47 protein-coding genes and 4 tRNA genes (1 of these 51 running past the window's edge) are annotated in these 57,671 nt (G+C 60.7%); 29 read left to right on the top strand and 22 right to left on the bottom strand.

The window, feature by feature from the left end:
* Positions 1 to 938: 938 nt before the first annotated feature.
* Together J1G37_RS16240 and J1G37_RS16245 are read left to right on the top strand one after the other, a co-directional pair.
* The gene (locus J1G37_RS16240; RefSeq protein WP_124528793.1) at positions 939 to 2,582 is read left to right on the top strand and encodes an MFS transporter; all 1,644 of its coding nucleotides are present in this window, start codon (positions 939 to 941) and stop codon (positions 2,580 to 2,582) included.
* Positions 2,579 to 3,724, top strand: coding sequence for an HlyD family secretion protein (locus J1G37_RS16245; RefSeq protein WP_207043290.1), 1,146 nt, complete (start codon positions 2,579 to 2,581; stop codon positions 3,722 to 3,724). The genes J1G37_RS16240 and J1G37_RS16245 overlap by 4 nt, the downstream gene beginning before the upstream one ends.
* Positions 3,725 to 3,797: 73 nt before the next feature.
* Here J1G37_RS16245 and J1G37_RS16250 read toward each other — a convergent pair whose 3' ends face one another.
* From J1G37_RS16250 to copC, 6 genes are all read right to left on the bottom strand, one after another.
* Positions 3,798 to 4,691: an aldose 1-epimerase gene (locus J1G37_RS16250; RefSeq protein WP_207043291.1), complete on the bottom strand. Its 894-nt coding sequence runs from the start codon at positions 4,689 to 4,691 to the stop codon at positions 3,798 to 3,800.
* A 13-nt stretch (positions 4,692 to 4,704) separates the two neighbouring features.
* Positions 4,705 to 5,580, bottom strand: a complete 876-nt coding sequence (locus tag J1G37_RS16255) for an SMP-30/gluconolactonase/LRE family protein (protein ID WP_207043306.1) — start codon at positions 5,578 to 5,580, stop codon at positions 4,705 to 4,707.
* 3 nt (positions 5,581 to 5,583) lie between these two features.
* The gene (locus J1G37_RS16260) at positions 5,584 to 6,402 is read right to left on the bottom strand and encodes an NAD(P)-dependent oxidoreductase (RefSeq protein ID WP_207043307.1); all 819 of its coding nucleotides are present in this window, start codon (positions 6,400 to 6,402) and stop codon (positions 5,584 to 5,586) included.
* A gap of 231 nt (positions 6,403 to 6,633) precedes the next feature.
* On the bottom strand, positions 6,634 to 7,896 hold the full coding sequence (locus tag J1G37_RS16265) for an OprD family porin (RefSeq protein WP_207043309.1): 1,263 nt from the start codon (positions 7,894 to 7,896) through the stop codon (positions 6,634 to 6,636).
* A 268-nt stretch (positions 7,897 to 8,164) separates the two neighbouring features.
* On the bottom strand, positions 8,165 to 9,022 hold the full coding sequence (gene copD, locus J1G37_RS16270; protein WP_207043311.1) for a copper homeostasis membrane protein CopD: 858 nt from the start codon (positions 9,020 to 9,022) through the stop codon (positions 8,165 to 8,167).
* Positions 9,023 to 9,025: 3 nt separating this feature from the next.
* Positions 9,026 to 9,391, bottom strand: a complete 366-nt coding sequence (gene copC, locus J1G37_RS16275; protein WP_207043318.1) for a copper homeostasis periplasmic binding protein CopC — start codon at positions 9,389 to 9,391, stop codon at positions 9,026 to 9,028.
* Between the two features lie 116 nt (positions 9,392 to 9,507).
* Here copC and J1G37_RS16280 point away from each other — a divergent pair, with 116 nt between their 5' ends.
* Positions 9,508 to 10,128, top strand: a complete 621-nt coding sequence (locus J1G37_RS16280; protein WP_017737434.1) for a TetR/AcrR family transcriptional regulator — start codon at positions 9,508 to 9,510, stop codon at positions 10,126 to 10,128.
* Between the two features lie 122 nt (positions 10,129 to 10,250).
* Here J1G37_RS16280 and preA read toward each other — a convergent pair whose 3' ends face one another.
* The 3 genes from preA to hydA form a co-directional block, all read right to left on the bottom strand.
* Positions 10,251 to 11,525, bottom strand: coding sequence for an NAD-dependent dihydropyrimidine dehydrogenase subunit PreA (preA, locus tag J1G37_RS16285; RefSeq protein ID WP_017737435.1), 1,275 nt, complete (start codon positions 11,523 to 11,525; stop codon positions 10,251 to 10,253).
* On the bottom strand, positions 11,525 to 12,892 hold the full coding sequence (locus J1G37_RS16290; protein ID WP_207043326.1) for an NAD(P)-dependent oxidoreductase: 1,368 nt from the start codon (positions 12,890 to 12,892) through the stop codon (positions 11,525 to 11,527). Before J1G37_RS16290 ends, preA begins: the two co-directional genes overlap by 1 nt.
* Before the next feature lie 172 nt (positions 12,893 to 13,064).
* Complete coding sequence (gene hydA / locus J1G37_RS16295; protein WP_207043328.1) at positions 13,065 to 14,504, bottom strand: dihydropyrimidinase; 1,440 nt, start codon at positions 14,502 to 14,504, stop codon at positions 13,065 to 13,067.
* A 592-nt stretch (positions 14,505 to 15,096) separates the two neighbouring features.
* On the opposite strand from hydA, the gene J1G37_RS16300 reads away from it, so the two are divergent.
* From J1G37_RS16300 to J1G37_RS16335, 8 genes are all read left to right on the top strand, one after another.
* On the top strand, positions 15,097 to 16,578 hold the full coding sequence (locus J1G37_RS16300; protein ID WP_207043329.1) for an NCS1 family nucleobase:cation symporter-1: 1,482 nt from the start codon (positions 15,097 to 15,099) through the stop codon (positions 16,576 to 16,578).
* A 158-nt stretch (positions 16,579 to 16,736) separates the two neighbouring features.
* The gene (locus J1G37_RS16305) at positions 16,737 to 18,020 is read left to right on the top strand and encodes a Zn-dependent hydrolase (RefSeq protein WP_207043330.1); all 1,284 of its coding nucleotides are present in this window, start codon (positions 16,737 to 16,739) and stop codon (positions 18,018 to 18,020) included.
* A 180-nt stretch (positions 18,021 to 18,200) separates the two neighbouring features.
* On the top strand, positions 18,201 to 19,412 hold the full coding sequence (locus J1G37_RS16310) for a hypothetical protein (RefSeq protein ID WP_207043331.1): 1,212 nt from the start codon (positions 18,201 to 18,203) through the stop codon (positions 19,410 to 19,412).
* 356 nt (positions 19,413 to 19,768) lie between these two features.
* Positions 19,769 to 20,404 (top strand): LysE family translocator, encoded by a 636-nt coding sequence (locus J1G37_RS16315; protein WP_207043332.1) that lies wholly within the window; start codon positions 19,769 to 19,771, stop codon positions 20,402 to 20,404.
* Positions 20,405 to 20,417: 13 nt separating this feature from the next.
* Positions 20,418 to 21,191 carry a 2OG-Fe dioxygenase family protein gene (locus J1G37_RS16320; protein ID WP_207043333.1) on the top strand — a complete coding sequence of 258 codons (774 nt, stop codon included), beginning with the start codon at positions 20,418 to 20,420 and terminating at the stop codon, positions 21,189 to 21,191.
* A complete protein-coding gene (locus tag J1G37_RS16325; protein ID WP_207043341.1) occupies positions 21,178 to 22,125 on the top strand; it encodes a diiron oxygenase in 948 nt (315 codons plus the stop codon). Before J1G37_RS16320 ends, J1G37_RS16325 begins: the two co-directional genes overlap by 14 nt.
* Positions 22,112 to 22,390: a 2Fe-2S iron-sulfur cluster binding domain-containing protein gene (locus tag J1G37_RS16330; protein ID WP_207043343.1), complete on the top strand. Its 279-nt coding sequence runs from the start codon at positions 22,112 to 22,114 to the stop codon at positions 22,388 to 22,390. Before J1G37_RS16325 ends, J1G37_RS16330 begins: the two co-directional genes overlap by 14 nt.
* Positions 22,387 to 22,875 carry a GNAT family N-acetyltransferase gene (locus J1G37_RS16335; protein ID WP_207043352.1) on the top strand — a complete coding sequence of 163 codons (489 nt, stop codon included), beginning with the start codon at positions 22,387 to 22,389 and terminating at the stop codon, positions 22,873 to 22,875. Before J1G37_RS16330 ends, J1G37_RS16335 begins: the two co-directional genes overlap by 4 nt.
* Before the next feature lie 53 nt (positions 22,876 to 22,928).
* Here the strand turns inward: J1G37_RS16335 and J1G37_RS16340 are convergent, their stop codons facing one another.
* The 4 genes from J1G37_RS16340 to J1G37_RS16355 all read right to left on the bottom strand — a co-directional run bounded on the left by J1G37_RS16340 (position 22,929) and on the right by J1G37_RS16355 (position 30,228).
* Positions 22,929 to 24,356 carry a PLP-dependent aminotransferase family protein gene (locus J1G37_RS16340; protein WP_347402350.1) on the bottom strand — a complete coding sequence of 476 codons (1,428 nt, stop codon included), beginning with the start codon at positions 24,354 to 24,356 and terminating at the stop codon, positions 22,929 to 22,931.
* Between the two features lie 92 nt (positions 24,357 to 24,448).
* Positions 24,449 to 25,864, bottom strand: coding sequence for an efflux transporter outer membrane subunit (locus J1G37_RS16345; RefSeq protein ID WP_207043354.1), 1,416 nt, complete (start codon positions 25,862 to 25,864; stop codon positions 24,449 to 24,451).
* A complete protein-coding gene (locus J1G37_RS16350) occupies positions 25,848 to 27,017 on the bottom strand; it encodes an efflux RND transporter periplasmic adaptor subunit (protein ID WP_207043358.1) in 1,170 nt (389 codons plus the stop codon). The genes J1G37_RS16345 and J1G37_RS16350 overlap by 17 nt, the downstream gene beginning before the upstream one ends.
* Complete coding sequence (locus J1G37_RS16355) at positions 27,007 to 30,228, bottom strand: efflux RND transporter permease subunit (protein ID WP_207043360.1); 3,222 nt, start codon at positions 30,226 to 30,228, stop codon at positions 27,007 to 27,009. Before J1G37_RS16355 ends, J1G37_RS16350 begins: the two co-directional genes overlap by 11 nt.
* Before the next feature lie 197 nt (positions 30,229 to 30,425).
* Between J1G37_RS16355 and J1G37_RS16360 the strand changes: the two genes are divergently transcribed.
* Complete coding sequence (locus J1G37_RS16360; protein WP_207043362.1) at positions 30,426 to 30,836, top strand: hypothetical protein; 411 nt, start codon at positions 30,426 to 30,428, stop codon at positions 30,834 to 30,836.
* Here the strand turns inward: J1G37_RS16360 and J1G37_RS16365 are convergent.
* Positions 30,833 to 30,988 carry a hypothetical protein gene (locus J1G37_RS16365; RefSeq protein ID WP_177414128.1) on the bottom strand — a complete coding sequence of 52 codons (156 nt, stop codon included), beginning with the start codon at positions 30,986 to 30,988 and terminating at the stop codon, positions 30,833 to 30,835. The genes J1G37_RS16360 and J1G37_RS16365 overlap by 4 nt on opposite strands.
* Before the next feature lie 210 nt (positions 30,989 to 31,198).
* Here J1G37_RS16365 and J1G37_RS16370 point away from each other — a divergent pair, with 210 nt between their 5' ends.
* Positions 31,199 to 31,861, top strand: a complete 663-nt coding sequence (locus J1G37_RS16370; RefSeq protein WP_207043363.1) for a peptidase C39 family protein — start codon at positions 31,199 to 31,201, stop codon at positions 31,859 to 31,861.
* A gap of 164 nt (positions 31,862 to 32,025) precedes the next feature.
* Here the strand turns inward: J1G37_RS16370 and pbpG are convergent, their stop codons facing one another.
* Positions 32,026 to 32,949, bottom strand: a complete 924-nt coding sequence (gene pbpG / locus J1G37_RS16375) for a D-alanyl-D-alanine endopeptidase (protein ID WP_124528849.1) — start codon at positions 32,947 to 32,949, stop codon at positions 32,026 to 32,028.
* 328 nt (positions 32,950 to 33,277) lie between these two features.
* On the opposite strand from pbpG, the gene J1G37_RS16380 reads away from it, so the two are divergent.
* On the top strand, positions 33,278 to 33,976 hold the full coding sequence (locus J1G37_RS16380; RefSeq protein WP_207043373.1) for an alpha/beta hydrolase: 699 nt from the start codon (positions 33,278 to 33,280) through the stop codon (positions 33,974 to 33,976).
* Between the two features lie 81 nt (positions 33,977 to 34,057).
* Here the strand turns inward: J1G37_RS16380 and folD are convergent, their stop codons facing one another.
* Positions 34,058 to 34,912: a bifunctional methylenetetrahydrofolate dehydrogenase/methenyltetrahydrofolate cyclohydrolase FolD gene (gene folD, locus J1G37_RS16385; RefSeq protein ID WP_207043375.1), complete on the bottom strand. Its 855-nt coding sequence runs from the start codon at positions 34,910 to 34,912 to the stop codon at positions 34,058 to 34,060.
* A 280-nt stretch (positions 34,913 to 35,192) separates the two neighbouring features.
* On the opposite strand from folD, the gene J1G37_RS16390 reads away from it, so the two are divergent.
* From J1G37_RS16390 to J1G37_RS16435, 10 genes are all read left to right on the top strand, one after another.
* A tRNA-Arg gene (locus J1G37_RS16390) sits at positions 35,193 to 35,269 on the top strand.
* 32 nt (positions 35,270 to 35,301) lie between these two features.
* Positions 35,302 to 35,377 (top strand) — tRNA-His (locus J1G37_RS16395).
* Between the two features lie 57 nt (positions 35,378 to 35,434).
* Positions 35,435 to 35,519 (top strand) — tRNA-Leu (locus tag J1G37_RS16400).
* A 79-nt stretch (positions 35,520 to 35,598) separates the two neighbouring features.
* Positions 35,599 to 35,674: transfer RNA gene (locus J1G37_RS16405), tRNA-His, on the top strand.
* 400 nt (positions 35,675 to 36,074) lie between these two features.
* On the top strand, positions 36,075 to 37,385 hold the full coding sequence (gene tig / locus J1G37_RS16410; RefSeq protein WP_207043376.1) for a trigger factor: 1,311 nt from the start codon (positions 36,075 to 36,077) through the stop codon (positions 37,383 to 37,385).
* 91 nt (positions 37,386 to 37,476) lie between these two features.
* Positions 37,477 to 38,112: an ATP-dependent Clp endopeptidase proteolytic subunit ClpP gene (gene clpP / locus J1G37_RS16415; protein ID WP_017736926.1), complete on the top strand. Its 636-nt coding sequence runs from the start codon at positions 37,477 to 37,479 to the stop codon at positions 38,110 to 38,112.
* A 112-nt stretch (positions 38,113 to 38,224) separates the two neighbouring features.
* Positions 38,225 to 39,508 (top strand): ATP-dependent Clp protease ATP-binding subunit ClpX, encoded by a 1,284-nt coding sequence (gene clpX, locus J1G37_RS16420; protein WP_017136464.1) that lies wholly within the window; start codon positions 38,225 to 38,227, stop codon positions 39,506 to 39,508.
* A gap of 175 nt (positions 39,509 to 39,683) precedes the next feature.
* A complete protein-coding gene (gene lon / locus J1G37_RS16425) occupies positions 39,684 to 42,080 on the top strand; it encodes an endopeptidase La (protein WP_207043378.1) in 2,397 nt (798 codons plus the stop codon).
* A gap of 150 nt (positions 42,081 to 42,230) precedes the next feature.
* A complete protein-coding gene (locus J1G37_RS16430; protein ID WP_003174819.1) occupies positions 42,231 to 42,503 on the top strand; it encodes an HU family DNA-binding protein in 273 nt (90 codons plus the stop codon).
* Positions 42,504 to 42,732: 229 nt separating this feature from the next.
* Entirely contained in the window at positions 42,733 to 44,607 is a 1,875-nt protein-coding gene (locus tag J1G37_RS16435) for a SurA N-terminal domain-containing protein (protein ID WP_207043381.1), read from the top strand.
* A gap of 48 nt (positions 44,608 to 44,655) precedes the next feature.
* On the opposite strand, the gene J1G37_RS16440 is transcribed toward J1G37_RS16435, so the two are convergent.
* Positions 44,656 to 45,813 carry an MFS transporter gene (locus tag J1G37_RS16440; RefSeq protein ID WP_207043383.1) on the bottom strand — a complete coding sequence of 386 codons (1,158 nt, stop codon included), beginning with the start codon at positions 45,811 to 45,813 and terminating at the stop codon, positions 44,656 to 44,658.
* A gap of 116 nt (positions 45,814 to 45,929) precedes the next feature.
* Here J1G37_RS16440 and J1G37_RS16445 point away from each other — a divergent pair, with 116 nt between their 5' ends.
* Together J1G37_RS16445 and J1G37_RS16450 are read left to right on the top strand one after the other, a co-directional pair.
* Positions 45,930 to 46,829, top strand: a complete 900-nt coding sequence (locus tag J1G37_RS16445; protein WP_207043386.1) for a LysR family transcriptional regulator — start codon at positions 45,930 to 45,932, stop codon at positions 46,827 to 46,829.
* 89 nt (positions 46,830 to 46,918) lie between these two features.
* Positions 46,919 to 47,698, top strand: coding sequence for a DUF2242 domain-containing protein (locus J1G37_RS16450; RefSeq protein WP_207043388.1), 780 nt, complete (start codon positions 46,919 to 46,921; stop codon positions 47,696 to 47,698).
* 1 nt (position 47,699) lies between these two features.
* Here J1G37_RS16450 and aceE read toward each other — a convergent pair whose 3' ends face one another.
* Complete coding sequence (gene aceE, locus J1G37_RS16455) at positions 47,700 to 50,360, bottom strand: pyruvate dehydrogenase (acetyl-transferring), homodimeric type (RefSeq protein ID WP_207043397.1); 2,661 nt, start codon at positions 50,358 to 50,360, stop codon at positions 47,700 to 47,702.
* Positions 50,361 to 50,505: 145 nt separating this feature from the next.
* On the opposite strand from aceE, the gene J1G37_RS16460 reads away from it, so the two are divergent.
* Entirely contained in the window at positions 50,506 to 50,958 is a 453-nt protein-coding gene (locus J1G37_RS16460) for a MarR family transcriptional regulator (protein ID WP_207043403.1), read from the top strand.
* Between the two features lie 18 nt (positions 50,959 to 50,976).
* Here J1G37_RS16460 and J1G37_RS16465 read toward each other — a convergent pair whose 3' ends face one another.
* The 3 genes from J1G37_RS16465 to J1G37_RS16475 all read right to left on the bottom strand — a co-directional run bounded on the left by J1G37_RS16465 (position 50,977) and on the right by J1G37_RS16475 (position 54,460).
* A complete protein-coding gene (locus J1G37_RS16465) occupies positions 50,977 to 51,981 on the bottom strand; it encodes a pyruvate dehydrogenase (protein WP_207043404.1) in 1,005 nt (334 codons plus the stop codon).
* Positions 51,982 to 52,298: 317 nt separating this feature from the next.
* Entirely contained in the window at positions 52,299 to 53,333 is a 1,035-nt protein-coding gene (locus tag J1G37_RS16470; RefSeq protein ID WP_207043405.1) for an AraC family transcriptional regulator, read from the bottom strand.
* Complete coding sequence (locus tag J1G37_RS16475; RefSeq protein ID WP_207043406.1) at positions 53,330 to 54,460, bottom strand: carbon-nitrogen hydrolase family protein; 1,131 nt, start codon at positions 54,458 to 54,460, stop codon at positions 53,330 to 53,332. The genes J1G37_RS16470 and J1G37_RS16475 overlap by 4 nt, the downstream gene beginning before the upstream one ends.
* 212 nt (positions 54,461 to 54,672) lie before the next feature.
* Between J1G37_RS16475 and J1G37_RS16480 the strand changes: the two genes are divergently transcribed.
* A complete protein-coding gene (locus tag J1G37_RS16480; protein ID WP_207043408.1) occupies positions 54,673 to 56,712 on the top strand; it encodes an NADPH-dependent 2,4-dienoyl-CoA reductase in 2,040 nt (679 codons plus the stop codon).
* Positions 56,713 to 56,755: 43 nt separating this feature from the next.
* On the top strand, positions 56,756 to 57,640 hold the full coding sequence (locus J1G37_RS16485; RefSeq protein ID WP_207043410.1) for a pyridoxal-phosphate dependent enzyme: 885 nt from the start codon (positions 56,756 to 56,758) through the stop codon (positions 57,638 to 57,640).
* On the opposite strand, the gene J1G37_RS16490 is transcribed toward J1G37_RS16485, so the two are convergent.
* Positions 57,630 to 57,671: the end of a cytochrome b gene (locus J1G37_RS16490; RefSeq protein ID WP_207043411.1), read on the bottom strand. 516 nt of this gene lie beyond the right edge of the window; the window shows 42 of its 558 coding nt (coding positions 517-558); its start codon lies off the right edge, out of view; the stop codon is at positions 57,630 to 57,632. The two genes, J1G37_RS16485 and J1G37_RS16490, sit on opposite strands and share 11 nt — an antisense overlap.

Here is a 57,671-nt window from a genome sequence, read left to right on the forward strand (position 1 = left end):
CTGCCATCACTTCCTAAGAACGTTCGACGTGAGCAAGCCTGACTATGGCTCATAATGTGTCAACCATGTCCGCGCACATGTGTCCACCATGTCTCCGGTCCGTACAAAAAGCCCCAAAGTAACCAAAGGGCTCTTGCCCCAACACTCGGTGCCTCGCCTAGGCTCGGCATGCCCTCACTCCGGCTTGAATCCGTGGGCCGCCGCCACGCGCCATCCATGGCGCGGGGCGGCTAACCCGGCGTCCTGCCGGGTTACCCACGAATTCAAGCCTGCGTTCGGCCAGCGTGTTTGACGGGGCAAGTAAGATCAAAAGCCAGAGCGCGGCGGCTTTAGAGCCGACCGGTCTTTGTCCTGTCGTTCACCCTTCAACTGTGGGAACTGGAACCTGTGGGAGCTGGCTTGCCTGCGATGCAGACACCTCGGTACATCAGGCACACCCAGTTGATGCCATCGCAGGCAAGCCAGCTCCCACAGGGGAACGCGCATGCTTTACCGATCAGGTCGGCTGTCAGGCCGCCTCGCTTTGCTTTTGACTTTGATCTGAGGCGCCCCGTTAAACACGCTGGCCGGAATTCGGCATGGATTTGGGGGGTAAACCGGCAGGGATGCCGGTTTAGCCGCCCCGCGCCATGGATGGCGCGGGGCGGCGGCCCCCCAAATCCATGTCGGATTACGGGCACACCGAGCCTAGGCGAGGTGCCGAGTGTTGGGCAAGAGCCCTTTGCTTACTTTGGGGCTTTTCCAAAGTGAGCCGCCGTAAGGGCGGAACCCTAAGTGGCCGTTACCGAAGAAACGGATATGTACCCCGACAAACCACTATCCCAGGCAAGCCCCCACACAAAAGCACACCCAAGATGGCAAGATACCCGCCCCTCAGGTTTACTACGCTCTGAGTAAGGTTTTACCGACATCCCACGTCGGGTCATCTAGGTCATTGAATGAACAACTACACCCCCCGCACCTGGCAGCCCCACGAGCGCCCGAGCCTGCCCGGTTCGCCGTCGACGCCGTTGCACCCCACGCACAAGCGCTGGCTGTTCGCACTGGTGGGTGTGCTGGTAGCAATCACCGGCGGCCTGGGCAACGCGCTGGTGATCGCCAACCTGCAATACCTGCAAGGCGCCCTCGGTGCGACCACCGCCGAAATGGCCTGGCTGCCCGCCGCCTATGTCATGACCAACGTGTGCATGAACCTGCTGCTGGTGAAGTTCCGCCAACAGTTCGGCCTGCGCGCGTTTACCGAAGTGTTCCTGGTGTTGTACGCACTGGTGACCTTCGGCCACTTGTTCGTCAACGACCTCAGCTCGGCCATTGCGGTGCGGGCGGCACACGGCATGGTCGGCGCGGCGCTGAGTTCGCTGGGCTTGTACTACATGATCCAGGCGTTCCCCGCCAAGTGGCGCTTGAAGGCGCTGGTGCTGGGCTTGGGCACGGCGCAGCTGGCCTTGCCGCTGGCGCGGTTGTTCTCCGAGGATTTGCTGCAAATCGCCGAGTGGCGCGGTTTGTACCTGTTTGAGCTGGGCATGGCGCTGATCTGCCTGGGCTGTGTGTTCCTGCTCAAGTTGCCGCCCGGTGACCGTTTCAAGACCTTTGAAAAACTCGACTTCCTCACCTTCGCGATCCTCGCCACCGGCGTTGCCTTGCTGTGTGCGGTGCTGTCCCTGGGGCGGATCGACTGGTGGCTGGAAGCCCCGTGGATCGGCGTGGCCTCGGCCTGTTCCCTGGTGCTGATCATGGCCGGCCTGGCCATCGAACATAACCGTGCCAACCCGATGCTGATGACCCGTTGGCTGGGCAGCGGGGTAATGATCCGGTTGGCGTTGGCGGTGATCCTGATCCGCATGGTGCTGTCCGAGCAGTCCACCGGCGCGGTGGGGTTCATGCAAATGCTCAACATGAGCTACCAGCAGATGCACACGCTGTACGTGGTGATGCTGGCCGGGGCGATTGCCGGGCTTGCGGTCAGCGCGTTGACGATCAACCCGGCGCACTTGTTGATGCCGCTGGTGATCTCCCTGGCGTTGATGGCGACGGGGTCGGTGATGGACAGTTTTTCCAGCAACCTGACCCGCCCGCAGAACCTGTATATCAGCCAGTTCCTGCTAGGCTTCGGCGGGACGTTCTTCCTCGGGCCGACCATGGTGTTGGGCACCAAGAACGTGCTGACCAACCCGCGCAATCTGGTGAGTTTTTCGGTGATGTTCGGTATTTGCCAGAACCTCGGCGGCCTGATGGGCGCGGCGCTGTTGGGCACGTTCCAGATCGTGCGCGAGAAGTTTCATTCGAGCATGATCGTCGAACACCTGAGCCTGCTCGACCCGCGTGTGGCCGCGCGGGTGTCGAGCGGCGGCTCGGCCTATGGCGGGGTGATTGCCGACCCGGAATTGCGCAACCTCATGGGCATCCGCAGCCTTGCAACGGCGGCCACCCGTGAAGCGAACGTAATGGCCTACAACGATGTCTTCATGCTGATCGCGATCATCGCGATACTGACCATGATCTGGATCTTTATCCGCAGTCTGTGGCTGATGAGCACCACGAAAGCAGCCACTCCTGTTCAACCCAGCGGCGCACCTCAATGACCGAACCTTCAACCACCACCACTACCGCCATCGCGGCAACCCCGGAAGGCAGCACACCGCCCGGTGCGGTGCCCACCGAACTGCGACCGTTGCGGGTGCGCATTATCTCGTCCCTGGGCTTTGCCGCCATCGCCGTGGTCGGCGTGCTGATCGTGCTCTATGCCTGGCAATTGCCACCGTTCAGCAGCGCGGTGGAAACCACTGAAAACGCCCTGGTACGCGGGCAGGTGACGATCATCGGGCCGCAGCTCGCCGGTTATGTGTTCGAAGTGCCGGTGCAGGACTTCCAGTACGTGAAGGCCGGCGACCTGCTGGTGCGCCTGGATGACCGCATCTACAAGCAGCGCCTGGACCAGGCACTGGCCCAATTGGCGGTGCAGAAAGCCTCGCTGGCCAATGTGGTGCAGCAGCGCAACAGCGCCGAAGCCACCATTAAGCTGCGCCAGGCGGCGTTGGCGGACAGCGAGGCGCAGGCGCGCAAAAGCACCGCCGATTTGCGCCGCAACGAAGAGCTGATCAGCGACGGTTCGGTGTCCCGGCGCGAGCTGGACGTGACCCGTGCGGCGAATGCGCAGACCATCGCAGCGGTGGCGCAAGCCCAGGCCAGCCTGGAAATCGCGCGGCAGGATTTGCAGACGGTGATTGTCAATCGCGGCTCCCTGGAGGCGGCAGTGGCCAGTGCCGATGCGGCGGTGGAGCTGGCGCGGATCGACCTGTCCAACACGCGCATCACCGCGCCGCGTGACGGCCAGCTGGGGCAGATTGGCGTGCGCCTCGGTGCCTACGTCAACTCTGGCGCGCAGCTGATGGCGCTGGTGCCGCCGCAGTTGTGGGTGATCGCCAATATGAAAGAAACCCAGATGGACAATGTGCAGGTCGGCCAGCCGGTGACCTTCACCGTGGATGCATTGAACCACCGCAAGTTTCACGGCACGGTGCAGCATATTTCGCCGGCCACGGGTTCCGAGTTCAGCCTGTTGCAGGCGGACAATGCCACTGGCAACTTTGTGAAGATCGCCCAGCGCGTGCCGGTGCGGATTACGGTGGACCCCGACCAGGAGCAGAGCGAGCGGTTGAGGCCGGGGTTGTCGGTGGTGGTCAGTATCGATACCGCAGGGCGCCTCAAGAACAGCCCACCCTGACCCTGACACAACAGAGATCAAAACTGTGGGAGCTGGCTTGCCTGCGATAGCTTTCTGTCAGTTGACACATCTGTCACTGATGTACCGCTATCGCAGGCAAGCCAGCTCCCACAGTTGGAAGGTATTTCAGGTTGAACGTCAGGTGTACCGACTGATCATGTTCCAGCAGCTTCAACCCCGGCCTCCCCGGCAGGTGATGCGCATTCACCGGATGACTCACCGGCTCGATGCAAAAGAACCCCAACCCCGGCGGGCAATACAGCAGGAAATAATCCGCACCGCTGGCCTGGCATTCCAGGGCATAACCCAACTCCGGTTGCTCGATCCGGCAATGCCCATCCCACTGGCAAAATCCATTGTCCACCAGGCCGTCAGGCAAGGCCTTGAGCAGCTGGAAATCCCACTCCGCCGGCAGCGGCGCCAGCCCGGTAGGCAGTTTGGCAGCATCGCTCAGCCACACCTGTGAAGCCTTGGCCTGCAACCGTGTACCCGGTTGGCGCGGCAGATACGGGTGCAACCCCAAGCCATGCCAGGCGGCTTTTTCGGCCAGATGCGTGACCGTCAACGCGATGCTCAACTCACCGTTCACCAGCCGAAACCGTTGCTCGGCACGATAGGCAAACGGCGTATCGCAGATCACCTCCAGCACCACTTCATCCACCGACTGGCTGACCACTTGCCACGCCTGCTGCCAGGCCGAGCCATGAATCGGCAACGGGTCGGTCAGGCTGTTGGCCGACAGGGCCTGCCAGCCGTCGGGGTTGTCGAAACCTCCCTCGGCAATCCTGTTGGACCAAGGCGCCAGCGGATAACACCCCAGCTTGCCTGGGAGGCCTGTGTTCACCGCGTGTTCATCGCTATGGCGCAGCAACGGTTGGCCGCTGGCGATGACCTGCCAGTTGACGATGCTGCCGCCAATGGCGGGGGCCAGGGTGAGGCGGGTGAGGGCGTCTTGGAGTTCGATCATCAGGGCTATCCCGTCAGAGAGTGAAAATCGGCTCGGCCAAACCCTGCACACCAGGATCAAGGGCAAACACGCCGCCGGACAGCGACTGTTCACTCTGGTCATCGCGGATCGAGGTGACGAACAAGGTGTCCAGCCGGCTGCCACCAAACGCGCACATGGTGGGTTTTTTCACCGGCACGCTGAGGGAGCGATCAAGACGCCCGTCAGGGGTGAAGCGGTGGATCAGCCCGGCGTCGTTGGCGCAGATCCAGTAGCAACCGTCGGCGTCCACCGCAGCGCCATCGGGGCGGCCGGGGTGTGGGTGCATGTCCACGAACACGCGGCGGTTGGATGGCGTGCCGGTGTCGATGTCGTAGTCGAACGCCCAGATCTGCTGCACCAGCGGGTGTGAATCCGAGGCGTACATTGTGCGCCCATCGGGGCTGAAGGCCAGGCCGTTGAGGGTGATGAAACCGTCCAGCGCGGCATGGGGCGCCTGGCCCGCCGCGTAGCGGTAGAGGATGCCCTCGGCGGCATTCAAGCCCATGTTCAGCACCATGCTGCCGGCCCAGAAGCGGCCCTGGCGATCACAGCGGCCATCGTTCAGGCGCATGTCGGTGCGTGGGTGCTCGACTTTGGCCAGGCGCGTGGTGTCGAGGCTGCCATCGCTGTGCGCAGTGAGTTGGAAGAAGCCGCTTTCCATTCCTGCGACCCAGTTGCCTGTGGTGGCGCGAGCAATGCAGGCGAGCATCTCCGGGGCTTTCCAGGCGGCGACGTGGCCGCTGGCGGCGCTCCAGCGTTGCAGGCCGCCGTTGGGGATGTCCACCCAATACAGCGCGTTTTCCTCCGGCACCCACACCGGGCATTCGCCTACGGCGTTGCGCGCATCGACAATCAGTTCTGCGCTCATGGCTCAGTCCCCGAACGGCCCGGCGGCGCAGAACGCACCGCCCTGGTAGACCTTGGCCGGGTCATCGGCGGCCACCGGGGGCTGGGTTTCGACCTGGGCGCGGAACACTTCGGAATTGTCCTTGGGCGCGTAGCCCAGGTGCGCGGCGTAGCGGTTGTCCCACCAGGTGTCGAGGTTGTCCGACATACCGTAGACCACGGTGTGGCCGACGTCTGGCGTGTACAGCGCACGTTCCAGCAGCTGGGTCAGGTCGTCGAAGCTCAGCCAGGTGTGCATCATCCGGCGGTTCTGCGGCTCGGGGAACGAGGAGCCGATGCGGATGCTCACGGTCTGGATGCCGTAGCGATCGAAGTAGAAGCTGGCCATGTCTTCGCCATAGGACTTGGACAGGCCGTAGTAACTGTCTGGGCGACGCGGCGAGTGGGCGTCAAGGATTTCGCCTTGCTTGTGGAAGCCGATCACATGGTTGGAGCTGGCGAAGATCACGCGCTTGACGCCATGGCGGCGCGCGGCTTCGTAGATGTGGAATATGCCGCTGATATTGGCGCCGAGCACTTCCTCGAAGGAGCGCTCGACCGAGACGCCGCCGAAGTGCAGGATCGCGTCGACGCCTTCTACCAGGTGGTGCACGGCCTGTTTGTCGGCGAGGTCGCAGGGTTGCACTTCTTCGCTGTCATCGGTGGCCGGGGCCATCTCGGCGATGTCCGACAGGCGCAGTACGTGGGCGTAAGGGCGCAGGCGTTCACGCAGGACTTTGCCGAGGCCGCCAGCGGCACCGGTGAGCAACAGGCGGTTGAAGGGAACGGCAGGGGTGGTGGTCATGGGCGGGTCCATTGTTGTTGTAGGTTGTCGTATGACTTTGACGAAGTATCGGTATTGACTCCCAGGGTTGTCAACGCTCGCCTGGACGAACGAGGTCTACTGTGGGAGCTGGCTTGCCTGCGATAGCGGTGTATCAGTTGACACCTTTTTGTCTGATAGACCGCTATCGCGGGCAAGCCCGCTCCCACAGGGGCACCGTGGTGTTTATCAGGGAGCGGTAGACTTGAGGCCCTACAACAGTGAAATCGGGTAACTGATGAAAATCCGGTTCTCATCGAACTCATTGTTACTGAAATCCCGGCGCATGGTCGAGTTGCGCCACTTCACGTTCAAGTTCTTCAGCGCACCACTTTGCACGGTGTAAGCCAGCTCCGATTCACGCCCCCATTCCTTGCCGTCGGTGATCGCCCCGGTGTGCACGTTACTGCCGCTGATATAGCGGTTCATCATCGTCAGCCCCGGCACGCCCAGCACCACGAAGTTGAAGTCATGGCGCAGCTGCCAGGATTTTTCCCGGGCGTTGTCATAGCTGGCGTTATAGCTGTCGTTGGCCAGGGTGCCGCCGCTGGTGCCGTTGACCTTCATCCACACACTGTTGCCGGTGAGTTTCTGCAGGCCCACGTAGAAGGTGTTGCCGCCGTAGCGCGCCGAGAGCAGGGCGAAGGTGGTCTTGTTGTCGAGGTCGCCGGCCAGGGCGCTGCCATCTTCCTTGCCGTTGAAAAAACCGAGGTTGGCGCCCAGGGTCCAGTCGCCCACGGGTTGGCTGTGGGTGAGGTTGAGGTATTGCTGCTGGTAGATGTCGGTGAGTTCGGCGTACCACAGGCCGACCTGGGTGCGTTTGTCGTTGAATGTGTATTCGCCGCCGCCGAAGTTGAAACGGTCCGAGGTGAACGCGGCTTTGCCGTTCATGAACATGTCTTCCATGCTCGCGTCGTTGCGTGGGCTGTTGCCACGGAACTGGCCGCCGTAGAGGGTCAGGCCGGCGATTTCGTTGGAGGTGACCTGCCCGCCACGGAAGGTCTGGGGCAGGGAGCGACCGTCGTCGGAGCGCAGGATCGGCAACACGGGCATCCATTCGCCCACCTTCAGTTCGGTCTTCGACAATCGGGTCTTCAGCGCCACCCCCAGGCGCCCGAAGTTGTCGGCCGGGCGGCCGTCGCTATGGATCGGCAGCAACTGGGTGCCGCCGGTGCCTTTGCCGCCGTCGAGCTTCTGCGAGTAAAGGCCCAGCACATCAATCCCGAAGCCCACGGTGCCCTGGGTGAAGCCGGACTTGGCGTCGAGAATGAAGTTCTGCGTCCACTCCTCGGCCTTGGCTTGCGGATTGGTCGGGTTGGTGAAGTTGCGGTTGAAGTAGGCGTTGCGCAGGTTGAGCGTGGCCTTGGCATCGTCAAGAAAACCGTCGGCTTGGGCGCAGAGGGGTAGGGCGGCGCTCAGGCTGCCGAGACCGATAAGGCCCAGGCGTGCGCAGGAATGGCGGGCGAATTGACTCACAGTGGGGCTCCCTTTCTTTTGTTGTTTTTATTATTTGTCGTACGTCGTCGTACAACATTAAGGGCGATATTTGCGAGGATTTCGGGGCTTGTCAACAATAAGTTATACGATGACTATGGTTTTCACCGGCAGACAGTGGGCACGGTTTAAATGTGGGAGCGGGCTTGCTCGCGAAGGCGGTAGACCAGTCGATAAATCTTGTGACTGATACACCGCATTCGCGAGCAAGCCCGCTCCCACATTTTTGATCGATGTTCGACTTGAGGGCTTAGTTCGCCATGACCATCGGCGGCAAGGTCCCCAGCAGGGAGACCGCAGCAACCGCCGCAATCCCCAGCAGCCACTCCAGCAGCACACTGGCCTTCAAACTGGCGCGGCGTTCGTCACAGCGCTCGATCCGCAACCGGTTCAACAGCGCCAGGGCCAGCATGCCCAGCACCAGCATGACCTTGACCAGCAGAATCAAGGCAAAGCCGCTGAACAAGGGCGTCGGCCACAGTTGCCCGGTCAGCACGCGCACGTTGATCAACCCGGTCACCAACAGCCCTGCAACCAGGGCATAGCCCACCCCGCTGAACCGCCGCAGGATTGCCTCCAGCCCATAGCCCTGGGGTTGGCGCAGGATCAACACCAGCACCAACAACCCACCGAGCCACGCGCCGACGCACATCAGGTGCACCACCTGGTTGAGGATCAGCAAGCGCCCGCTGAGCCCATCGAGCATGGCGCCGTGGCCCACCGGCGCCAGGGTCGCCAGCAGCAGCGCGAGCAACGGCAGGCGCAACGCCGGCCAGGGCTTGGCCAGCGCAATCACCAGCAGCAGGTTGAGCAGCAGGTGCCAGGTCCACACCTGGCCAAAAAAGGTCTTGCCCAGCACCAGTTGCACGGTGGCCGGTTGCAGCGCCGCGTCCCAACTGCCGGCCATGCTGGCGGTGATCAGCAGCAACCAGGTCACACCCGACAACAGGCCGACCCAGGCCAGTACCCGGGTGATGCGCAGCAGTGGCCGGTCGAGCGCCGGCTGTGGCCCGGCGCCGAGTAGCAGGGGCCTGAACACGCAAGCCCCGAACATCAGCAGCACGACGATGAAATGCACAAAGCGGCACAGCACCAGCAGGGTTGCCATGGGTTATTGGCCGACCTTGAAGCTGTATTCGCCGTTGCTCTTGTGGGTGTCGACCGACACGGCGTTCCACACCACCTTGTAGTTGCCGGCGGCCAGGGGCGCGGCCGGCGTGACGACCAGGGTTTTCTTGTCGGCGTCTGGGGTTTCCAGGCCTTTGATGGCGATTTCCGTGCCGTCCTTGCTCAGGGAGACTTTGGTGAATGTCGCTTCTACGCCTTCGCTGAAAGTCAGGCGCAGGTCGGCCGGCGCGGCGACGGTGCTGTCGGCGGCGGGCGTGGCACTTTTCAGGTGGGCGTGGGCAAAGGCTGCCGAAGCGCCCAGCAGCGAGGCGAGCAGGGCGACGGTGGTCAGGGTCTTTTTGATCAACATTGTGCAATACCAATCAATGGGGAGAAGGGGGCAGTGTACGAAGTTTCAGTATGGCCTGTCGCCGCGATCTAGAGCCGGTGGTAGTCTCTAATCCATGTTGTTGTCGGGGAGCCCTTATGGGCAATCACAAGAGTGGCATTCGTCGGGTCAACGTCGAAAAAATCCTGCTGGCGGCGGAAAAGGTCTTCGCCGAGAAGGGCTATGGCAGCACCGCCATGGCCGACATCGCCGAAGAAGTGCAACTGCCGCGCTCCAACCTGCATTACTACTTCACCACTAAGAGCGAGCTGTACAGCGCGGTGCTGTTCGACCTGCTGGACCTGTGGAAGCAGGACGCCCTGAGCTTTGAAACCTTCGATGATCCGCGCGTGGTGCTCAGCAGCTACATCCGCGCCAAGATGCAGCGCTCGCGCACGCGGCCGTATGGCTCCAAGGTCTGGGCCAATGAAATCATCCACGGCGCGCCGACCCTCGGTGAAGCGTTGGATGCGAGCCTGTACGACTGGGCCAAGATGAAGGAAGCGAAGATTCGCCAGTGGGTGGAAGACAAACGCATCCTGCCGGTGGAGCCGTCGAGCCTGCTGTATATGATCTGGGCGTCGACCCAGCACTATGCCGACTTTGATCATCAGGTGAAGATTTTGAATGACCACCAGCCGTTGTCGGATAGGCAGTTTGAGAAGGCGATCCAGACGGTGACGGGGGTGATTTTGCGGGGGATTGGGTTGGAGCCCTGAGTCTTGTGGTGATGCTGATGGCCTCATCGCAGGCAAGCCAGCTCCCACAGTTGACCGCGTTTCGTCTGAAGGAATGCAGTCGAATGTGGGAGCTGGCTTGCCTGCGATAGCGATCTAAAAGCCTACACAGCCTCCCGATACGGATTGCGCGGATCCTGCGTCCAATTCAAAAACGGCTTGCCCGTATCCACCGCCACCATCTCGATACAGTCCGCCACCGGGCAGGTGATCTGGCACAGGTTGCAGCCCACGCACTCCTCATCGATCACCTCGTAGTGGTGCGTGCCATCCGCCAGTTTCACGTTGGAGATGGCCTGGTGCGACGTATCCTCACAGGCAATATGGCAACGCCCACACCCAATGCACGCCGCCTGGTCGATCTTCGCGATCACCTGATAGTTGATGTCCAGGTACTTCCAGTCCGTGGTATTGCCCACCGCCCGCCCGGAGAATTCCTGCAAGCTCTTGTAGCCTTGGCTGTCCATCCAGCGCGACAGCCCGTCCTTCATCTCATCGACAATGCGAAACCCGTGCAGCATCGCCGCCGTGCACACCTGCACCGCGCCGCAGCCGAGGGCGATGAACTCTGCCGCATCGCGCCAGTTGCCAATGCCGCCGATGCCGCAGATCGGCAGGCCTTGGGTCTGTGGGTCGCGGGCAATCTCGGCGACCATGTTCAGCGCGATCGGCTTGACCGCCGAGCCGCAGTAACCGCCGTGGGTGCTCTGGGTGCCGACCATCGGCAGGGCGACCATGCGTTCCAGGTCGACGCTGGTGATGGAATTGATGGTGTTGATCAGCGACACCGCATCCGCACCGCCGCGATACGCCGCCCGCGCGGCCACGCGGATGTCGGTGATGTTCGGCGTGAGCTTGACGATCACCGGCAGCGAGCAGTACGTCTTGCACCAGCGTGTCACCTGTTCCACATATTCCGGCACCTGGCCCACCGCCGCGCCCATGCCGCGTTCGGGCATGCCGTGGGGGCAGCCGAAGTTCAGCTCGATGCCGTCGCAGCCGGTGGCTTCCACCAGCGGCAGGATATTTTTCCAGGATTCTTCCACGCACGGCACCATCAGCGAGACGATCAGCGCGCGGTCGGGCCAGTCCTTTTTCACCTGGGTGATTTCCCGCAGGTTGATCTCCAGGGAACGGTCGGTGATCAACTCGATATTGTTGATGCCCAGCACTTCACGGTTGGCACCGTAGTGCGCCGAGTAGCGCGAGGACACGTTGACCGCCGCCGGGTCTTCACCGAGGGTTTTCCACACCACGCCGCCCCAGCCGGCTTCGAAGGCGCGGACCACGTTGTAGGCCTTGTCGGTGGGTGGCGCGGAGGCCAGCCAGAACGGGTTGGGGGCTTTGATACCGGCAAATACAATCGAGAGATCGGCCATTACGCAGCCTCCACAGTCAGCGTGAGTTGGGCGTGCATGGCTTCGGCCGCCAGCTTGCCGTGTTGCACCGCCTGCACGGTGAGGTCCTGGCCGAGGCTGACGCAATCGCCACCCGCATACACGCCAGGAATGCTGGTGCGCAGGTGCTCATCGACGAAAATCCGCTCGCCGATGCGGTGCAGTTGCTGGGCCAGTGGGTCGTGCAAGGCCTCGCTGTCAAAGCCTTGGCCGATGGCCTTGAAGATCGCATCGGCGGCCAGTTCGAAGGTCTCGCCGGTGGGGTGCAGACGGCCGTTTTCCATGTGCGTGCGCAGGAAGCGCATGCCGCGCACGTGGCCCTGGTCATCCAGCAGGATTTCTTCGGGTTGGGCCCAGGTCAGCAGGCGGACCTGGTTGGCCTTGGCGATGTCCTGTTCATGTCGGGTGGCGCCCATGTCCGCCACGCCACGGCGGTACACGAGGTTGACATCGCGGGCGCCGAGGCGGGCCATCTGCACGGCCATGTCGATGGCGGTGTTGCCGGCGCCGAGCACGATGCAGCGGTCGGCCAGGGGCAGTTGGGTGAGGTCGTCGGTTTGGCGCAATTCGCGGATGTAGTCGGTGGCGGCGAGCAGGCCGGGGGCGTCTTCATGGGGCAGGCCGAGCTGTTTGCTCGCGGCCAGGCCGAGGCCAAGGAACACCGCGTCGAATTGCTGGTGCAGTTCGCTGAGGGTGAGGTTATCGCCCAGGCGCTGGCCGTGGCGGATCTCGATGCCGCCGATCTGCAGGAGGAAATCCAGTTCCTTCTGCGCGAAATCATCCACCAGCTTGTACTTGGCGATCCCGTATTCATTCAGGCCGCCGGCTTTTTCCCGCGCTTCGAACACCACCACGTCATGGCCGTGCAGGGCGCTGCGATGGGCGCAGGCCAAACCGGCCGGCCCGGCGCCGACCACGGCAATGCGTTTGCCGGTGGCGTCGGCGCGGTGGAACGGGTGCTCGCTGAAGTGCGCATTATCCACGGCATACCGTTGCAGCAGGCCGATCAGCACCGGCGCGCATTCTTCGGCGTTGTTGCGCACGCAGGCTTGCTGGCAGAGAATCTCGGTGGGGCAGACGCGTGCGCAGCTGCCGCCGAGGATGTTGGCCGAGAGGATCTTCTGCGCGGCGCCTTGCACGTTGTCGGTGTGGATATTGCGGATGAAGGACGGGATGTCGATCTCGCTGGGGCAGGCGTTGACGCACGGCGCGTCGTAGCAATACAGGCAGCGTGAGGCCTCCAGTTGGGCCTGGCGGGCGTTGAGGGGTGGGGCCAGGTCGGTGAAGTGGCTGGCGAGGGTCGGTCCATCCTCAGCGGGATGGGGGAGGTGGGTCAGGGTCTGGATCACGGTGGTGGCCTCACGGTTATTGAGGTGCTGCCTCTGATGGGCATTGGTTTTTGTGTTGCCTGTACTGGCCTCATCGCAGGCAAGCCAGCTCCCACATTTGAAATGTGTTCACACATTTCTATTTGTGAATGCAGTTCAAATGTGGGAGCGGGCTTGCCCGCGATTGGCGGTCTCAGCGTTTCACAGCCGTGGGCCTGGAATGCTCAGCCCGCTTGCTCAACTGCTCAAACACCGGCGGATACGCCGGCCGCTGCACATAGCGCCCGGCACCGCGTTCGGCGCGCAGGTCGCCATCGGCCCAGACCAGCTTGCCCTGGCTCACGGTGTGGCTTGGCACACCGCGTACGGTCTTGCCTTCGAAGATATTGAAGTCGACATTCTGATGGTGGGTCTTGGCGGAAATCGTCCGCGTCCCCTCGGGGTCCCACAGCACCAGGTCGGCATCGGCGCCCACGCGGATCGCGCCTTTGCGTGGGTAGAGGTTGAAGATCTTCGCGGTGTTGGTGGAGGTCAGCGCGACGAACTCCTGCATCGACAAACGCCCGGTGTTGACGCCTTCGTCCCACAGCAGCGCCATGCGGTCTTCGATGCCGGCGGTGCCGTTGGGGATCTTGCTGAAGTCGTCTCGGCCGGCGGCTTTCTGCTCGGCGCAGAAGCAGCAGTGGTCGGTGGCGGTGGTGTGCAGGTTGCCCGATTGCAGGCCGTGCCACAGCGCCTCCTGATGCCCGCGTGGGCGGAACGGCGGGCTCATCACGTAGCCCGCGGCGGTCTGCCAGTCGGGGTGGCGATAGACGCTGTCGTCCAGCAGCAGGTGGCCGGCAAGGACTTCGCCATACACCGGCTGGCCCTTGCTGCGGGCGTAGGTGATTTCGTCCAGCGCCTCCTTGGTCGAGACGTGTACCAGATACAGCGGTGTGCCGATGGTTTCGGCGATGCGAATCGCCCGGCTCGCTGCTTCGCCTTCGACCTGGGACGGCCGGGACAGCGGGTGTGCTTCCGGTCCGGTGATGCCCTGGGCCATGAGCTTGCGTTGCAGGTGGTACACCAGCTCGCCGTTTTCCGCGTGCACGGTGGGCACCGCGCCCAGTTCCAGGCAGCGCTCGAAGCTGGCGACCAGGGTGTCGTCGGCCGCCATGATCGCGTTCTTGTAGGCCATGAAATGCTTGAAGCTGTTGATGCCGTGGTGGCTGACCAGCTCGGCCATTTCCTCGCGCACCTGCTCGCTCCACCAGGTGATCGCCACGTGGAAGCCGTAGTCGGCGGCGGATTTTTCCGCCCAACCGCGCCACTGGTGAAAAGCTTCCAGCAAGGACTGCTGCGGGTTGGGAATGACAAAGTCGATGATCGACGTGGTGCCCCCCGCCAAGCCGGCCGCCGTACCACTGAAAAAGTCTTCACTGGCTACGGTGCCCATGAAGGGCAGTTGCATATGGGTGTGGGGATCGATGCCGCCCGGCATCAGGTATTGGCCGCTGCCGTCGAGTAGTTCAGTGCCGGCGGGAATCTCCAGGTCCGTGCCAATGGCGCGGATTAGACCGCCTGCGCATAAAACATCGGCGCGGTAACTTTCATCATGGGTAATAACGGCAGCGCCACGGATCAACAGCGACATGTCGAGTTCCTCACAGGCTTGACCGGCTTGTGCCAGTTCTAAGTGTTGTAATGCTGCTTGCCGATGGGTGGGTTAATTCCTGTCATCGGTGACAGGAATAGAAACTAGCCCGAGTTTTTCGATTGGGCAAGCAGATTTTTTATAAGCTTATATTGTTATTAACCTGTTGATTATTAACGATTAAAAATACAAATCACCAAAATGAAGCGTGCATTCACTGTTTTGACGCACTTGACAGGTTCTTAAATTGAGCAACATTTCTTATTGCAAATCAGGCGCTTGAGATATGCCGCTTGACGGCGATGGGAAATAAAAATAATTGTGTTGCACCAGATTGAGTCCTGACAGTTCGGGCAACTTCCACTGGGTTTAGCCTGAGCCCCGTGAGCAGTACCGTAGGATCAATCGGAAAGCTGATTAACATCAGCCAGTTATATATGCGGTAGGGGTGTGGCAACGGTTGTCGGCACGATTATTGAGTGCAGTGGCGGCTGGCCGGACCCGTGATGTCATGTTGTTTACGAGGTACTCCGGCCATCCAGCGCCAAGCGTTGGATGAGCAACAATAATTCGAAAAAACCGTGGAGCGGCCATGCAACAGAACAGATCGCAAGTCATTGAGCGCAACGGCCTGTACGAACTCGACGCCGGCCCCGACGTCCTCGACAGCCCGCGCTACAACCACGACATGGCACCGACCAAGGTGCATGAACGAACCTGGAACAAGTGGCACATCACCGCGCTGTGGGTCGGCATGTCGATCTGCGTGCCCACCTATACGCTGGGTGGGGTGCTCACCGCGTACTTCGGCTTGTCGGTGGGCGAGGCGCTGATGGCCATTCTGCTGGCCAATATCGTGGTGTTGATTCCGCTGACCCTTAACGCGTTTCCCGGGACCAAGTACGGCATTCCGTTTCCGGTGCTGTTGCGTTCTTCGTTCGGCATTCTCGGCTCCAACGTGCCGTGCCTGATTCGTGCGCTGGTGGCGTGCGGCTGGTTTGGTATCCAGACGATGTTTGGCGGGTTGGCGATTCACTTGTTCCTGGGCTCGATTTTCGAGGGCTGGAAGTCCCTTGGCGGCACCGGTGAAGTGATCGGTTTCATGATTTTCTGGTGCCTGAATTTGTGGGTGGTGCTGCGTGGCGCCGAGTCGATCAAGCGCCTGGAAACCCTGTCGGCGCCGCTGCTGGTGGCGGTGGGGATTGGCCTGCTGGTGTGGGCGATGCCGAACGTGTCCCTCAGCGAGTTGATGGCGATCCCGCCAAAGCGCCCGGAGGGGGCGAGCCTCACCGGTTACTTCATGGCTGGCCTGACCGCGATGGTGGGGTTCTGGGCCACCTTGTCGCTGAATATTCCCGACTTCAGCCGCTACGCAAAAAGCCAGAAGGACCAGATCCTCGGGCAGATTTTCGGCTTGCCGCTGACCATGTTCCTGTTCGCTGCGCTGGGCGTGATCATGACGGCCGCGTCGGTGAAACTGGTGGGGGTGAGCGTGTCCGACCCGGTGACCTTGATCGGGCATATCCAGAGCCCGGTGTGGGTAGCCATTGCGATGCTGTTGATCATCATCGCCACCTTGTCCACCAACACGGCGGCGAACATTGTCTCGCCGACCAACGACTTCCAGAACATCGCGCCAAAGCTGATCAACCGCACCACGGCGGTGATCCTCACCGGGTTGGTGGGGCTGGTGTTGATGGGGCATGAGCTGCTGAAAAAGCTCGGTTTGATCGTTTCCGATGTGAGCCTGGAGACCGTCTATTCCAACTGGCTGCTCGGCTATTCAAGCCTGCTGGGGCCGATTGCCGGGATCATGGTGGTGGACTATTTCATCACCCGCAAACAACAGCTGGACCTGGCCGGGTTGTATCGCGATGACGTGTACCCGGCGTGGAACTGGAGCGGGTTCATTGCCTTTGGCGTGCCGGTGGTGCTGACGTTGCTGTCCCTGGGCAGTGATGCGTTCAGCTGGTTCTACAGCTATGGCTGGTTTACCGGTTCGGCGTTGGGTGGCTTGCTGTATTACGGCTTGAATGCCAAGCGCGGAGTCAGCCCGGTCGCGGTTAAAAGTTGAAATGCAATCCAAATGTGGGAGCGGGCTTGCTCGCGAATGCGGTGTATCAGAAACAGATGTGCTGACTGACACACCGCCTTCGCGAGCAAGCCCGCTCCCACATTTTTGACCGAGTTCCGTCAGTTGAAACCATAAAAATGTAGCCTGAGGAGATCCCCATGAACGCTGCCCTCGACGTTCTGCAATCCACCCATCAGCACATCAATCGCGACCGTTTGTGGCAGTCCCTGATGGACCTCGCCCGGCTCGGCGCCACACCCAAGGGCGGCGTGTGCCGCCTGGCCCTCACCGACCTCGATCGCCAGGCTCGCGACCTGTTCGTGCAGTGGTGCGAAGCCGCCGGTTGCACCGTGACCATCGACGGCATCGGCAACATCTTCGCCCGCCGCCCCGGGCGCAACCCCGACCTGCCACCGGTGATGACCGGCAGCCATATCGACACCCAACCCACGGGCGGAAAATTTGACGGCTGCTTTGGCGTGCTCGCCGGCGTGGAAGTGCTGCGCACCCTCAACGACCTCAAGCTGGAAACCGAGGCGCCGCTGGAAGTGGTGGTGTGGACCAACGAAGAGGGCTCGCGCTTTCCACCGTGCATGATGGGGTCGGGGGTGTTTGCCGACAAATTCAGCCTGGCGGATACCCTGGGCAAGGTCGATGCCGATGGCGTCTCGGTAGGCGATGCGTTGAACGCGATTGGCTACGCCGGTACACGGGCGGAGAGCGGGCACAAGGTCGGCGCGTATTTCGAAGCGCATATCGAACAGGGGCCGATTCTTGAGGATGAGAAAAAGACCATCGGCGTGGTCTTGGGCGCGCTGGGCCAGAAGTGGTTCGACCTGAAACTGCGCGGCGTCGAAGCCCATGCGGGGCCTACGCCGATGCACCTGCGCAAGGATGCCCTGGTGGGCGCAGCGGCGGTGGTGGCAGCGGTGAATGCGGCGGCGCTGGGGCATCAGCCCCATGCGTGTGGCACGGTGGGCTGCCTGCAAGCCTATCCAGGCTCGCGCAATGTGATTCCTGGCGAAGTGCGCATGACCCTGGATTTTCGTCATCTTGAGCCGGCGCGCTTGGATTCGATGATTGCCCAGGTGCGCAAGGTGATCGATGAGACCTGCGCCAAGCATGGCTTGAGCTTTGAAATGGTGCCGACGGCGGACTTCCCGCCGCTGTATTTCGACAAAGGTTGCGTGGACGCCGTACGCGATGCGGCCAATGGCTTGGGCCTGTCGAACATGGACATCGTCAGCGGGGCAGGGCACGACGCGATCTTTGTCGCCGAGCTGGGCCCGGCAGGGATGATTTTTGTGCCGTGTGAGGGAGGGATTAGCCATAACGAAATCGAGAATGCCGCGCCGGATGACCTGGCGGCCGGGTGTGCGGTGTTGCTGAGGGCGATGGTTGCGGCGTCAGCAGCCATCGCTAACGGCAAACTAGCCGCCTGAAATATGGCAAAAATGTGGGAGAGAACTTGCCCCGACAAGGTCAGATTGGCGCCTTGCTGAAAACGACTAACGGTCGCATGCACTGTTACTTTTGACAGTTCCCCTAGTCCTTCCGTGGCTGTTTACTGAGCGTAGCCGAACAGTGATTCGGTCATCACTCACATGCGGCGGAGGTCAATCATGAAATCAGCGATAACCAACCCTGGATTTCTTGATCCCAGCTTCGCCGATAATGGCAGGCTAATACCAAGCCTGAGCAGGGCCGGTGGGGTCCGTGCGCTGGCTGTCGATCCGCAACAGCGGTTGCTTTACATATTGCAGGCGGACGAGCAGTTTTTGCTGTTCCGTAGCGATTTGAACGGTGGTGCGGACACGAGCTTTGGTACAGAGGGTGTAGTGACGGGGGACTTCGGCCCAGGTCTGAACTCCTGGGCCAGCGAGGTACTTGTGCAGGGCGATGGCAAGATTGTTGTGGTCGGTGAAGTGAAAGACAGTCCCGAGAAGGGGCGACTCGCCATCACTCGGTTTGATTCAAATGGCGCTCTCGACACGTTGTATGGCAAGCGGATCATTCCCTTGCCCACGGACACCGCAGATGTGACGCGTAAACCTTCCGCCGCCTTGGACGATGATGACAGTCTCTTAATGGCCTACAACTCAGGCGTCGTCATGGATCCTGAAGGCCGAACCCGCGATACAGGCTGGGTGGTAAAAGTGTCGCCCGAAGGCGAACCGGACCCGACGTTTGGAGCAGGAACTGGGTTTATAGACGTCCGATTTTCCGACGCGAACACCATACTCCATGCCATTGGCGTACAGAGCGACGGCAGAGTTGTCGTGGTCGGCGCGCAGGGTTTTCACAACTCGGCTGTTACCGAGAGTTTTGCAGCAGTGGCAGGGTTTTCTCCGGACGGGCAAGTTGATTCGGGCTTTGGTGATGGCGGGCTGATTATTTCCTCCATGGGAAACTCTGGTTTCTACTGCATGGCACTGGATAAGGATCACATTGTTGCGGCGGGCCACGCTTTCGAACTTCAGGCAATGGTTACCAAGTACACGGCGCAAGGCCTAATAGACGAGAGCTTCAACGGCGGGCGGCCACACGTTGTGGATGATGCGCCGATAGCATGGCATGGCACCGCAGTTCAGCCTGATGATGGAAAGGTTGTCGTAGGGGGGGAAGAGATGATAGCTACCGGTATGGCTATTCACGCGCGTTTTCACGGCGACGGAATGCTGGACCAAGGGTACGGCCAGCAAGCCTTGATTCGTGAAGGGCGTGGCTATGTTTATTACGTCGCCATTCAGCCTGGCGCTCAGCGAATCATCCTGGCTGGCAGTTATCGAGTTGCCGGAGTGGACAGGCCGTGTCTGTACGGCGTTTCACACTGACGATGGCGTTAGGCTGTTACCCACCTCCTAACGTGGCTTGTTCGCAAACACAGACCGGCGCCTACCGCCGGTTTTTGCGTCTTCACCCCCTCGAAAATATTCCATGCCTGTACCGGTGGCGTTGCGCCGTGGGCGAATGATCGATAGCGGCTTTTTCCCTCTGGTACAGATTCTGGAAAAAACCACCATACAGATGCCCGGGCGTTCAACTGTGCATCAAATAAGTGGTTTTTCTGGATCTTAATTAAGTGCCAAGTAGCGTTAACAATAGCTTATTCGTTGAGTTGCGTTGGGCACGTCTTAATGCAAGTTCCGGAAAGTCTATTCGTCCAGTTGTCTGTGTCCGGGGTTCAATCATGACTATCTATGCGTGGCTGTCGTTCATTCTGATTACGATGGTGCAGGCCGGTTCTCCGGGCCCATCAACTGTGTTTCTGGTGAATAACTCCATCAAGTATGGGCCACTGAAAGCGATTGGCGTATTGACCGGGGATGTATTTGCCATCTTGATCATGGGCTTGATCTCGTCATTGGGTATTGCCACTTTTTTTGCAGAACATCCCTCGATGTTTAATACATTGAAACTGGCCGGTGCGGCGTATCTTGTTTATCTGGGTATTGGTGCTTTCAAGAAAAGCCGCGCGATGATAAGTGCTGCAAGTCCTGATGCAACTGTTGTCAGGGCGCCTGCTTTAACGCGGCAGTGGGCGCAGTCCTTTTTGATCGGTATCAGTAACCCAAAGGCGCTGGTGTACTTTACCGCGCTGTTGCCGCAGTTCGAAAAGAGTGGCACGCCCGATCTTCAGTTCTTTGCGTTTCTTGTGGTTATCAGCGCACTGATAAAGTTTTCGATTCTTTCCTGTTACGCCGTAGTGGCCACCAGGATCGCGTCGAAGTTGACGTCGCCCTCCGCCAGTAGAATCGGTTCCAAAGTAGTCGCTGTATTCTTCGTGTTTTTTGGTGCGGCACTAGGGTTCTCTACCATCCATTGAAGGATATCTATCTATGAAGTATGAAGGCTCTGCAGCCCGTTCATTGTCAACTGTGCAAAGCACCTCTGATCTGATTGAGCAGCAACTCAGGCACAGCGGTTATTGGGTGGGCAACTATTTCAACTACTTCGTGACGTTGGCCCATCGCTCCGCTGACTGGAAAGCGTTCTTGCAGACGTGGGACAGCTTGCCACCGGATGAGTTTATGGCGGACGGCGGCAAATACCGTCGGCGGCGCTTTACCGAACTTCGCTACAGTGTGCTTAACGATGAAATCGGCATACTGCCGCATCGGCCGTTCTTCCAGGATAAGTACACGAATACCTTGAATGGCGGCGTGGATCGATACTTTGAGCCGATCACCCCCTACATCGCGACGCACCCGTTTATAAAACGCATGATTCGCGATTATGTGGCGATCTTTACCCGCTATAAAGATGTGGCGGTGTGGCAGGTGTATTTGCACCAAGTGCGAATTACATCGTCGCGCGGGGTTGCCGGTTTTCCGACGCCGGAAGGCATACATAAGGACGGCGTTACGTTCTCCAGTTTGTTTTGCGTCAACCGCACGGACAATTGCACCGGTGCAGAAAATTCCATCTACGACAACGACAAGGCCTTGCTCGAAAGTTTTACCCTCAAGCGTTATGGCGACCTGGTGATCTTTGATGATTCCAAGGTTTATCACAGCGTCAGTCAAATGAACACGGCAGACGAGGGCATCGCGTCGCGGGATATGTTGTTTCTGGAATTCACGGCGCAAGGGGCTGAGCATGTCGCGTCATAGTGGAAGGGATATTGAAACCCGCGATTACTCGCGGGAAGTGATTGAACGCATCAGCCAAAGTTGGTCATTTGACGCCGAGGTCATGCGCTTTAAAGGTATTAACAGCCTTGCGTTTGATATGCATGCGCCAGACTTTCTGGAGGCGATGGTGCCCTTCTCGTCGTTCGACGCGTGGCGCGCGCTGGAGCCTAAAGATAAAAACGACTTGCTCTCTGCCGGGTGGATTATCTATCAGAGCAACACCATTTTTATTGAAACCGACTTGGTCACGCCGGCCTGTATCGAAGTCATTCGTTCGCGGCAAGACAACAGTGTCGGCCCCGAGATGGCACGCTCGATGGCAGAGGCGATGACGGACGAGGGCTATCACACGCTGCTGGCAGTGCTCACCTGTGATGAGGTGCGGGCCAACCGGCAACTGGCGTTGTTTCCTGCGGACTTTCACCTCGTGAACGTCATGAATACCTATATCCATGGGCTGGACAGCGAATGGAAGCGGCGCATTGCGCGTATCGCCACGGCCTGTTGTACCGAGAATCACATCACCGATTACCTGGACTTGCTGGCGAACGCGACATCGATCCAGCCGATGTTTCTCGCGGCGGTCAATGCCCATGGCAAGGACGAGTGGAGCCACGGCTCGCAGTTTGCGGTGTTGGCGCGCGATGTCTATTGGCAGCTCTCCAAAGACGGAAAACAGGTGTTCAAGGAAACCGTCGAGTTGGTCGCGAAGAACTTCTTCCGGGCCGATCTCAATGCCTGGATCACCGTGATCGATCAACTCGCGCGGCCCTCACTCGATGGCGTGCGCGCGGTCGTGGTAGACAACGCAGTAGAGCTACAGCGCGGCGTCGAGTTTACGAACAACAATCGCGGCTTGATGAAGCTCTACGACAGCCTGGAATGGGAATGGACCAACGATGACCGCCAATAATTTTACCCTCGCGTGCGCAGGGCAGCGTGAGCCCATGGCCGGCGATGTGTTTTCGCTGGTCAATGCCTGTGAAAAGCTCGGCCTGGTCCGCACCCGTTGCCGACAGGGGCGGTGCGGCGCCTGCCAGGTGAGGTTTGTCTCTGGTGAGTACAGCGAGTGGGCACCCATGCTTGCACTCACGGAAAAGGAAAGAGGGCTCAACGCAATTTTGCCCTGTGTGCTGGTTCCGCTCTCGGACATTGAAGTTGAGGCCTGGTACCCATGAGCGAGACGATTTACGTAGAAAACCAACACTTCCAGATTCGCAGCGCCAGGCTCGAAGACGCGATCGCCATCCGCAAAATGGTGTTCAAGACCTTTGTGGAGTACGGCATCGCGGCCGACCCCGACGATGATGACCGCGACATCATGTGCTTTGGTGTGCCCAAGGCGAATGTCGTGGAGTTGGTCACGGTGTTTGGCGATGTGCCGGTGGGGTCGGCCATCCTCACGGGCGGCGACGATGGCCGGGTGAAACTCACCAAGTACTACCTGGACAAGGACTATCGCGGTTTTGGCGCCGGAGTGGCGATGCTCCAGGCGGCGGTCGCGACGGCACGGCAATTGGGGTTCAAGGAGATTTTCCTGAAAACCCGGGCACGCTACAAAGAGGCGGTTCAGTTGTACGAGTCAACCGGCTGGGTGAGGGGGGCGGACCAGCCGGGCCCTGGCCCGGAACGCGTCTACGCCATTCGTTTTTCCGAAAGCTGAGATCCATGCGCTGAGGCAGGCAGGCCGTCACCGGCCTGTTTGTCATTGAGGCACTAGCGCAGCATGTTGGAAACGCTCAGGTCCATTACCCGTTTGCCGATCATCTTGATCGCTTCTTCGACCCGGTCATCGAGGGCGCCGCCGTAGTTGATGCGGATGCAGTTTTCATACTTGCCGGAAGAGGAGAATATTTTTCCGGTGGCAATTTGTATGTTGTGTTGCATCAGGTAGTCGCTGAGTTCATAGGCCGACACGCCGTCCGGCAGCTCCATCCACAGGAAATACCCGCCTTGGGGCCGGCTGATCCGAATGCTCGGGTTGAAGTATTTGGAGATCCAACTGGTCATCAACTCGCGGTTGGCCTTGTAGTTGGCGCGCATTCGCCGCAGATGGATCTGGTACAGGCCCTTGCCCATGAACTCGGCAATGGCGCGTTGGTTCGCGGTGGCCGTGGCGCCGGAGCTGGTGTATTTGATATGCAGCACTTTGTCGTAGATTTTGCCGGGCACCACCCAGCCCACCCGCAGCCCCGGCGCGAGTGTTTTTGAGAAAGAGCCACAGAGGATGATCTGGCCCTCGGCGTCGAGGGACTTGATGGTTTTGGGGCGCGGGTACGGGTACGTAAGGTCGCCGTAGGTGTCATCTTCGATGATAAAAAAGCCGAAGGTCCTGGACAGTGCCACCAGGGTTTCCTTGCGCTCATCCGGCATGACATAACCCAGCGGGTTGTTGCAGTTCGGGTTGACCAGTACCGCGCGAATCGGCCAGCGCTGCGCGATCAGTTCCAGTGATTCCAGGCAGATGCCCGTTAGCGGATGGGTGGGCACTTCAATGACTTTGATGCCGCAGACCTTGAGGGTCTGTATCGCCCCGTGAAAGCTCGGTGACTCGACGACAACAATATCCCCCTGGCTGCAAATGGCCCGTATGGAACACATCAGGGCTTCCTGGCAGCCGGTGGTGATGATGATTTCTTCGGGGTCGACCAGGCAGCCGGAATCGATAATCAAGCGACTGACTTGCGTCCTTAATTCCAGGTTGCCTTTGATGTTTTCATAGTTGAGCCCGTCCTTTTGCCAGCGTTTGGCCTCGTGGCTCAGGCTTTTCATCAGGGGCTTCAAGGTCGGTGTGTCAACGTGGGGCATGCCTCTGCCCAGTTGCAGCACCCGTTCATCCGGGGTGCTGGTGGTCACCTTGTAGATTTCATCCCACTCCAGGATATCGAGGGGGTTTTTTTCGATGGCGCGCATGGTCGGCAACAGGTGCAGGTTTTGCCTGCGGGTGACGAAGTGGCCGGACTTGGGCGCGGGTGATGCCAGGCCTTCTTCTTCCAGCAGGCGATAGGCCTGCTGGACGGTGCCCAGGCTGACGCCGTGTTCTGCGCTCAACATGCGCACGGAGGGAAGGCGTTGCCCCGCCTGGTACATGCCCATTTCTATTCTGCTGCGCAGCAGACGGGCCAACTCTGAATACTTTGCCACTGATCCCTCACCGCTAACCTGTCCTGTGCGTAGTGGCATAGTCCTCCACCGCCCCGGTGGGTGGCAAGGGCGACGGCGGTGAGGGCGTGTCGTCAGTCTCGTTGCCAGCCACCTCCCAGCGCGGCCACTAAGCCGATACTCGCCTGCAACTGGCGCGTCTGCACGGCCTGTAAGGTCCGTTGCGCCTGCAAGGCGGCGGTCTGCGCCGTCACTACATCCAGGTAACTCACGGCGCCCGCCTGATAGCTGTTCATTGCCAATGCCTGGGTGTGCTGCGCCGCATCCGCCGCCGCCTGTTCATCCTCGGCTTGCTGCTGCAAGTCGCGCAGTTGGGCGAGGTTGTCCTCCACTTCGCGCAGGGCTTTCAACACGCGGCTGCGGTACTGCGCCGAGGCCTCTTCGAATTCGGCCTTGGCCTGGCGCTCATTGGCGCTCAAGCGTCCGCCATCGAAGATCGGCAGGTTGACCAGCGGCCCCAGCGCCCAATAGCGATTACTCGCCGACAGCAGGTTGCCGACGCCTTGCGTCTGCCCGCCGATCAACCCGTTCAAGCTGAAGTCCGGGTACCACGCCGCCTTGGCCACGCCGATGTTGGCGTTGGCCGCAAACACGCGCCGCTCGGCCGCCGCAATGTCCGGGCGACGTTGCAACAGGTGGCTCGGCAGCTGTGCAGGAATGCCCGGTAGTACGAGCAGCTGCGCACTCGGCGCCAGGCTGAAGGTGCTGGCCGCCACGCCCACGAGTTCGCCAATTGCATGTTCGGTCAGGTTGCGTTGCCCGCGCACGTCATCCCATTGCGCCTTGGCTTCAGCCAGCTGGTTTTGCGCGCGGGTCAGGTCCAGTTCGGAGGCGATCTGGCCCTCGTAGCGGCTGCGCGTCAGTTGCAGCGCCTGGCGATAATCCTCCAGTGAACCCTCGAGAATCCGCGCCTGCGCATCCAGCCCGTTGAGCTGCACATACAAGCTCGCCAATTGCTGTTGCAAGCTCAAGCGCGCCACTGCCAAGTCGTCGCCGGCCGCTTGCGCCTGGGCATCGCCCGCTGCGACCTGGTTGCGGACCTTGCCCCACAGGTCCAGGTCGTAGCTCAGGGAAAACCCTGCGGTGTTGCTGTTATAGACCGACGGCTGCGTGGTGCCACGCAGGGGCCGCGCGTCCGATTGGCGTTGGCGCAGCGGCTGCGCACTGGCATTGATTTGCGGGAACAACCCGGCATGCAGTTGGCTGGCGTACGCCTGGGAGGCATCGAAGTGCGCCAGCGCCGCCGCCAGGTCCGGGTTGGCCTTGAGCAGCTGCTGTTGCAGTTCACTCAGGCGCGGGTCGTTGTAGAGCGTCCACCATGCGGGCGCCAACTGGTCGGACGGCTGCGCGCTGTGCCACGGGCCGTCGCTGGTCTGTTCACGATAGCCGGCGGGCAGGTCAACGGTTGGCACTTGGTAGGTGGGCGCCATGGAGCAACCTTGCAGCGCCAGCAACAGCAGGGCCGCGAGGGGTTTAAGCCTTGGGCGCATGGGCACCTCCCGCGGTGTCGGCCAATTGCACCGGGTCACCTTCGCGCAGGGCGTCGGGCGGGTTGTCGATCACGCGATCGGCGGGCTTGAGGCCCTGGTCGATCACCAGGCGTTCGCCGAGGTCGAGGCCGATATGGATGGTTTGCAGGTGCACATGGTTGTGTCCGTCGAGTACGGCGACTTGCGTGCCCTGGGCGCGGAAGATCAAGGCGCTGGCGGGAATGCTCACGCCATGGGTGTCGGCTGGAATCGGCAAGGTCGCTTCGGCGTAGTCACCGGGCAGCAATTCGCCGTTGGGGTTGTCGGCGACGAACTGCGCGAGCAGGGTGCCGGAGCGTCGGTCGATGGCGGTGGAGTCGCCGATCAGGCGGGCCTTGAAGTGTTCACCAGGATGCTCAGGCACGGTCAATTCGGCTTCCAGGCCGGGGTGGATGACCGCCGCGTAGTTTTGCGGCACCGGCACGTACAGGCGCAACTGGTGGGTGTCGGCGAGGTTGAACAGCTCCGGGTCGCTGTCGGTGTCGGCCTTGATCAACTGGCCGATATCGGTGTTGCGCGCGGTGATGGTGCCGGCGAACGGTGCGCGGATCGTCTTGTAGCCTTCCAGCGCCGACAACCGCGCGTAGTCGGCAGCGGCGGCCTCGGCGTTGGCCTTCGCGGCGGCAGCGTTGGAGGTTTTTTCATCGGCCTCCTGGCGTGACACCGAGTGGCTGGCCAACAGGTTTTGCCAGCGCGTGGCGGTGGTTTCGGCCAGGCGCGCGTTGGCCTGTTCCTGGATCAGCCGGGCGTGGGTTTGCGCCAGTTGCTGGTCGAGGTCTGGGCTGTCGATTTCAGCGAGGATTTGCCCGGCTTTGACCTGGGTGCCGATGTCGGCTTTCCAGTCCTTCAAGTAGCCGCTGACCCGGGCATGGATCGGCGCCTTGCTCCAGGCTTCCAGGTGCGCGGGCAAGCGCAGGGTATCGCCAGCCGTGTTCCGTTGCGGTTGCAGCACCAGCACCTGCGGGACGGCGGCGGTCTCCGTCCAGGCGGTGACCGATTGTTCATGCAAGGTGCGGGCATGCAGGCCGTTGGCGACCAGCAGGGCGGCCAGGGTGAGGCCGCCGACACCCAGGAGCATCAGACGCTTGCGCGAGGGTTTGTGATCAGACGACATGTGGGGTTTCTCCGGCAACTGCGCGAGTAGGGTGGCGGCCGTGGACCAGGCTGAAGACCACGGGGACAAACAATAGGGTGGCGACGGTGGCGAAGATCAGGCCACCGATCACCGCCCGGCCGAGGGGGGCGTTTTGTTCTTCGGAAAGGGCCAGCGGCAGCATGCCGATGATCATCGCCAGGGCGGTCATGCACACCGGACGGAAGCGCGTGTAGCCGGCCTCCATCGCTGCCTTGAGCGCATCGCCATGCTCGGCCAGGCGTTCACGGCAGAAGCTCACCACCAGGATCGAGTTGGCGGTGGCCACGCCCATGCAGAGGATGGCGCCGGTGAGGGCCGGCACCGACAGCGAGGTGCCGCTGAGGAACAGCATCCACACGATGCCCGCGAGTGCGGCCGGCAGTGCGGTGATGATCACAAACGGGTCGGCCCACGACTGGAAGTTGACCACGATCAGCAGGTAGATCAGCACCACGGCGCCGAGCAGGCCCAGGCTCAAACCGCTGAAGGCTTCATGCAGGGCGTCGATCTGTCCATGCAGGCTGATGGTCGCGCCTTTGGGGCGCATCGCAGCGGTGTCATCCAGCACTTTTTGTACGTCGCGTGCCACGCCGCCGAGGTCGCGGCCTTGCACGTTGGCGTACAGGTCCAGGGTCGGCTCGATGTTGTAGTGGGTCACCACCGCTGGGCTTTGCACGCGGGAAATACTCGCCACGCCGCCGAGGATCTGCGACTGGCCGTCGGCGCCGGTCACCGGCAGGGCTTCCAGCGACGGCAGGCTGTCGAGACGGTATTGCGGCGTCGCCGCGACGATGGAGTACGACACGCCGTTGGCCGGGTTGAGCCAGAAGGTCGGCGCCGTCTGCGAGCTGCCCGCCAGGGATGCGACCATGCTGTTGGTCACGTCGCGCTCGGTGATGCCCAGGCCGTTGGCGCGCAGGCGGTCCACATTGACTTGCAGCGACGGGTAGCCGGTGGATTGCTGGATACGCAGGTCGGCGATGCCGGGTACGTGTTGCAGGCGGCGTTCCAGCTCCACTGCGTAGGCACGGTTTTCGGCATCGTTGCGCCCGGAGATTTTCACGTCCAGCGGGGCCGGGGCGCCGAAGTTGAGGATCTGGCTGCTGATGTCTGCGGGCAGGAACGCGAAGTGGCTGCCGGGGAAGCTTTGCGGCAGCGCTTCACGCAGTTTTTTCACGTAGTCGGCGGTGGGTGCATGGTCCTTTTTCAGGGTGACCTGGATATCGCCATCCTGCGGGCCGATGGTGCCGCTGCTGCTGTAGGCCATGTCGATGCCGCTGAGGGGAATGCCAATGTTGTCGACGATGGTGTCGAGTTCAGCGCTGGGGATCACCTCACGAATCCGCGCTTCGATGCGGTCGAAGGCGGCGGCGCTTTCTTCGATGCGCGTGCCCAAGGGCAAACGCACGTGAAGGGCCAGGGCGCCGGCGTCGGTGGCGGGGAAGAAATCCTGGCCCAGGCTCGGCAGCAGCAGGAACGACGCGAGCACGCAGGCGAGGAAACCGACGATAAAGCGCTTGCGCTTGCCCAGCGCCAACAGCAGCAGGCCGTGGTAGGTGTCGCGGATATTCGAGAAGTGGCGCTCGAAACCCTGCTGGAAATTCAGCACCGCTTGCAGCGCGGCATGCCGCGGTTTGGCGTGTTGCTCGCCCTCGTGGTGGTTGATGAATTCATCTTCCGGGTGATGCCCCGCGCCTTGCTCCGGCGTATGCGGCTTGAGCAGGAACATCGCCAGCGTCGGCACCAGCGTTCGCGAAAGGATGAACGAACTGGCCATGGCAAAGATCACCGCCAGCGCCATGGGGCGGAACAGGTACCCAGCGATGCCTTGCAGCATGAACATCGGCACGAACACGATGCAGATGCACAGCAGCGAGACGAACGCCGGGCCGACAATTTGCGCGGCGCCATCGAGGATTGCGGTTTTTACCGACTTGCCTTGTTCCAGGTGCCAGTTGATGTTTTCGATGGTCACGGTGGCGTCGTCCACCAAGATCCCCACCGCCAGCGCCAGCCCGCCGAGGGTCATCACGTTGAGGGTTTGCCCGCTGACGGCGAGCAGCGCGATGGCCGACAGCACGGCCAGGGGAATGGACGCGGCGATAATCAGCGTCGAACGCCAACTGCCGAGGAACAGCAGGATCATCGCACTGGTCAGCAGGGCGGCGATGATGCCTTCCTGGGCCACGCTGCCCACCGATTGCTTGACGAATACCGAGGCGTCGCCCAGCAGCGAGGTCTTCAGCGACGGCGGCAGGGTCTCGTCAATGCGCGGCAGCATCTGGCGGATGCCGTCGATGATCGACAGGGTGGAGATGCTGCCGTTTTTCAGCGCCGGCATCAGCACGGCGCGGTGGCCGTCGACGCGCACGATGTTGGTTTGCGGAGGCGAGCCGTCACGCACGTGTGCCACTTGGCCGATGGTGATCAGCGCGCCATCCACGGTCTTGATCGGCAGGTCGTTGAGCTCGTCGATCGCCTTGGGGCTGTTGTTGAGCAGGATCGTGTATTCGTTGGGGCCGAGTTTGGCGGTGCCCACCGGGATGATCTGGTTTTGCAGGGCCAGGGCGTTGCCCACGTCCTGGGCCGACAAGCCTTTGGCGGCGAGCGCCTGCGGGTCGAGGTCGAGGGTGATCTGGCGTTGCTTGCCGCCCATGGGCGTGGGCATGGCCAGGCCGGGCAGGGCGCTTAACGGCAGGCGGATATTGTTCTGCACCAGATCGCGGATCTTCGCTTCCGACAGGCTCGGGCTGGAGAACGCCAGTTGCAGGATCGGCACCGTGGAGGCGCTGTAGTTGAGGATCAGCGGCGGTGTGATGCCCGGCGGCATTTGCTTGAGCACGGTTTGTGACACGGCCGTCACTTGGGCATTGGCGGTGCGGATGTCGACGCCGGGCTGGAAGAAGATCTTGACGATGCCCATGCCAGGCAGCGATTGCGATTCGATATGTTCGATGTCGTTGACGGTGGTGCTCAGGGAGCGTTCATAGGTGTAGATCACCCGCCCGGCCATGGCATCCGGCGACAAGCCGTTGTACTGCCAGACCACGGCGACCACGGGGATGCCGATATCGGGAAACACATCCGTGGGGGTTCGCAGGGCCGCCATCGGCCCGATGATGCAGATGAATATGGCCAACACGATAAACGTGTACGGCTTGTGCAGTGCGGTCTTTACCAGCCCGAGCATGCGTGAACCTCCATTGGAGCAGGATTGCAAACCCCGGCAGTCTTGCCCGACCCACCTAACACGCACCTTTCAGCCAGGTGAAGGAACATTTAGGGAGGGCCTGAAGATCGTTTCATCTGTATTCATTTGTTCTACACAGGGTCGCTCTCCAAGCTTGTGCTCCATCGGACACGTCGTCCTTTTTTTGGAGCCCTGCCATGTCACTTAAACCTTTGTTGTTGATTCCCGCCCTCGGCGCCGTCTTGTTGTTGTCGGCGTGCGCCGGCCCGATCCCCAAGGCGGACCCGAGCGAGGCGTGGATTGGTTTGAAGGAAGAGGCGCCGAATGACCTGATGGCCGAGCGCCTGGATGGCAAGCGCGTGGACGACGGACGCTTTTTTGAAGTGCCGCCGGGCGCCCATCGATTGGACGTGACGCTATTCGAAGAGGAGCCAGGCGACGACAACCAGCAGGACTGCCAGGGCCGGGTCGAGTACAAGGATTTCAAGGCGGGTGAGCACTACACCCTGGTGGAGTCGAGCCTGGGCACCACCGTGCGCGCATCCCTGATGGATGCGCATGGCAAGGAAGTCGCGGCGACCCAGGACTTCAACTGCATGCCCGGCTAGGCGTGATGCACGGCGGCCTTGAGGGGCTTGGCCGGTTTGACGACGTGGGGGTGATGGTGGCGGCGCGTGATGCGCAACACCCCCCACAACATGGCGCCGGCTACTGCCAGCCAACCGCAGACCAACATGAAAATCGTTGTTGCAAGGCTCATACGGGCCTCCTTTCGCCCCGATGGGGCATACACAGTCTTCTCAATGGACAGTCTAGCTACCTGGCGGTTGCCTGCTATTGACCAATGGTCGAGTCTGTCCAACTTCTTTGCTCTATCCCAGGCCCTTTACTGACGCTTGAGGCTATACCCGCGTGGCGCGGCGCCCTATGATCAGGACCCTTACCGGCAGTTGATCAAGAGAGTAAAAAATTGCGGTTACGGTCGAACGTGAAAACATCCGTGTTGCTGGCCTGTGCCCTCGGGCTTGCGGCCTGTTCCGGCAGCCCCTCGAAACTGCCGGGCCTGCCGGAGCGGGTCGAGCTCAATGGCGTGCCGACCTTTCGCAGCGAGGCTTATCAAAGTGGCCCTGCGGCACTAGCCAGCATGCTGTCGCAACAAGGCATTGTCATGACACCGGGCTTGTTGGATAAGCCACTGCGCTTGCCCGGTGGCGAGGCGGACCTGGAGCGCAACATGCAGGTGCTGGCGCGTGAGTACGGGCTGATGGTGTATCCGCTGGATCCCCAGTTGACGGCGGTGCTGGCACAGGTTGCAGCCGGTTACCCGGTGATGGCGCGGATTGGCGGGAGCCTGTGGTCGGACGCACGGTACGTGGTCGTGGTGGGCTTCAATCAGCAGAAAAGCACGGTGCTGCTGCGCTCCGGAATGGACCGGCGCCTGTTGATGAGCTTCAGCGAGTTTGAATCGAAGTGGAAGAGCGCCGGGAGTTGGGCGATCCTCACCCAGCGGCCCAGCCAGTTGCCGGCCAAGGTCGATGCGCAGCGCTGGCGTGAGGCGGCGAATGCCACGGCCCAGGCCGGGCAGGAGCGGGCGGCGGCGCAGGCGCTTAAGGTGTTGGCGGAAACCAAGTAACAGGCAACACCCGAGATCTCATAGGCGAGCGGGCTTTGTGTGGGAGCGGGCTTGCTCGCGAATGCGGTGGGTCAGTTGAAATGCCTGTAACTGACACACCGTCTTCGCGAGCAAGCCCGCTCCCACACAAGCCCGCTCCCACACAAAGCAGCTCTCAGATTCTTTTAGCGGCGCACTTCAGCCGCATTCGGCCGATTCTTCAGGTTCTTGTCAGCCTTGTAGCGCAACGCGACATCCGGCACCGAACCACTCTTGCCCGTCTCGACCCAATTGCGAATCCGGCTTGCATCGGCGAAGTGGGTGAATTTGCCGAACGCATCGAGGATCACCAGCGACACCGGACGGTTACCCATGCTGGTCACCAGCACCAGGCAGTGGCCGGCCTGGTTGGTGAAGCCGGTCTTGGTCAGCTTGATGTCCCAGTTGGCACGGTTGATCAGGTGGTCGGTGTTGGAGAAGCCCAGGGTGTAGTTGGGTTTGCGGAACGAAACCGTCTTTTCCTTGGTGGTGCTCAACTGGCTGAGCAGCGGGTAATGGCGCGCGGCGGCCAGCAGCTTGCTGAGGTCACGGGCGGTGGACACGTTGTGGATCGACAGGCCGGTGGGCTCGACATAGTGGGTGCTGGTCATGCCCAGCGCCTTGGCCTTGGCGTTCATCGCCGCGATAAACGCCGGGTAGCCGCCCGGGTAGTGGTGGGCCAGGCTGGCAGCGGCGCGGTTTTCCGAGGACATCAGGGCGATCAGCAGCATTTCTTTACGCGGCATTTCGCTGCCGATCTTCACGCGGGAGAACACGCCTTTCATTTCCGGCGTGTCCTTGATGTTGATGTCGATGTATTCGTCCATGTTCTGCTTGGCTTCGAGCACCACCAGGCCAGTCATCAGTTTGCTCACCGAGGCGATAGGCACCACCACGTCGGGGTTGCTGGAGTAGATGACTTTGTTGGTCTGCAAGTCCACCAGCATGGCGCTGCCGGAGGCGATTTGCAGTTTGGACGTGTCACGCGGCGCCTGGGTGGTTTCGGCGGCGTGGGCGAAAGTGCCTGTAAAGACAAAAAATAGGCTGGCAATAGAGAGACGAATTTTCACGCGGATGAACTCGCTAAAAAGTAAGGAAATACCGTTGGCAAACGGGTTTTGTGACAAATGCCGTTACATTTTAGGAGTATGGATCAGAAAACGATAGAGAGCCTTTAAATAAAGGCTGTAAGACGATGATTGGTAGGGTTTGTACCGATTTTGTAGCGGTTGGGAGCGTGCAGTCAGGTGGCCGGTTCGCGCTGCATGCAATCGTACGTAGTTGAGCTTTAATGAACACACCCAAAAACGTCTGCAGTCGGGTGCCTGAAGTCATGGTTGGACGGCTCGACACTGCTCCACTCTGCGGATCCTTTTCACTGACAGCGGAGTTCCAGCAATGAGTAATAAACCGACGATTTTGCTTGTGCACGGGTTTTGGGGTGGTGCGGCGCACTGGAGCAAAGTGATTGTTGAGCTGAATCGCAAGGGTTATACGGCCATACGGGCGGTCGAGATGCCGCTGACCTCACTGGCCGACGATGCTGAACGTACGCGCAAAATGATTGCCCAGCAAAAAGGGCCAGTACTGCTGGTGGGGCATTCGTATGGGGGCGCGGTCATTACCGAAGCGGGCGACCAACCCAATGTCATCGGGTTGGTCTATATAGCGGCCTTCGCCCCGGATGCCGGGGAGAGCCCGGGCGAAATCACCCAGCGCAACCTGCCCCAGGGCGCAGCGAACCTTGAGCCTGACAGCGACGGGTACCTGTGGGTAAAACAGGATAAATACCCTGAGAGCTTCTGCCAGGATCTGCCTGCCGACGAGGCGTTGGTCATGGCGGTTACGCAAAAGGCACCGCTTGCCAGCACCTTTGGCGATACGATCACGGCGCCTGCCTGGAAGAAGAAGCCGTCCTGGTATCAAGTGTCCAGCGACGACCGGATGATCCATCCTGAAAACCAGCGGCTGATGGCGGCAAGGCTCAAACCCCGGGGCACGATTACCTTGGCGACCAGCCACGCTTCGCTGGCAACCAGGCCCGCCGAGGTGGCCGCGTTTATTGATGAGGCTGCGGTTGCTGCTTCGAGCGCCTGATCCTGGGGCATCGTGGCGGGTTTTCTGCCGGCAATAAAAAAGCCCTGCGTGAGTGCAGGGCTTTTTCATGGCTGCCGGTTATCAGCCGTGCAGTGTTTCGGCCGCGTACAGCGTGTTTTCCAGCAGGCAGGCACGGGTCATCGGGCCTACGCCGCCTGGGACCGGTGTGATCCAGCCGGCACGGGGCAGGGCGGTGTCGTACACCACGTCGCCCACCAGCTTGCCGTCTTCCTGGCGGTTGATGCCGACGTCGATGACGATGGCACCTTCCTTGATCCACTCACCTTTCACCAGGCCCGGCTTGCCGGCGGCAACCACCACCAGGTCAGCACGGCCGACGTGGCCGGCGAGGTCTTTGGTAAAGCGGTGGGTCACGGTGACGGTGCAACCCGCCAGCAGCAGTTCCATGGCCATCGGGCGCCCGACAATGTTGGACGCGCCGACCACCACGGCGTCGAGGCCGTACAGATCCACACCGGTGCTTTCCAGCAAGGTCATGATGCCTTTGGGCGTGCACGGGCGCAGCAGCGGAATGCGCTGGGCGAGGCGGCCGACGTTATAAGGGTGGAAACCGTCAACGTCCTTGTCCGGGCGGATGCGCTCCAGCAGCTTGGACGCGTCCAGGTGCTCGGGCAGCGGCAATTGCAACAGGATGCCGTCGATGGCCGGGTCGTCATTCAGGCTGTCGATCAGGTCGGTCAGGGCCTGTTGGGTGGTGTCGGAAGGCAAGTCGTAGGCCTTGGAAATAAAGCCGACCTCTTCACAGTCTTTACGCTTGTGCGAGACATAAACCTGAGAGGCAGGATCGCTGCCGACCAGGATCACCGCGAGGCCAGGCGTGCGCAAGCCTTGCTGGCTACGCTCGGTGACTCGTTTGGCGATCTGCTGGCGCAGGCTGGCGGCGATTGATTTGCCGTCGATAAGTTGTGCAGTCATTACGCGTGATTAACCATCGAGAGGGGGAAGAAATGTGTGCGCATTCTCGCATGCCACGGCGTGAGGGCAAAGGCGCTTGGTCTGCAAATTGCCCTAACCCCTTAAATAAAATGAATTTTTTTCAAAAAAGATTTGACGGCTTTCCGAGGCGTCTATACTATTCGTCGCACTTGTCGGGCACAGCCTAGCACTGGTTAAGAAGGTCGAGCAGAATAGCGTGTTTGTTCTGCAAGGCTGGAAGCACTTAGTTTGTAATCCTCCAAGAGTACAGATTAATAAGGCGCCCGTAGCTCAGCTGGATAGAGCATCCGCCTTCTAAGCGGATGGTCGCAGGTTCGAGTCCTGCCGGGTGCGCCATTAGGCAGCTTTGGCACAAGTAGCGTTAGATGGTGGGCGTAGCTCAGTTGGTAGAGCACGGGATTGTGACTCCCGTTGTCGAGGGTTCGATCCCCTTCGTCCACCCCATATTTTGAAAAGGCGCCAGATTAAACGTCTGGCGCCTTTGCTTTAAGAGCTTCAAGCGCGGATGTGGTGGAATTGGTAGACACACTGGATTTAGGTTCCAGCGCCGCGAGGCGTAAGAGTTCGAGTCTCTTCATCCGCACCAATTTCAAGGCGTCGCCCTGCCGCAAGGTGAGGTGAGGTTCAACAAAGAAGATGTTTGAGTTCTTTGTTAATGCAATATGGTGGGCGTAGCTCAGTTGGTAGAGCACGGGATTGTGACTCCCGTTGTCGAGGGTTCGATCCCCTTCGTCCACCCCATATTCGAAAGGCGCCAGATTTAACAGTCTGGCGCCTTTTTTGGTTTTAGCGGTGCAGATTTTCGGCGGCTGCAGGTTCTGGGTCGCAAGGCCAGGGCGCTTCATCGTATTTATGTGTCTCGATGATGCTGCGCTGTCTGCCAGCCCTGTTTGCAGGGTGGGCCGTCAGGGAAATGAATGGCGACCCCTTCTATATATAGAAGGGGCGGCGCAGAGCCCTGGCGTGATGGGATGTATTTGTCACCGGGGCGAGGTGCATCCGTGCCTTCGTACCGATAAATTGCCGGCTGTTTTCGGGCATATTTCCAGCAGGGTGACTTCTTGAGTTTGACCCTCTAGAATGCATGCCCTTGATTGGGGTCGGAAATGGCCGGCTAACGTCTGTGCAACGAGGAATATCCATGCAAGTTTCTGTTGAAAATACTACTGCTATCGAGCGCCGCCTGAGCATTACCGTGCCGGCAGAGCGTATTGAGACTGCGGTCAACAAGCGTCTGCAGCAGACTGCCCAGAAGGCCAAGATCGCTGGTTTCCGTCCAGGCAAAGTGCCGATGAGCGAAATCAAGCGTCGTTTTGGTGCTGATGCGCGCCAGGACGCTGTGGGTGACGTGATCCAGGCTTCCTTCTACGAAGCCGTAGAAGCGCAGAACCTGAAACCAGCTGGCTCGCCTTCCATCGAGCCTAAGTCCCTGGAAGCTGGCAAGGACCTGGAATACGTTGCCGTATTCGAAGTGTTCCCAGAGTTCGAAGTTGCCGGTTTCGATGGTATCGCCGTAGAGCGCCTGAGCGCTGACGTGGCTGATGCCGACCTGGACAACATGCTGGAAATCCTGCGCAAGCAGAACACCCGTTTTGAAGTGACCGATCGCGCCGCTCAGAACGAAGACCAACTGAACATCGATTTCGTTGGCAAGGTTGACGGCGAAGTATTCGCTGGCGGCTCCGCCAAGGGCACTCAGCTGGTGCTGGGCTCCAACCGCATGATCCCTGGCTTCGAAGACGGCCTGGTAGGCGCTAAAGCTGGCGAAGAGCGTGTTCTGAACCTGACTTTCCCTGCTGACTACCAGAACCTGGACCTGGCTGGCAAAGCCGCCGAGTTCACCGTGACCGTCAACAGCGTTTCCGAGCCTAAGCTGCCAGAGCTGAACGAAGAGTTCTTCGCTCAATTCGGCATCAAGGAAGCGACCCTGGAAGGTTTCCGCACCGAAGTTCGCAAGAACATGGAGCGCGAACTGCGCCAGGCGATCAAATCCAAGGTGAAGAACCAGGTGATGGACGGCCTGCTGGCCGCCAACCCGATCGAAGTGCCTAAGGCCCTGCTGTCCAACGAAGTGGATCGCCTGCGCGTTCAAGCGGTTCAGCAGTTCGGTGGCAACATCAAGCCTGACCAACTGCCGGCCGAGCTGTTCGAAGAACAAGCCAAGCGCCGCGTTGTGCTGGGTCTGGTCGTGGCGAAAGTGGTTGAGCAGTTCGACCTCAAGCCTGACGAAGACCGCGTTCGCGAAATGATCCAGGAAATGGCTTCGGCCTACCAGGAGCCTGAGCAGGTCGTGGCTTGGTACTACAAGAACGACCAGCAGCTGAACGAAGTACGTTCGGTTGTGCTGGAAGAACAAGTTGTGGATACTGTTCTGCAGAAGGCTAAGGTGACCGATAAAGCGGTCTCTTACGAAGAAGCAGTCAAACCGGCGGAAGCAGCACAAGCCGACTGATTGTCCAACTCGTTGGAAATACAACCATAAGCCAGCCTCGCGCTGGCTTATGCGTTTTCAAGACATGACTATTTGGGAGTAACTGCAGAGCATGTTCCGTAATTCCTATATTCAGCAGAACTCTGATATCCAGGCCGCTGGCGGCCTGGTCCCGATGGTTGTCGAGCAGTCTGCTCGTGGCGAGCGCGCCTATGACATCTACTCGCGTCTTCTCAAGGAGCGAGTGATTTTCCTGGTCGGCCCTGTAGAGGACTACATGGCCAACCTGATCTGTGCGCAACTGCTGTTCCTTGAAGCGGAAAACCCGGACAAGGACATCCATCTCTACATCAACTCCCCAGGCGGCTCGGTAACGGCGGGTATGTCGATCTACGACACCATGCAGTTCATCAAGCCAAACGTGTCGACCACCTGTATCGGCCAGGCCTGCAGCATGGGCGCATTCCTGCTGACCGCAGGTGCCGAGGGCAAGCGTTTCTGCCTGCCTAACTCGCGTGTGATGATTCACCAGCCACTGGGCGGTTTCCAGGGCCAGGCATCGGACATCGAGATTCACGCCAAGGAAATCCTCTTTATTCGTGAGCGTCTCAACACGCTGATGGCCAAGCACAGCGGTCGCACCTTGGAAGAGATCGAGCGTGACACCAACCGTGACAACTTCATGAGCGCCGAAGCCGCACGTGATTACGGGTTGATCGACGCTGTGATCGACAAGCGCCCCGCTTAATATAAGCCGCTCAAAATAGGGCTGGTCGGCATGTCCGACCACTTGCGGGCTTGAAAAAGCCCGCATAAGCCTTCATCTTGTGTTGCAAGCCTATCGGATTTGGATCGAACGAATGACTGACACCCGCAACGGCGAGGACAACGGCAAGCTGCTCTATTGCTCCTTCTGCGGCAAAAGCCAGCATGAAGTGCGCAAGTTGATTGCCGGCCCCTCGGTGTTTATCTGCGACGAGTGCGTCGACCTGTGCAATGACATCATCCGCGAGGAGGTGCAGGAAGCCCAGGCCGAGAGCAGTGCGCATAAATTGCCTTCGCCTAAAGAAATCAGCGGCATCCTTGATCAGTATGTGATTGGTCAAGAGCGTGCAAAGAAGGTTCTGGCCGTAGCGGTGTACAACCACTACAAGCGCTTGAACCAGCGTGACAAGAAAGGCGACGAAGTTGAACTCGGCAAGAGCAACATCTTGCTGATCGGTCCTACAGGTTCGGGTAAAACCCTGCTTGCAGAAACCCTCGCTCGCCTGCTGAACGTTCCGTTCACCATCGCCGACGCCACCACCCTCACCGAGGCTGGCTACGTGGGTGAAGATGTCGAGAACATCATTCAGAAACTGCTGCAGAAGTGCGACTACGACGTAGAGAAGGCCCAGATGGGTATTGTCTACATCGACGAAATCGACAAGATCTCGCGCAAGTCCGACAACCCGTCGATCACCCGGGACGTTTCCGGTGAAGGCGTGCAGCAAGCCCTGTTGAAACTGATCGAAGGCACGGTCGCTTCCGTACCGCCACAAGGCGGCCGCAAGCACCCGCAGCAGGAATTCCTGCAGGTTGATACGCGTAACATCCTGTTTATCTGTGGTGGCGCGTTCTCCGGCCTCGAAAAGGTCATCCAGCAGCGTTCTACCCGTGGCGGCATTGGTTTCGGTGCAGAAGTACGCAGCAAGGAAGAAGGCAAGAAGGTGGGCGAGTCCCTGCGTGAAGTCGAGCCTGACGATCTGGTCAAGTTCGGTCTGATCCCGGAGTTCGTTGGCCGTCTGCCGGTCCTGGCGACGTTGGACGAGCTGGATGAGGCTGCTTTGATTCAGATCCTCACCGAGCCGAAGAACGCCCTGACCAAGCAATACGCGAAGCTGTTCGAAATGGAAGGCGTGGACCTCGAGTTCCGTACCGACGCGCTCAAATCGGTGGCCAAGCGGGCACTGGAGCGCAAGACCGGTGCACGTGGCCTGCGTTCGATCCTCGAAGGCGTATTGCTCGACACCATGTACGAAATCCCCTCGCAGTCCGAGGTGAGTAAAGTGGTGATCGACGAAAGCGTCATAGAAGGCAAGTCCAAGCCACTGTATATCTACGAAAACAGTGAGCCGGCTGCCAAGGCTGCGCCTGACGCGTAAGCGTTTGGCGGTTGCTTTACAAACAAGGGGCCTCTAGGGGCTCCTTTGTTTTTTGTATCAGTTTTAGCTGTAGGACTTTTCCTGCGTTTAACTGCTGGCATTGAGCTTGTTTTTTTCGCAAGCAGCCCCCATCTTGGCTTCAAGCTTATTTTTCATCTGTCATAGAGGCGAAATCATGAAGACCACCATTGAATTGCCTCTCCTGCCGTTGCGTGATGTCGTCGTCTATCCGCACATGGTTATCCCGCTGTTCGTGGGGCGCGAGAAGTCTATCGAAGCCCTTGAGGCAGCGATGACGGGCGACAAGCAAATCCTGCTGTTGGCCCAGAAGAATCCTGCTGATGATGATCCAGGCGAAGACGCCCTGTATCGCGTTGGTACCATTGCCACTGTCCTGCAATTGCTCAAGCTGCCTGATGGCACCGTCAAGGTGCTGGTGGAAGGCGAGCAGCGCGGTGCGGTCGAGCGCTTCATGGAGGTGGATGGTCACCTGCGCGCGGAAGTGGCGCTGATCGACGAAGTCGAAGCCCCAGAGCGCGAGTCCGAAGTTTTTGTACGCAGCCTGCTCTCGCAGTTCGAGCAGTATGTGCAACTGGGCAAGAAAGTCCCGGCTGAAGTCCTGTCCTCCCTCAACAGCATTGATGAGCCAAGCCGCCTGGTCGATACCATGGCCGCGCACATGGCGCTGAAAATCGAGCAGAAGCAGGACATCCTCGAGATCATCGACCTGTCCACCCGTGTCGAACACGTGTTGGCGTTGCTGGATGCCGAAATTGACCTGTTGCAGGTTGAAAAGCGCATCCGTGGTCGTGTGAAGAAACAAATGGAGCGCAGCCAGCGCGAGTACTACCTGAATGAGCAGATGAAGGCCATTCAGAAAGAACTCGGCGACAGCGAGGACGGCCACAACGAAATCGAAGAGCTGAAAAAGCGCATCGATGCCGCAGGCCTGCCCAAGGACGCCCTGACCAAAGCCACTGCCGAGCTGAACAAGCTCAAGCAGATGTCGCCGATGTCGGCCGAAGCCACCGTGGTGCGCTCCTACATCGACTGGCTGGTGCAAGTGCCGTGGAAGGCGCAGACCAAAGTGCGCCTGGACCTGGCCCGCGCCGAAGATATTCTCGACGCCGACCACTATGGCCTCGAAGAAGTCAAAGAACGCATCCTCGAATACCTCGCCGTGCAAAAACGCGTGAAGAAGATTCGTGGTCCGGTGTTGTGCCTGGTTGGCCCACCGGGTGTGGGCAAAACCTCCCTGGCCGAGTCCATCGCCAACGCGACCAACCGCAAATTCGTGCGCATGGCCCTCGGCGGCGTGCGTGATGAAGCGGAAATCCGTGGCCATCGCCGTACTTACATCGGTTCGATGCCAGGAAGATTGATTCAAAAGATGACAAAGGTGGGTGTACGCAACCCGCTGTTCCTGCTCGATGAAATCGACAAAATGGGCAGCGACATGCGTGGCGACCCGGCGTCGGCCCTGCTGGAAGTGCTCGACCCCGAGCAGAACCACAATTTCAACGACCATTACCTGGAGGTCGACTACGACCTGTCCGACGTAATGTTCCTGTGCACCTCCAACTCCATGAACATCCCGCCAGCCTTGCTGGACCGGATGGAAGTGATTCGTCTGCCGGGCTACACCGAAGACGAGAAGATCAACATCGCCGTCAAGTACCTCGCGCCCAAGCAGATTTCGGCCAATGGCCTGAAGAAGGGCGAGATCGAATTTGAAGTCGGCACGATCCGCGACATCGTCCGCTACTACACTCGTGAAGCCGGTGTGCGTGGCCTGGAGCGCCAGATCGCGAAGATCTGCCGCAAGGCGGTCAAGGAACATGCGCTGGAAAAACGCTTCTCGGTGAAGGTCACGGCCGACGCCCTGGAGCACTTCCTTGGCGTGCGCAAATTCAGCTACGGCCTGGCCGAGCAGCAGGATCAAGTCGGTCAGGTCACTGGCCTGGCATGGACCCAGGTGGGCGGCGAGTTGCTGACCATCGAAGCTGCGGTGATCCCAGGCAAGGGCCAACTGATCAAGACCGGTTCATTGGGTGATGTGATGGTCGAATCCATCACCGCCGCGCAGACCGTGGTGCGCAGCCGCGCCAAGAGCCTGGGGATTCCCCTGGACTTCCACGAGAAGCACGACACCCATATCCACATGCCAGAAGGGGCGACCCCGAAGGATGGCCCTAGCGCTGGTGTAGGCATGTGCACGGCCCTGGTGTCGGCATTGACGGGTATTCCTGTGCGTGCGGATGTCGCCATGACCGGCGAAATTACCTTGCGCGGCCAGGTATTGGCGATCGGTGGCCTGAAAGAGAAATTGCTAGCGGCTCACCGTGGCGGTATCAAGACCGTGATCATTCCTGAAGAGAATGTTCGCGACTTGAAGGAAATTCCTGACAACATCAAGCAGGATCTGCAGATTAAACCGGTTAAATGGATTGACGAGGTCCTGCAAATTGCGCTGCAATACGCGCCGGAGCCCTTGCCGGATGTGGCTCCCGAGATAGTTGCAAAGGACGAAAAACGCGAGTCTGATTCCAAGGAAAGAATTAGCACGCATTAATGCGAATAAGCCTGGGGGCTTCCTTGACAGCTTTTTAGAGCCCTTGTTATAAAGCGGCTCTTATAAGTGTCTGTAGGCCATTCAGCACTGGTTTTTGCTTTCACCAAAAAACTTAGAATCATACTCAATAGATATATAAGGGGACTTAGAGTGAACAAGTCGGAACTGATTGATGCTATCGCTGCATCCGCTGATATCCCGAAAGCTGCTGCTGGCCGTGCGCTGGATGCAGTAATCGAATCCGTCACTGGCGCTCTGAAGGCCGGCGACTCCGTAGTACTGGTAGGCTTCGGTACTTTCTCTGTGACTGACCGCCCAGCTCGCACTGGCCGTAACCCACAGACTGGCAAAGCACTGCAAATCGCTGCTGCCAAGAAACCAGGTTTCAAAGCCGGTAAAGCCCTGAAAGAAGCGGTTAACTAAGCTTCGATCCAGCCTTTACCTACCCGGGTCGAACGCAGGTTCGACCTGGCAGCGGAGCGGCAGCAGACCCACGTATCCATTGGGTCGCCAAGCCGGGGGGCGGTTAAAGCCCCCGTCCGCTCCGCCAGTTGCGAGAAGGCGCATCCTTGGATGCGCCTTTCTTATATCCGTACTCTACCCACGCTCCACGGTTGCCAATTTTTGAAGTTCAACCGTTTCTGGGGGACGCATGCTGCAAAATATCAGGGACAATTCACAAGGCTGGATTGCCAAGACCATTATCGGGATCATCGTCGCGTTGATGGCGTTCACCGGTATCGAAGCCATTTTCCAGGCTTCCGGTAACAACAAGCAGGACGTGGCCAAGGTCAACGGTGAAGAGATTACTCAAACCGAATTGAGCCAGGCCGTCGATATGCAACGCCGTCAGCTGATGCAACAGCTGGGCAAGGATTTCGACGCTTCGCTGCTGGACGAAAAACTGCTGCGCGAAGCGGCCCTCAAGGGTTTGATCGATCGTAAGCTGTTGCTGCAAGGCGCTGCGGACTCCAAGTTCGGCTTCTCCGAAGCGGCACTGGACCAGACGATCCTGCTGACGCCTGAGTTCCAGGTGGACGGCAAGTTCAGCCCTGAGCGCTTCGACCAGGTGATCCGTCAGCTGGGCTACAGCCGTATGCAGTTCCGTCAGATGCTGACCCAGGAAATGCTGATCGGCCAGGTTCGCGCAGGTATTGCTGGCAGCGGTTTTGTCACCGATGCTGAAGTGCTGGCATTCGCCCGTCTGGAAAAACAGACCCGCGATTTCGCCACCGTCAACATCAAGGCCGACCCGGCTGCGGTGAAGCTCACCGACGACGAGGTCAAGGCTTACTACGACCAGCACGCCAAAGAGTTCATGACCCCGGACCAGGTGGTCATCGACTACCTGGAATTGAAGAAGTCTTCTTTCTTCGACCAGGTCACCGTCAAGGACGAAGAGCTGCAGGCTGCCTATCAGAAAGAAACCGCCAACCTCGCTGAACAGCGTCGTGCCGCGCACATCCTGATCGAAGTCAACGACAAGGTCACCGAGGCGCAAGCCAAGGCCAAGATCGAAGAGATCCAGGCGCGCCTGGCCAAGGGTGAGAAGTTCGAAGCCCTGGCCAAGGAGTTCTCCCAGGACCCAGGTTCTGCCAATAACGGCGGCGACCTTGGCTTTGCCGGCCCTGGCGTCTACGACCCGGACTTCGAAACCGCCCTGTACGCGTTGAACCAGGACCAGGTCTCGGCACCGGTTCGCTCGTCCTTCGGTTGGCACTTGATCAAGCTGTTGGGCGTTGAAGCACCCCAAGTGCCATCGTTTGCCAGCCTGAAAGACAAGCTGACCCGCGAGCTCAAGACCCAACAGGTCGAGCAGCGTTTTGTCGAAGCGACCAAGCAATTGGAAGATGCGGCATTCGAGGCCTCCGACCTGGCTCAGCCAGCGTCCGACTTGAAGCTGACCGTGCACACCTCCGCGCCGTTTGGCCGTGAAGGTGGCGAAGGTGTTGCGGCCAACCGTGCCGTGCTCACCGCCGCGTTCAGCCCGGAAGTGCTGGATGAGGGTGCCAACAGCACCGCCATTGAGCTGGACCCGGAAACCATCATCGTGCTGCGTGCCAAAGAGCATCTGAAGCCAACGCAACTGCCGCTGGAAAGCGTAGCAGCGGCGATTCGCGCACAGATGACCAAGGAACGTGCAAGCGCAGCTGCCAAGGCTCACGCTGACGAGTTGATCGCCAGCCTGCGTGAAGGCAAGACGCCATTGACCCAACCGGTCGATGGCCAGGCGTGGAAAGTGACTGAAGCGGCCAGCCGCAATCAGGAAGCGATCGACCCTGCCGTGCTGCAAGCCCTGTTCCGCATGCCCAAGCCTGCGGCCAAGGACAAGCCGACCTTCACCACCGTGACCCTGGCTGACGGTAGCCTGGTGATCGTACGCTTGAACGGCGTCAACGAAGCAGCTGCTCCAACGGACGAAGAAAAGGCGCAAATCCGCCGCTTCCTCGCTTCCCGCGTTGGCCAGCAAGATTTTGCTGCGTACCGCAAGCAGTTGGAAAGCCAGGCTGACATCAAGAAGTTCTGATGCCCGCTTGAACAAAAAGCCCCCGGCCTGAAAAGGCCGGGGGCTTTTTCATGGGCGTTTGCAAAGGGCCAGGACCATCAGCGCCACCACCGCCCACGGAAATGCAATCACCCCCCAGCCCTGCAGCAGCAGGCCGCCGACTAATCCCCCGCCCGCGATGCCCAGGTTCCACACCGTGACCAGCATCGACTGCGCGGCATCCGCCGAGTCGCCAGCGGCCTTGGCCAGTGCCGTTTGCAACAAGGCTGGCAGGCCACCGAAGGCCAGGCCCCATAAGGCCACGGCGAGGTAGATCACGCTCGGCGACGTGAGCCAGAACGCCAACGCCAGGGCGATCAACCCAAACAGCGCGCAACTGATCAGCACCAGCTTGCGCAGCCAGCGATCGATCAACACGCCCGTCATCCAGATGCTCAACAGCGCGGCGAGACCGAAGACCAGCAGCACGCGGTCGATATCCCCCGCAAGCCCGGCGGGAACCAACAGCGGGGCGATGTAGGTATAGAGAATGTTGTGGGCCAGTACGTAGGTAAATGTCACCCACAGCACCGGACGAATCCCTGGCAAGGTCAGTACCTGACGCAGCCCCAGGCGCTTGCCGGTGGCTTGACCGGCAAAATCCGGCAGTTGCCAGCGCGCCCAGATCAGCAACACCAGCGTCAGCCCGGTCATGATCGCAAAGCTCAGGCGCCAGCCTACGACGGTTCCCAGCAAGGTGCCTGCCGGGACGCCGAGGGATAACGCCAGCGGCGCCCCCAGCATCGCCACGGCAATCGCTCGGCCTTGCAGGTGCGGCGTGACCATCCGGCTCGCATAACCTGCCAGCAGCGCCCAGAGAAGTCCGGCGAAGACCCCGGCGAAAAAGCGCGCCACCAGGGTCAGCCCGTAATGGCTGGAGAACGCGGTGATGCTGTTGACCAAGGCAAAGCCACCGATGGCCACCAGCAGCAACGGGCGCCGGCGCCAGCCGCGGGTCCACAACGTCAGCGGGATGGCGGCGAGCAACGAACCCAGGGCGTACAGCGTGACCAATTGGCCGACGAGGGCGGGTGACACTCCCAGGCCTTCGCCCATTTGTGGCAGAAGCCCGGCGGGCATGGCTTCGGTGAGGATGGTGATAAACCCGGCGAACGCCAGTGCCAATAAACCGCCTAGCGGTAGCGTATCGCCTTGGGTTGTCGTTGCAGGTTCGGTAAGTGCTGTCATGACGCTGTATCCCTGAAAAAAGCCAAGGCGCCAGAGTAGGGGGCTGTGGGCGGCGGAAAAACAGGCTAAGGTTCCGAACTTATCGGACAGGGGTGTCCGCAATGGAGGGGCGCATCATGGACAGTCTGGGCAGTCTTTCAGTATTCGTGCAGGTGGCGGAGGCCCGCAGCTTCACCGCTGCCGGGCGCGTGCTGGGTATTTCTTCCTCGGCGGTAGGCAAAAGCATTGCACGCATGGAAGAGCGTCTCGGCGTGCGCCTGTTCCACCGCAGCACGCGCAGCATCACCTTGACCGCCGAGGGCGCGCTGTTCCTTGAGCGCTCGCGGCGCATCCTGGCCGAGGTCGAGGCCGCCGAGCGCGAGCTGACCGAGGCCAGCGCCACACCTCGGGGCAAACTGCGCATCAGCGTGCCGCAAGTGCGCGGCCTGTTGATGCCGGTGCTCAGCGACTTTATGCGCGCCTACCCGGAGATCGAGTTGGATGTGGATTTTTCCGACCGCATGGTGGACGTGATCGAAGAAGGTTTCGACGCGGTGATTCGCACCGGCAAGCCGGAAGATTCGCGTTTGATGGCGCGACATTTGGGGCATTACCAGTTGGTGCTGGTCGGCACGCCGGCGTATTTCCAGCAACACGGTACCCCACAACGGCCCCGGGACTTGAGCGATCACGCGTGCCTGCGGCACAAATTCTGCGCCACCGGCAAACTCGAGGCCTGGCCGCTGCGCCTCGAACCCGGCGAGACAGAGCCGACCTTGCGTACGCCATTGGCCAGTACCACCATCGAATCCCTCAACCACGTGGTGCACGAAGGGCTGGGCATCGCCTGCCTGCCCGATTACATGGTCAGCCAGGCCGTGGGGGCAGGGCGCTTGCAACGGGTGCTGGACGACTACCTGGAGCACCGTGGCAGTTTCTGGATGCTGTGGCCCTCCAGTCGCCATGCCTCCGCCAAATTGCGCGTGTTTATTGATCATATGTGTGCAGGGCTTTTTCCTGCAGGCCCCGGCGAGTAGGCCTGTGACGTTTTACCGACAGGAATCCGCGCGCCAAGGCGTCGTTCTGTTGCACAATACCGCCCGGACCGTTTTTCTCAGGATTTTCAATGTTGACATCATTTCACTTGCGCAGCCTTGGGCTGGCGCTGGTGCTGGCGGGCGCCGCGGGCTGCTCGTCACCCAAGACCGCTATCTATGAACATGAGAATTTCGACGACTCCGGTACGTTTTCCCGTGATTACCCAGTGACGGACGTGGCCGCGTGCGAAGCCGCGCGGCGTGCGTTGCTGAGCCAGGGCTACATCATCACCAGCAGCGATCCGAAGCTGGTGGTGGGTAACAAGAGTTTCCAGCAGACCGGCGAGACCCATCTGCAGATTAGCTTCAACGTGGTGTGTGCCGATGATGGCAAGGGCACCAACCACTCGACGATGTTTGCCAACGCCTTGCAGGACCGCTACGCCCTGAAGAAGGTCAACAACTCCGCAAGCCTGGGGGTGGGTGTACTGGGTTCGGTGTCGATGCCGATCGGTTCTACCGATGACTCGATGGTGAAAGTCGCGAGCGAGACCGTCTCGGCGCCGAAGTTCTACGAGCGTTACTTTGCGCTGGTGGACGTGTTCCTGCCGCAAGAAGTGAAGAAGGCCGAGCATATTCCCGAGCAGCCGAAAGCTGACCTGGGTGTGCCGGAGCCGAAGGCCGCGGCGGTTGCCGAGAAGGTCGAGGCGCCGAAAGAAGAACCTGCCGTTTCAGAGCCGCTTGCGCCGCCTGTCGAGCCTGCGCCGATTGCGCCGCAGCAAGAGCCTGCCGCTGCACCGGCGACCAGCAATCCGACACTACCGGCACCGACAGAAGCGATTCCGCCCCTGCCGACACCGGCGCAGTAAATCAGACCGTTACGGGGTTGGCCTTGTCGACGTTGATCCCGTAGCGCCTGATCGCCTCACTGACGTTATCGCGACCGATCACGCCGTCATCCGCCAGCGCCTTGAGCGCCGCCAGTGCGATGAAGTGGCGGTCCACCTCGAAAAACGCACGCAAGGTTTCCCGCGTATCCGATTGCCCAAAGCCATCGGTGCCCAACGCAACAAAGCGACGGCTGGGGACGAACGGGCGAATCTGATCGGCAAACAATTTCATGTAGTCGGTCGCCACCACCACCGGCCCGGTTTGACCGGCCAGGCACTGTTCGACATAGCTCACCCGGGGCGCGCTTTGCGGGTGTAACAGGTTCCAGCGTTCCACCTCATGCCCGTCGCGGCGCAGTTCGGTGAGGCTGGGTGCGCTCCACACAGTGCTGTGCACGGAGAAGTCCTTCTCGAGTAACTCAGCCGCTGCAATCACTTCCCGCAGGATCGAGCCGCTGCCCATCAGTTGTACCTGCGCTTGCGCGTGTTGGGTGAGCGGGTAAATGCCCTTGAGAATGCCTTCCTCCACACCGTCCGGCATCGCCGGGTGCGGGTAGTTTTCATTGAGTAGGGTGATGTAGTAGTAAACGTCCTCCTGCTCGACATACATGCGCCGCATACCCTCGCGAATAATTACCGCGAGCTCGTAGGCAAAGGTTGGGTCGTAGGACACGCAGCACGGAATCACCGACGACAGGATATGGCTATGGCCATCGTCATGCTGCAAGCCTTCGCCCATCAGCGTAGTGCGCCCGGCCGTGGCCCCCAGCAGGAAACCCCGCGCCCGCGCATCGCCGGCTGCCCAGGCCAGGTCGCCGACCCGCTGGAAGCCGAACATCGAATAGAAGATATAGAACGGAACCGTCATCAAACCGTGGTTGCTGTAGGACGTACTGGCGGCAATCCACGAGGAAATGGCACCGGATTCGTTCAGGCCTTCCTGCATGATCTGTCCGTCCTTGCTCTCCTTGTAGTAGCTCAGTTGCCCTGCGTCCTGTGGGGTATAGAGCTGGCCTACGGCGGAATGGATGCCGATCTGACGAAACAGGCTTTCCATGCCGAAGGTACGTGACTCATCCGGCACGATGGGCACGATCAGTTTGCCCAGGTGCGGGTCCTTGAGCAGGGTGCCGAGGATACGCACGAAGGCCATGGTGGTGGAGATACCGCGCGCGCCCGTGTCCTTGAGTTGGGTGGCGAAGGTGGCCAGTTCGGGAATCTGCAAGGGGGCGACGGCGCTGTGACGCGCCGGCACGTAGCCGCCCAGAGCCTGGCGGCGCGCCGCAAAGTAACGGGCTTCTTCGCTGTCGGCGGCGGGCTTGAGGTAGGGAATATCGGCGAGTTGCTCGTCAGCGACTTCCAGGCCAAAGCGATCGCGGAAGGCTCGTACCGCATCAGCGCCCATCTTCTTCAACTGATGATTGATGTTCTGGCCTTCACCCGCCTCACCCATGCCAAAGCCCTTGACGGTTTTCGCCAGGATTACCGTGGGTTGGCCGGTGCGACGCAGGGCGGCGGCGTAGGCGTTGTAGACCTTGTCCGGGTCATGCCCGCCTCGTGAGAGTTTCCAGATGTCGTCGTCGGACATGTCTGCAACCAGTGCCAGCAGCTCCGGGTATTTGCCGAAGAAATGTTCGCGCACATAGGCGCCGTTCTGGGACTTGTAGTTTTGATAGTCGCCGTCCACGCATTCCATCATGCGTTGGCGCAGCAGCCCGCTCTGGTCTTGCTCCAGCAGGGCATCCCAACCGCCACCCCAGATGACTTTGATCACGTTCCAGACGGCGGCGCGGTACAGGCTTTCGAATTCCTGGATCACTTTGGCGTTGCCGCGTACCGGGCCGTCCAGGCGTTGCAGGTTGCAGTTGACGACGAAGATCAGGTTGTCGAGCTTCTCCCGCCCGGCCATGGAAATGGCCGCCAGGGATTCCGGCTGGTCCATCTCGCCATCGCCCAGGAACGCCCAGACTTTGCGGCCCTGGTGCTGCTTGAGGCCGCGCAACTCCAGGTAACGCATGAAGCGCGCCTGGTACGCTGCGGTGATCGGCCCGAGGCCCATGGACACCGTAGGAAATTGCCAGAAATCCGGCATCAGTCGTGGATGTGGATAGGAAGAAATACCCTCGCCACCGGCCTCGCGACGGAAGTTGTCCAGTTGCGCCTCGCTGATGCGGCCTTCGAGATAGGCACGGCCATAGATGCCTGGTGAGGAGTGGCCCTGGATGTACACCAGGTCGCCGTCAAAAGTGTCGGTTCGGCCACGGAAGAAGTGGTCGAAACCTACGTCATACAGCACGGCGGCTGACGCATAGGTAGCGATATGCCCACCGACACCGGAATGTTTGCCCGCCCGCAACACCATGGCCATGGCGTTCCAGCGGATGTAGGCATTGGTGCGACGCTCGATGGCCAGGTTACCGGGGTAGGGCAGTTGGCGGTCCACCGCAATGGTGTTGACGTAGGGGGTGGTGACTCGCCCGTAGAAATCACCATGGCGCGCAACGTCGAAGTCCAGCAACTGATCGATCAGGTAATGGGCGCGCGTGCGGCCTTCGGTGGACAACACCGATTCGATGGACTCCAGCCACTCGCGGGTTTCCTGTGGGTCGTCGTCGTGTCTGACTGCGTTGTTCGGGGACATGTGAGGCTCCAAGGTAGGCGGATTTCAGGTGGCGGGCCCCTTGTGGGAGTGTCGCCAATGTAGTTGCAATTGCAACTACATGGCCGAATCTAGCGCGGGATGAGCTACTATTGCAACCTTCTTGAAATTCCCCGGATGGTGTTGCATGTCGTCGAAAGAGCCGGATGTATGGTTCCGTTTTGTCAGGGCCCACAGGACCGTCATCCGTGAAATCGAACGGCGCCTGGCCGTTGCCGGATTGCCGGCCTATGCTTGGTACGACGCCTTGTGGGGCCTGGAAAGCGGCCCCGAGGGCACCCGCCGCATGCACGAACTGGCGGATGTGCTGGCCATCGAGCGCTACAACCTCACGCGGCTGGTGGACCGCCTGGAAAAAGACGGGTTGGTGGTCCGTTCGCGCTCTGACGGCGATGGCCGTGGGTCATTCGCCACCATCACGGAGGCGGGCAAGGTGTTGCGCAAGAAAATGTGGAAGATCTACGAAAGCACGGTGGATGAGTTGTTCCTGTCGCAAATTGAACCGGAGCAGCGCGAGCTGTTTGCCGATACCCTGGAGCGCACAGCCACGTTGGCAGTTCGCAGCCGCAGCAAGATCTGAAGAACCTTGAAGTCCACTTCATGCCAGTGGATACCGGGCCATCGCCGTTTTTACCTGCTGTGAATCGATACGCCCCTCATCGGCCAACGCCCTGAGCGCCGCCACCACAATCCAATAGCGGCTCGGCGCCGAAGCCTGCACCGTTCCCGCCCCCAGCGGTATAAACCGGGCATCCACATACCCCGCCAACTGATCAACGATCGGCTGCGGGTAACCGGTGACCGCGATCACCGGCACTTCACTCCCCGGCAGGCAACTGCGCAAGTGGCAACTGCGCCGGGGCACTGTGGGATGCAGGCGGTTCCAGCGTTCAGCGGCCGCTGCTTCACGGGCCAGTCGCGTGTAGCTGGGGCAACTCCACAGTTGTGCGCGGATATTCCAATCTTGCTTGAGCAAGCGCGCGGCGTGGACGACCTCTTCAAGCGCCCGGCCGGCGCCGAGCAAGCGCACATCCCCGGTATGGCCGCGCTGTAGCGGATACATGCCCTTGAGGGCGTCCTCACGGTCTTGCTCGCTCAAGGTCCGTGCACCGTCTCGATCATGCAACGCCAGGTAATAGAACCCAGGTTTGCCGTCGACATACAGTGCGTACAGCCCCGCCAGCACAATCGCCCGAGTTTCGGCGCCCGAAGCCGGGTCGTATGGCAGGCAGTGCGGGTTGGTGGCGAGCCACAACGGCAGGGACGGCTGCGCGCCCTTGGGCCAGGCGGAAGGATGGTTCTCGATGTCATTGCACAGAATGCCACGCTGGGCCGTCTCCCCGGACAGCGCACACAATTGCGCCGACGACGCGGCGCTGTGCAGGTACAGCAGCGGTTTTTCCGCGGTATTGCGCGCGAACCAGCTGGGCCAGCTGCCTACCCGCCGCGAGCGGGACTGAGCGCGAATCACCCAGGCCTGCCTGCTTGATTCCAGGGTGTTGGCCATGGTCATCACCGTGTAGAGCGGCGAATTGTGCGAATGCGCGGCGCTATTCAGCGCAGCGATGCAAAGTTGTGCGGCGTGGGCAGTAGAGGCGGGCATGGGTGGGTTCCCTGAAGACGGATGCCCGTACCCTAATGGAGTTTTGTATTTGATTGCAATTGCAACTAAAAATCCAAGTGCTAAATCGATGTAACGCTGCTACGTTTAATCTTGGAGTGCAGGAACGTCATGACGCTGACTTTTTTTCGTCACAACGGCACTTTAGGCTGGTGATGCAGGTCATTTACCTGCAACCGCTTTTAATTAAACAAGGAGCCCACTATGGACGACTACCAGGAAGAACTGCTTGAGTTCAGCGCGATCGAGTTGGACCCGCTGGAACCCGCAGACGATGCTACCGAGCTGTAACCCCGACTTCAGGCGGAATGCCGCTGACTGCGGCGAAATTCCCCTGGGGTCTGGTTGTTCCATCGCCTGAACGCCCGTTGAAACGCCTGGGCCGAGGCAAAACCGAGCAAGTAGGCGATTTCGCCAAACGCCAACTCCGTGTCGCGAATGTAGGTCATGGCCAGGTCGCGGCGGGTGTCGTTGAGAATCGCGCGGAACTGAGTGCCTTCTTCGGCCAGTTTGCGGCGCAGCGTCCAGGTCGGCAGCTTCAAGCGTGCCGCCACTTCTTCCAGGTCGGGTTCCCGGCCGCCATTGAGCATCGGCCCGAGCAACCGGGTAATGCGCTCGCGCAGGCTGCGGGTGCGGGTCAACTGCTCCAATTCCCGTTCACACAGTTGCAACAACAAGTGCCAGGTACTGGGGCAATGCTGTGGATTGCGCAGGGCCAGGGTCTGTTGATTCAGGCGCAGTTGGTTGGATTCGGCGCCAAACTGGATCGGACCCTCGCCCAGCACGCTGTAGGCGTCGGCGTAGTCCGGCGCGGCAAACTCGATTTCGATACGTTGCGCCTGCACGGGCTGTTGGGCCAGGCCCGACAATTGGTGCAGCCAGCCGGCGATGATCGAATCCACCACAAAGCGGTTGTAGGCGTTGTAGGGGCTGATGGAATAGAACCGCAGCCAGGCGCCCTCGGCATCCTCATGAAAGCTCGACTGCCCACGATAATTGGACCCGTACAGCGCTTCGAAGCGCGTGAGCGTGCGCGCCGCTTCCCGCACGTTGGGCGCCTGGGCGGCGGTGACCCCGGCGAGCCCGGCCTGGCTCAAGCGGCTGAGCTGGCCCATGCGCAGGCCCAGGCCCGGCTCACCCGTGAGCTGGATGGCCGCATGGCCCAGGCGCATGTAACGCGGGATGGATAAGCGTGCACCCGCTTCGGCGAGGCGCGCCGGGTCCAGGCCGTATTGCAGCAGCAGCGGTTGTGGGTCCAGGCCGTGGCTTTGAATGGCATCGGCCAAGGTGTGCACAAAGCCCACCGACAGATCCCCCAGGCGTACCGGCTTCACAGCCAGACATTCAACAAACGTGCGCCACGGGCTTCACCGTCGGCGCTGATCTGCCCGTTGTTGCTGAGAAAACTGTGGCCGGCGGTACCCAGGTCCCAGAACTGCCCGCGCAGGAACACGCTCATGCCGGCGGTCGCCTGGCTGATGGGCTGCTGACTGATCAACGTGAGACGGCGCCAGGCCTCGCCTTCACTGAGCTCTTCGGGCTTGAGGCTGATCTCCGGCGGGGTGGACACGCTTTTAAAGCCGCGCCACGGCCGGTCCCAGGTATCGCGACCGAGCACAAAGGCCGGCACCGCGATCAGTTGCGCGCCTTGTTCGTTGAGTTTGCGGTAGTTGTCTGGGTACCAGCTGTCACTGCCCACCAGCACGCCGAGGCGCCCGGCCGGGGTATCGACCACGCTGACGACATTCTCATCGCCGGGCGTGATAAAGCCGCGTTCATCGTAGATCGGATAGAGCTGGCGCTGCGGCTGGCCCACCGGCAAACCCTCGGCGTTGAACACCAGGCTGGCGTTGTACAGCGCGCCATGACCGACGTGTAATTGCCCCTGGCTGACGCTGGGGTTGGGCAGGGCGATGGAGCCGGCCACCAAGGTGACGCCAAATTCTTTGGCCAAACCACCAAACAGCAGCTGATAGTCCCGAGCCATGCCAGACGCTTTCATACGCAGGTAGGCGTCGTCCATGCGGTTGTCACCCGTGGCGCTGAGCCACGCACGGGCAAACAGCAGCGGGTTGCTGGCCGACAGCCAGTTCATCGCGTCCTTGGCGTGCAGGGCCTGGTACACCTCGTTTTTTTCGCCGGTGAGCATCAGCCAGGTGCCGATATGTTCCGGCAGCACGACGATGGTTTTCTCATTGATGAGCCCCTGTTCCCGCGCCTTTTGCAGGTACGCCGCGAGTTTCAGGTGCAGGCGTTCCAGGCTTTGATAGTCGGCGGGGAACAGCTCCGGCTGGATGCCCAGCACGTTGCCACGTTCGGCAGGTTCGCCTTCGTTGACGGCCAAGGTGATGCGCAGGTCTGACAGGTAATGCGCCACAGGGCGCTCCTGGGTCCAGACCAGATACGCGGCGACGGCGGCAACCAAGGCCAGGGTGACGGTGAACGCTAGAAGTTTACGCATGGGGCAACAGACAACAGACCGTGTGCAGGGTTCGCCGACTAGGTTAGGGCCCATGGCACGGCTTGCCAAGGGGCGCTGCGCATTTGGATCAATAACTTGTCAGTTTCGGTCATTGAGCCGTAGTCCAGCGAATCATAGGCTGTGGGACATAAACCGATGGCACACCGTTCGAGTGCGCCACGTCCCGTGATGATCCGTTGTGGAGCTGTACCATGACCGCTGCTGCCTACCCGCACCTGCTGGCCCCGTTGGACCTGGGTTTTACCACCTTGCGCAACCGCACCCTGATGGGCTCGATGCACACCGGCCTGGAAGAAAAGCCCGGCGGTTTCGAACGCATGGCGGCCTACTTTGCCGAGCGCGCCCGTGGCGGCGTGGGCCTGATGGTCACCGGGGGCATTGGCCCGAACGATGAAGGCGGGGTGTATGCCGGTGCGGCCAAGCTGACCACCGACGACGAAGCGCAAAAACACAAGATCGTGACCCAGGCCGTGCACGACGCGGGCGGCAAGATCTGCATGCAGATCCTCCACGCCGGCCGGTATGCCTACAGCCCCAAGCAAGTGGCGCCGAGTGCGATCCAGGCACCGATCAACCCGTTCAAGCCCAAGGAACTGGACGAAGAGGGCATCGAGAAGCAGATCCAGGATTTCGTCACCTGCTCGCTGCTGGCCCAGGTCGCCGAGTACGACGGCGTGGAAATCATGGGTTCCGAAGGCTACTTCATTAACCAGTTCCTCGCCGCCCACACCAACCACCGTACCGACCGCTGGGGCGGCAGCTACGAGAACCGCATGCGCCTGGCCGTGGAAATCGTGCGCCGCGTGCGTGAGGCCGTCGGCCCGAATTTCATCATCATTTTCCGCCTGTCGATGCTCGACCTGGTGGAAGGTGGCAGTACCTGGGAAGAAATCGTGCAACTGGCCAAGGCCATCGAGCAGGCCGGTGCGACGATTATCAACACCGGTATCGGCTGGCACGAAGCACGTATCCCGACCATCGCCACCAAGGTGCCGCGTGGCGCGTTCAGCAAAGTCACGGCCAAGTTGCGCGGTGCGGTGCAGATCCCGCTGATCACCACCAACCGCATCAACACCCCGGAAATCGCCGAGCAAATCCTCGCCGAAGGCGATGCCGATATGGTCTCCATGGCGCGGCCGTTCCTCGCCGACCCGGAGTTCGTCAACAAGGCCGCAGCCGGGCGCGCCGATGAGATCAACACCTGCATCGGCTGCAACCAGGCCTGCCTGGACCACACCTTTGGCGGCAAGCTGACTACCTGCCTGGTCAACCCACGGGCGTGCTACGAGACCGAGCTGAACTACCTGCCGGTCAAGCAGATCAAGAAAATCGCCGTGGTCGGTGCCGGCCCCGCCGGTTTGGCCGCTGCGACGGTAGCCGCCGAGCGCGGCCATCAAGTGACCCTGTTCGATTCCGCCAGCGAGATCGGCGGCCAGTTCAATATCGCCAAGCGCGTGCCGGGCAAGGAAGAGTTTTTCGAAACCCTGCGCTACTTCAAGCGCAAATTGCAGACCACCCATGTCGAGCTGTGCCTCAACACCCGCGTGGATGTCGAGCAACTCAAGGCGGGCGGCTATGACGAGATCATCCTCGCCACCGGCATTGCGCCACGCACCCCGGCGATCCCGGGCGTTGAAAACGCCAAGGTGCTGAGCTACCTGGACGTGATCCTGGAGCGCAAGCCGGTGGGCAAGCGCGTGGCGGTGATCGGTGCCGGTGGTATCGGCTTTGATGTGTCGGAGTTCCTCGTCCATCAAGGCGTGTCCACCAGCCTCGACCGTGACGCGTTCTGGAAGGAGTGGGGCATCGACACCCAGCTGCAAGCCCGTGGCGGTGTGGCCGGGATCAAGCCGCAGGTGCATGCGCCGGCGCGTGAGGTGTTCCTGCTGCAACGCAAGGCCTCCAAGGTTGGTGACGGCCTGGGCAAGACCACCGGCTGGATTCATCGCACCGGCCTGAAGAATAAACAGGTGCAGATGCTCAACAGTGTCGAGTACCTGAAAATCGACGACGAAGGTCTGCATATCCGCATCGGCGCCGAGGGTGAGCCCCAGGTGCTGGCGGTAGACAACATCGTCATCTGCGCCGGGCAGGATCCGCTGCGCGAGTTGCAGGACGGCTTGGTCGCCGCTGGCCAGAACGTGCACCTGATTGGCGGCGCCGACGTGGCGGCCGAGCTGGACGCCAAGCGCGCCATCAACCAGGGCTCGCGACTGGCCGCCGAGCTGTAAGGCGACATAGACTACGGGCCCTTTGCGCACAGAGATGCACCCGATGGGCCCGTACGACTGGCTTCCCCACGCCCCCCTCGAACCCTTGCACCTGGACTGGCTGCAAGGCGTCGAGTTGGCTGTGCTGCGCCTGGACCGCATCGATCCGCTGATCAGCGGCAACAAGTGGTTCAAGCTCAGCGGGCACCTGGCGCAAGCACAAGACGCCAAGGGCATCATCAGTCTCGGCGGCGCCTGGTCCAACCATCTACACGCGCTGGCGGCGGCGGGGAAACGCTTTGGTTTCGCCACCATCGGCCTGTTGCGTGGACATCCCCAAGACACCCCCACCGTTCTCGACCTGAAAGCGCTCGGCATGCAGCTGCATTGGCTGGGTTATGGCGGCTATCGCGCGCGCCATGAGCCGGGTTTCTGGTTGCCGTGGCTTGAGCAATATCCCGATCTGCACCCCGTGCCCGAAGGCGGCGGCGGGCTCGCGGGTGCGCAGGGTTGCGCGGTGCTGGTCACGCAGGCGCGTGCGCAGTTGCCCGTGCTGGGCTGGGCCGATTACGACGGCTGGTGGTTGGCGGCGGGCACCGGCACCACCTTGGCCGGGCTGGTGCTGGCTGAGGCGGGCGCCCACACGGTGTACGGCGCCATGGCGGTGCCGGACGACCACGGTGTGGCGCAGAACGTTGGGGCGCTCGTGCAGGGCGGTTATGAGCTGTTGGACGCCAGCCGGGGCGGTTTCGCCAAAGTCGATCCAGAGCTGTTGGCGTTTATCGAGCACACCGAAAAAACCTGCGGCCTGCCGCTGGAACCGCTCTACACCGGCAAAGCGCTGTTGGCCTTGAAACAACAGATCGAGGCCGGGCGTTTCGCCCCCGGCACTCGCCTGATCTTCATCCACACCGGCGGCCTGCAAGGCCGCCGCGGCTTCAAGGGTTAGCGCGCTTGCCTGGCATCATGCGCAACGCGGT

Origin of the sequence: Pseudomonas sp. Marseille-Q1929, from assembly GCF_017316265.1 — a bacterium.
Classification (GTDB): domain Bacteria; phylum Pseudomonadota; class Gammaproteobacteria; order Pseudomonadales; family Pseudomonadaceae; genus Aquipseudomonas.

Excerpts from the sequence above, each read along its gene's own strand:
- J1G37_RS16240 (WP_124528793.1), top strand. The coding sequence starts at position 939 with ATGAACAACTACACCCCCCGCACCTGGCAGCCCCACGAGCGCCCGAGC.
- J1G37_RS16245 (WP_207043290.1), top strand. The coding sequence starts at position 2,579 with ATGACCGAACCTTCAACCACCACCACTACCGCCATCGCGGCAACCCCG.
- J1G37_RS16250 (WP_207043291.1), bottom strand. The coding sequence starts at position 4,691 with ATGATCGAACTCCAAGACGCCCTCACCCGCCTCACCCTGGCCCCCGCC.
- J1G37_RS16255 (WP_207043306.1), bottom strand. The coding sequence starts at position 5,580 with ATGAGCGCAGAACTGATTGTCGATGCGCGCAACGCCGTAGGCGAATGC.
- J1G37_RS16260 (WP_207043307.1), bottom strand. The coding sequence starts at position 6,402 with ATGACCACCACCCCTGCCGTTCCCTTCAACCGCCTGTTGCTCACCGGT.
- copD (WP_207043311.1), bottom strand. The coding sequence starts at position 9,022 with ATGGCAACCCTGCTGGTGCTGTGCCGCTTTGTGCATTTCATCGTCGTG.
- copC (WP_207043318.1), bottom strand. The coding sequence starts at position 9,391 with ATGTTGATCAAAAAGACCCTGACCACCGTCGCCCTGCTCGCCTCGCTG.
- J1G37_RS16280 (WP_017737434.1), top strand. The coding sequence starts at position 9,508 with ATGGGCAATCACAAGAGTGGCATTCGTCGGGTCAACGTCGAAAAAATC.
- preA (WP_017737435.1), bottom strand. The coding sequence starts at position 11,525 with ATGGCCGATCTCTCGATTGTATTTGCCGGTATCAAAGCCCCCAACCCG.
- hydA (WP_207043328.1), bottom strand. The coding sequence starts at position 14,504 with ATGTCGCTGTTGATCCGTGGCGCTGCCGTTATTACCCATGATGAAAGT.
- J1G37_RS16300 (WP_207043329.1), top strand. The coding sequence starts at position 15,097 with ATGCAACAGAACAGATCGCAAGTCATTGAGCGCAACGGCCTGTACGAA.
- J1G37_RS16305 (WP_207043330.1), top strand. The coding sequence starts at position 16,737 with ATGAACGCTGCCCTCGACGTTCTGCAATCCACCCATCAGCACATCAAT.
- J1G37_RS16310 (WP_207043331.1), top strand. The coding sequence starts at position 18,201 with ATGAAATCAGCGATAACCAACCCTGGATTTCTTGATCCCAGCTTCGCC.
- J1G37_RS16315 (WP_207043332.1), top strand. The coding sequence starts at position 19,769 with ATGACTATCTATGCGTGGCTGTCGTTCATTCTGATTACGATGGTGCAG.
- J1G37_RS16320 (WP_207043333.1), top strand. The coding sequence starts at position 20,418 with ATGAAGTATGAAGGCTCTGCAGCCCGTTCATTGTCAACTGTGCAAAGC.
- J1G37_RS16325 (WP_207043341.1), top strand. The coding sequence starts at position 21,178 with ATGTCGCGTCATAGTGGAAGGGATATTGAAACCCGCGATTACTCGCGG.
- J1G37_RS16330 (WP_207043343.1), top strand. The coding sequence starts at position 22,112 with ATGACCGCCAATAATTTTACCCTCGCGTGCGCAGGGCAGCGTGAGCCC.
- J1G37_RS16335 (WP_207043352.1), top strand. The coding sequence starts at position 22,387 with ATGAGCGAGACGATTTACGTAGAAAACCAACACTTCCAGATTCGCAGC.
- J1G37_RS16345 (WP_207043354.1), bottom strand. The coding sequence starts at position 25,864 with ATGCGCCCAAGGCTTAAACCCCTCGCGGCCCTGCTGTTGCTGGCGCTG.
- J1G37_RS16350 (WP_207043358.1), bottom strand. The coding sequence starts at position 27,017 with ATGTCGTCTGATCACAAACCCTCGCGCAAGCGTCTGATGCTCCTGGGT.
- J1G37_RS16355 (WP_207043360.1), bottom strand. The coding sequence starts at position 30,228 with ATGCTCGGGCTGGTAAAGACCGCACTGCACAAGCCGTACACGTTTATC.
- J1G37_RS16360 (WP_207043362.1), top strand. The coding sequence starts at position 30,426 with ATGTCACTTAAACCTTTGTTGTTGATTCCCGCCCTCGGCGCCGTCTTG.
- J1G37_RS16365 (WP_177414128.1), bottom strand. The coding sequence starts at position 30,988 with ATGAGCCTTGCAACAACGATTTTCATGTTGGTCTGCGGTTGGCTGGCA.
- J1G37_RS16380 (WP_207043373.1), top strand. The coding sequence starts at position 33,278 with ATGAGTAATAAACCGACGATTTTGCTTGTGCACGGGTTTTGGGGTGGT.
- folD (WP_207043375.1), bottom strand. The coding sequence starts at position 34,912 with ATGACTGCACAACTTATCGACGGCAAATCAATCGCCGCCAGCCTGCGC.
- tig (WP_207043376.1), top strand. The coding sequence starts at position 36,075 with ATGCAAGTTTCTGTTGAAAATACTACTGCTATCGAGCGCCGCCTGAGC.
- clpP (WP_017736926.1), top strand. The coding sequence starts at position 37,477 with ATGTTCCGTAATTCCTATATTCAGCAGAACTCTGATATCCAGGCCGCT.
- clpX (WP_017136464.1), top strand. The coding sequence starts at position 38,225 with ATGACTGACACCCGCAACGGCGAGGACAACGGCAAGCTGCTCTATTGC.
- lon (WP_207043378.1), top strand. The coding sequence starts at position 39,684 with ATGAAGACCACCATTGAATTGCCTCTCCTGCCGTTGCGTGATGTCGTC.
- J1G37_RS16435 (WP_207043381.1), top strand. The coding sequence starts at position 42,733 with ATGCTGCAAAATATCAGGGACAATTCACAAGGCTGGATTGCCAAGACC.
- J1G37_RS16440 (WP_207043383.1), bottom strand. The coding sequence starts at position 45,813 with ATGACAGCACTTACCGAACCTGCAACGACAACCCAAGGCGATACGCTA.
- J1G37_RS16445 (WP_207043386.1), top strand. The coding sequence starts at position 45,930 with ATGGACAGTCTGGGCAGTCTTTCAGTATTCGTGCAGGTGGCGGAGGCC.
- J1G37_RS16450 (WP_207043388.1), top strand. The coding sequence starts at position 46,919 with ATGTTGACATCATTTCACTTGCGCAGCCTTGGGCTGGCGCTGGTGCTG.
- aceE (WP_207043397.1), bottom strand. The coding sequence starts at position 50,360 with ATGTCCCCGAACAACGCAGTCAGACACGACGACGACCCACAGGAAACC.
- J1G37_RS16460 (WP_207043403.1), top strand. The coding sequence starts at position 50,506 with ATGTCGTCGAAAGAGCCGGATGTATGGTTCCGTTTTGTCAGGGCCCAC.
- J1G37_RS16465 (WP_207043404.1), bottom strand. The coding sequence starts at position 51,981 with ATGCCCGCCTCTACTGCCCACGCCGCACAACTTTGCATCGCTGCGCTG.
- J1G37_RS16475 (WP_207043406.1), bottom strand. The coding sequence starts at position 54,460 with ATGCGTAAACTTCTAGCGTTCACCGTCACCCTGGCCTTGGTTGCCGCC.
- J1G37_RS16480 (WP_207043408.1), top strand. The coding sequence starts at position 54,673 with ATGACCGCTGCTGCCTACCCGCACCTGCTGGCCCCGTTGGACCTGGGT.
- J1G37_RS16485 (WP_207043410.1), top strand. The coding sequence starts at position 56,756 with ATGGGCCCGTACGACTGGCTTCCCCACGCCCCCCTCGAACCCTTGCAC.